At 38.9% G+C, this 55,815-nt stretch carries 48 protein-coding genes and 2 pseudogenes; 15 read left to right on the top strand and 35 right to left on the bottom strand.

Annotation, left to right across the window (positions count from 1 at the left end; translation table 11 throughout):
• Positions 1-897, top strand: a pseudogene (gene fusA, locus A6M55_RS11665) (elongation factor G); the annotation flags it as partial.
• An 84-nt stretch (positions 898-981) separates the two neighbouring features.
• Here fusA and pcaF read toward each other — a convergent pair.
• From pcaF to pcaH, 8 genes and pseudogenes are all read right to left on the bottom strand, one after another.
• Complete coding sequence (gene pcaF / locus A6M55_RS11660) at positions 982-2,190, bottom strand: 3-oxoadipyl-CoA thiolase (protein ID WP_064197762.1); 1,209 nt, start codon at positions 2,188-2,190, stop codon at positions 982-984.
• Between the two features lie 85 nt (positions 2,191-2,275).
• Positions 2,276-3,619: a 3-oxoacid CoA-transferase gene (locus A6M55_RS17230; protein WP_082893000.1), complete on the bottom strand. Its 1,344-nt coding sequence runs from the start codon at positions 3,617-3,619 to the stop codon at positions 2,276-2,278.
• Between the two features lie 59 nt (positions 3,620-3,678).
• Positions 3,679-4,857, bottom strand: a complete 1,179-nt coding sequence (locus A6M55_RS11650; RefSeq protein WP_082892999.1) for a 4-hydroxybenzoate 3-monooxygenase — start codon at positions 4,855-4,857, stop codon at positions 3,679-3,681.
• Positions 4,858-4,926: 69 nt separating this feature from the next.
• A complete protein-coding gene (pcaC, locus tag A6M55_RS17710) occupies positions 4,927-5,283 on the bottom strand; it encodes a 4-carboxymuconolactone decarboxylase (protein WP_409012487.1) in 357 nt (118 codons plus the stop codon).
• Positions 5,284-5,361: 78 nt separating this feature from the next.
• A pseudogene (gene pcaD, locus A6M55_RS17705) lies at positions 5,362-6,057 on the bottom strand (3-oxoadipate enol-lactonase); the annotation flags it as partial.
• An 84-nt stretch (positions 6,058-6,141) separates the two neighbouring features.
• Positions 6,142-7,446, bottom strand: a complete 1,305-nt coding sequence (pcaB, locus tag A6M55_RS11640) for a 3-carboxy-cis,cis-muconate cycloisomerase (RefSeq protein ID WP_064197760.1) — start codon at positions 7,444-7,446, stop codon at positions 6,142-6,144.
• A gap of 61 nt (positions 7,447-7,507) precedes the next feature.
• Positions 7,508-8,101 (bottom strand): protocatechuate 3,4-dioxygenase subunit alpha, encoded by a 594-nt coding sequence (pcaG, locus tag A6M55_RS11635; RefSeq protein ID WP_064197759.1) that lies wholly within the window; start codon positions 8,099-8,101, stop codon positions 7,508-7,510.
• A 47-nt stretch (positions 8,102-8,148) separates the two neighbouring features.
• Positions 8,149-8,856, bottom strand: coding sequence for a protocatechuate 3,4-dioxygenase subunit beta (pcaH, locus tag A6M55_RS11630; RefSeq protein WP_064197758.1), 708 nt, complete (start codon positions 8,854-8,856; stop codon positions 8,149-8,151).
• Between the two features lie 224 nt (positions 8,857-9,080).
• Here pcaH and A6M55_RS11625 point away from each other — a divergent pair, with 224 nt between their 5' ends.
• Positions 9,081-9,959: a helix-turn-helix domain-containing protein gene (locus tag A6M55_RS11625; RefSeq protein ID WP_064197757.1), complete on the top strand. Its 879-nt coding sequence runs from the start codon at positions 9,081-9,083 to the stop codon at positions 9,957-9,959.
• A gap of 80 nt (positions 9,960-10,039) precedes the next feature.
• Here A6M55_RS11625 and A6M55_RS11620 read toward each other — a convergent pair whose 3' ends face one another.
• The 12 genes from A6M55_RS11620 to A6M55_RS11565 form a co-directional block, all read right to left on the bottom strand.
• Positions 10,040-11,155: an alpha/beta hydrolase gene (locus A6M55_RS11620; RefSeq protein WP_064197756.1), complete on the bottom strand. Its 1,116-nt coding sequence runs from the start codon at positions 11,153-11,155 to the stop codon at positions 10,040-10,042.
• 188 nt (positions 11,156-11,343) lie between these two features.
• Positions 11,344-12,447, bottom strand: coding sequence for a 5-methyltetrahydropteroyltriglutamate--homocysteine S-methyltransferase (locus A6M55_RS11615; RefSeq protein WP_064197755.1), 1,104 nt, complete (start codon positions 12,445-12,447; stop codon positions 11,344-11,346).
• Positions 12,448-12,504: 57 nt separating this feature from the next.
• Positions 12,505-13,803 (bottom strand): MFS transporter, encoded by a 1,299-nt coding sequence (locus tag A6M55_RS11610; protein WP_064197754.1) that lies wholly within the window; start codon positions 13,801-13,803, stop codon positions 12,505-12,507.
• 187 nt (positions 13,804-13,990) lie between these two features.
• Positions 13,991-14,338, bottom strand: coding sequence for a four helix bundle protein (locus tag A6M55_RS11605; protein WP_064197753.1), 348 nt, complete (start codon positions 14,336-14,338; stop codon positions 13,991-13,993).
• Between the two features lie 28 nt (positions 14,339-14,366).
• Entirely contained in the window at positions 14,367-14,888 is a 522-nt protein-coding gene (locus A6M55_RS11600) for a DUF3237 domain-containing protein (RefSeq protein ID WP_082892998.1), read from the bottom strand.
• A gap of 3 nt (positions 14,889-14,891) precedes the next feature.
• Entirely contained in the window at positions 14,892-16,124 is a 1,233-nt protein-coding gene (locus A6M55_RS11595) for a flavin-dependent oxidoreductase (RefSeq protein WP_064197751.1), read from the bottom strand.
• A gap of 116 nt (positions 16,125-16,240) precedes the next feature.
• Positions 16,241-17,107, bottom strand: a complete 867-nt coding sequence (locus A6M55_RS11590; protein ID WP_197491699.1) for an amidohydrolase family protein — start codon at positions 17,105-17,107, stop codon at positions 16,241-16,243.
• 184 nt (positions 17,108-17,291) lie between these two features.
• Positions 17,292-17,645: a four helix bundle protein gene (locus A6M55_RS11585; protein ID WP_064197750.1), complete on the bottom strand. Its 354-nt coding sequence runs from the start codon at positions 17,643-17,645 to the stop codon at positions 17,292-17,294.
• 83 nt (positions 17,646-17,728) lie between these two features.
• The gene (locus A6M55_RS11580; protein ID WP_064197749.1) at positions 17,729-18,496 is read right to left on the bottom strand and encodes a 3-hydroxyacyl-CoA dehydrogenase; all 768 of its coding nucleotides are present in this window, start codon (positions 18,494-18,496) and stop codon (positions 17,729-17,731) included.
• Positions 18,497-18,524: 28 nt separating this feature from the next.
• Positions 18,525-20,318, bottom strand: coding sequence for a feruloyl-CoA synthase (locus A6M55_RS11575; protein WP_064197748.1), 1,794 nt, complete (start codon positions 20,316-20,318; stop codon positions 18,525-18,527).
• Positions 20,319-20,378: 60 nt separating this feature from the next.
• Positions 20,379-21,164: a crotonase/enoyl-CoA hydratase family protein gene (locus tag A6M55_RS11570; protein WP_064197747.1), complete on the bottom strand. Its 786-nt coding sequence runs from the start codon at positions 21,162-21,164 to the stop codon at positions 20,379-20,381.
• Between the two features lie 99 nt (positions 21,165-21,263).
• The gene (locus tag A6M55_RS11565; RefSeq protein WP_064197764.1) at positions 21,264-22,163 is read right to left on the bottom strand and encodes an AraC family transcriptional regulator; all 900 of its coding nucleotides are present in this window, start codon (positions 22,161-22,163) and stop codon (positions 21,264-21,266) included.
• A gap of 203 nt (positions 22,164-22,366) precedes the next feature.
• Here A6M55_RS11565 and rimO point away from each other — a divergent pair, with 203 nt between their 5' ends.
• Positions 22,367-23,674 carry a 30S ribosomal protein S12 methylthiotransferase RimO gene (rimO, locus tag A6M55_RS11560; RefSeq protein WP_064197746.1) on the top strand — a complete coding sequence of 436 codons (1,308 nt, stop codon included), beginning with the start codon at positions 22,367-22,369 and terminating at the stop codon, positions 23,672-23,674.
• 74 nt (positions 23,675-23,748) lie between these two features.
• On the opposite strand, the gene A6M55_RS11555 is transcribed toward rimO, so the two are convergent.
• The 7 genes from A6M55_RS11555 to A6M55_RS11525 all read right to left on the bottom strand — a co-directional run bounded on the left by A6M55_RS11555 (position 23,749) and on the right by A6M55_RS11525 (position 32,571).
• Entirely contained in the window at positions 23,749-25,074 is a 1,326-nt protein-coding gene (locus tag A6M55_RS11555; protein ID WP_064197745.1) for a serine hydrolase, read from the bottom strand.
• A 70-nt stretch (positions 25,075-25,144) separates the two neighbouring features.
• Positions 25,145-26,134, bottom strand: coding sequence for a VWA domain-containing protein (locus A6M55_RS11550; RefSeq protein ID WP_064197744.1), 990 nt, complete (start codon positions 26,132-26,134; stop codon positions 25,145-25,147).
• Positions 26,135-26,203: 69 nt separating this feature from the next.
• On the bottom strand, positions 26,204-27,025 hold the full coding sequence (murQ, locus tag A6M55_RS11545; protein WP_064197743.1) for an N-acetylmuramic acid 6-phosphate etherase: 822 nt from the start codon (positions 27,023-27,025) through the stop codon (positions 26,204-26,206).
• Positions 27,026-27,176: 151 nt separating this feature from the next.
• A complete protein-coding gene (locus tag A6M55_RS11540; protein ID WP_064197742.1) occupies positions 27,177-28,553 on the bottom strand; it encodes an FAD-binding oxidoreductase in 1,377 nt (458 codons plus the stop codon).
• 4 nt (positions 28,554-28,557) lie between these two features.
• Positions 28,558-29,937, bottom strand: coding sequence for a dipeptidase (locus A6M55_RS11535; protein WP_064197741.1), 1,380 nt, complete (start codon positions 29,935-29,937; stop codon positions 28,558-28,560).
• A 37-nt stretch (positions 29,938-29,974) separates the two neighbouring features.
• On the bottom strand, positions 29,975-30,577 hold the full coding sequence (gene plsY, locus A6M55_RS11530; protein WP_082893001.1) for a glycerol-3-phosphate 1-O-acyltransferase PlsY: 603 nt from the start codon (positions 30,575-30,577) through the stop codon (positions 29,975-29,977).
• A gap of 203 nt (positions 30,578-30,780) precedes the next feature.
• Positions 30,781-32,571, bottom strand: a complete 1,791-nt coding sequence (locus A6M55_RS11525; protein WP_197491700.1) for a glycogen synthase — start codon at positions 32,569-32,571, stop codon at positions 30,781-30,783.
• A 270-nt stretch (positions 32,572-32,841) separates the two neighbouring features.
• Between A6M55_RS11525 and A6M55_RS11520 the strand changes: the two genes are divergently transcribed.
• The 3 genes from A6M55_RS11520 to A6M55_RS11510 all read left to right on the top strand — a co-directional run bounded on the left by A6M55_RS11520 (position 32,842) and on the right by A6M55_RS11510 (position 35,654).
• Complete coding sequence (locus A6M55_RS11520) at positions 32,842-33,747, top strand: DMT family transporter (RefSeq protein WP_064197739.1); 906 nt, start codon at positions 32,842-32,844, stop codon at positions 33,745-33,747.
• A 108-nt stretch (positions 33,748-33,855) separates the two neighbouring features.
• The gene (locus A6M55_RS11515; protein WP_064197738.1) at positions 33,856-34,776 is read left to right on the top strand and encodes a hypothetical protein; all 921 of its coding nucleotides are present in this window, start codon (positions 33,856-33,858) and stop codon (positions 34,774-34,776) included.
• A gap of 95 nt (positions 34,777-34,871) precedes the next feature.
• Entirely contained in the window at positions 34,872-35,654 is a 783-nt protein-coding gene (locus A6M55_RS11510) for a hypothetical protein (protein WP_064197737.1), read from the top strand.
• A 115-nt stretch (positions 35,655-35,769) separates the two neighbouring features.
• Here the strand turns inward: A6M55_RS11510 and atpG are convergent, their stop codons facing one another.
• Positions 35,770-36,654 (bottom strand): ATP synthase F1 subunit gamma, encoded by an 885-nt coding sequence (atpG, locus tag A6M55_RS11505; protein ID WP_064197736.1) that lies wholly within the window; start codon positions 36,652-36,654, stop codon positions 35,770-35,772.
• Between the two features lie 101 nt (positions 36,655-36,755).
• The gene (gene atpA, locus A6M55_RS11500) at positions 36,756-38,333 is read right to left on the bottom strand and encodes a F0F1 ATP synthase subunit alpha (RefSeq protein WP_064197735.1); all 1,578 of its coding nucleotides are present in this window, start codon (positions 38,331-38,333) and stop codon (positions 36,756-36,758) included.
• A gap of 323 nt (positions 38,334-38,656) precedes the next feature.
• On the opposite strand from atpA, the gene A6M55_RS11490 reads away from it, so the two are divergent.
• Together A6M55_RS11490 and A6M55_RS11485 are read left to right on the top strand one after the other, a co-directional pair.
• On the top strand, positions 38,657-39,364 hold the full coding sequence (locus tag A6M55_RS11490; protein WP_064197733.1) for a 2-phosphosulfolactate phosphatase: 708 nt from the start codon (positions 38,657-38,659) through the stop codon (positions 39,362-39,364).
• 159 nt (positions 39,365-39,523) lie between these two features.
• A complete protein-coding gene (locus A6M55_RS11485) occupies positions 39,524-40,534 on the top strand; it encodes a dipeptide epimerase (RefSeq protein WP_064197732.1) in 1,011 nt (336 codons plus the stop codon).
• An 87-nt stretch (positions 40,535-40,621) separates the two neighbouring features.
• Here the strand turns inward: A6M55_RS11485 and A6M55_RS11480 are convergent, their stop codons facing one another.
• Positions 40,622-41,131 carry a hypothetical protein gene (locus tag A6M55_RS11480; RefSeq protein WP_064197731.1) on the bottom strand — a complete coding sequence of 170 codons (510 nt, stop codon included), beginning with the start codon at positions 41,129-41,131 and terminating at the stop codon, positions 40,622-40,624.
• A gap of 125 nt (positions 41,132-41,256) precedes the next feature.
• Between A6M55_RS11480 and A6M55_RS11475 the strand changes: the two genes are divergently transcribed.
• A complete protein-coding gene (locus A6M55_RS11475; protein WP_064197730.1) occupies positions 41,257-42,318 on the top strand; it encodes an acyl transferase in 1,062 nt (353 codons plus the stop codon).
• A 91-nt stretch (positions 42,319-42,409) separates the two neighbouring features.
• On the opposite strand, the gene A6M55_RS11470 is transcribed toward A6M55_RS11475, so the two are convergent.
• Positions 42,410-43,291 (bottom strand): fructosamine kinase family protein, encoded by an 882-nt coding sequence (locus A6M55_RS11470; protein WP_064197729.1) that lies wholly within the window; start codon positions 43,289-43,291, stop codon positions 42,410-42,412.
• Positions 43,292-43,551: 260 nt separating this feature from the next.
• Here A6M55_RS11470 and A6M55_RS11465 point away from each other — a divergent pair, with 260 nt between their 5' ends.
• From A6M55_RS11465 to A6M55_RS11455, 3 genes are all read left to right on the top strand, one after another.
• Positions 43,552-44,703, top strand: a complete 1,152-nt coding sequence (locus A6M55_RS11465; RefSeq protein WP_064197728.1) for a 1-deoxy-D-xylulose-5-phosphate reductoisomerase — start codon at positions 43,552-43,554, stop codon at positions 44,701-44,703.
• 123 nt (positions 44,704-44,826) lie between these two features.
• Entirely contained in the window at positions 44,827-45,558 is a 732-nt protein-coding gene (locus A6M55_RS11460) for an RluA family pseudouridine synthase (protein ID WP_064197727.1), read from the top strand.
• Between the two features lie 103 nt (positions 45,559-45,661).
• On the top strand, positions 45,662-46,603 hold the full coding sequence (locus tag A6M55_RS11455) for a hydroxypyruvate isomerase family protein (protein WP_064197726.1): 942 nt from the start codon (positions 45,662-45,664) through the stop codon (positions 46,601-46,603).
• Positions 46,604-46,639: 36 nt separating this feature from the next.
• Here A6M55_RS11455 and A6M55_RS11450 read toward each other — a convergent pair whose 3' ends face one another.
• Positions 46,640-47,233: a hypothetical protein gene (locus A6M55_RS11450; RefSeq protein WP_064197725.1), complete on the bottom strand. Its 594-nt coding sequence runs from the start codon at positions 47,231-47,233 to the stop codon at positions 46,640-46,642.
• A gap of 121 nt (positions 47,234-47,354) precedes the next feature.
• Here A6M55_RS11450 and ispE point away from each other — a divergent pair, with 121 nt between their 5' ends.
• Genes ispE through recO form a run of 3 tightly spaced genes read left to right on the top strand, consistent with a single transcriptional unit; the run spans position 47,355 to position 49,483 of the window.
• A complete protein-coding gene (gene ispE / locus A6M55_RS11445; protein WP_064197724.1) occupies positions 47,355-48,179 on the top strand; it encodes a 4-(cytidine 5'-diphospho)-2-C-methyl-D-erythritol kinase in 825 nt (274 codons plus the stop codon).
• 40 nt (positions 48,180-48,219) lie between these two features.
• Positions 48,220-48,804, top strand: a complete 585-nt coding sequence (locus A6M55_RS11440; RefSeq protein WP_064197723.1) for a cytochrome c oxidase subunit 3 — start codon at positions 48,220-48,222, stop codon at positions 48,802-48,804.
• Positions 48,794-49,483: a DNA repair protein RecO gene (gene recO / locus A6M55_RS11435; protein WP_064197722.1), complete on the top strand. Its 690-nt coding sequence runs from the start codon at positions 48,794-48,796 to the stop codon at positions 49,481-49,483. Before A6M55_RS11440 ends, recO begins: the two co-directional genes overlap by 11 nt.
• A gap of 63 nt (positions 49,484-49,546) precedes the next feature.
• On the opposite strand, the gene A6M55_RS11430 is transcribed toward recO, so the two are convergent.
• The 3 genes from A6M55_RS11430 to A6M55_RS11420 form a co-directional block, all read right to left on the bottom strand.
• The gene (locus A6M55_RS11430; protein WP_064197721.1) at positions 49,547-51,022 is read right to left on the bottom strand and encodes a M17 family metallopeptidase; all 1,476 of its coding nucleotides are present in this window, start codon (positions 51,020-51,022) and stop codon (positions 49,547-49,549) included.
• Between the two features lie 155 nt (positions 51,023-51,177).
• Positions 51,178-52,269: an alpha/beta hydrolase gene (locus A6M55_RS11425; RefSeq protein ID WP_064197720.1), complete on the bottom strand. Its 1,092-nt coding sequence runs from the start codon at positions 52,267-52,269 to the stop codon at positions 51,178-51,180.
• 290 nt (positions 52,270-52,559) lie between these two features.
• Positions 52,560-55,526, bottom strand: coding sequence for an FAD-binding and (Fe-S)-binding domain-containing protein (locus A6M55_RS11420; protein WP_064197719.1), 2,967 nt, complete (start codon positions 55,524-55,526; stop codon positions 52,560-52,562).
• Between the last annotated feature and the right edge of the window lie 289 nt (positions 55,527-55,815).

Raw genomic sequence — 55,815 nt, 5'->3', positions numbered from 1 at the left:
CCAATCGTTCTTGAATCAATGGTATTCCCTGACCCAGTTATCGGGTATGCAATTGAGCCTAAGAAAACTGCTGACCAAGATAACTTCTCGAAAGCTATCACTAAGCTTATCGAAGAAGACCCAACGCTTACAGTTGAGTCGAACGAAGAAACAGGTCAGACAATCATCCGTGGTATGGGTGAGCTTCACCTTGAAATCATCATCGACCGTATGCGTCGTGAGTTTAAAGTAGAAGTAAACCAAGGTGCTCCGCAAGTAGCCTACAAAGAAACGATTACAAAAACTGTTGAACACCGTGAAGTTTACAAGAAACAATCGGGTGGTCGTGGTAAATTTGCTGACATCGTTTTCGAACTTGGGCCACGTGAAGATGGAAAAACAGGTTTAGAGTTTGTAAACAATATTGTGGGTGGTATTATTCCAAAAGAATTTATCCCTGCGGTTCAGAAAGGATTTGAGCAAGCAATGGTAAATGGTCCATTGGCTGGTTTCCCAGTTGACTCAATGAAAGTTCGTTTGTTCCACGGTTCTTACCACGATGTCGATTCAGATTCATTATCTTTCGAATTAGCTGGACGTATGGGCTTTAAAGAAGCTGCTCGTCAGGCTGGGCCGAAAATTCTTGAACCAATCATGGCAGTTGAGGTAATTACTCCAGACGAATATACTGGTCCTATCACTGGTGACTTGAACCGTCGTCGTGGTATGATGAAAGGTATGGACACAAAAGCTGGTTCGCAAGTAATCAAAGCTGATGTGCCTTTATCAGAATTGTTCGGTTATGTAACTGACCTTCGTACGATGTCATCTGGCCGTGCAACTGCCAACTTGACATTTGACCACTACGAAATCGTACCTCAAAACATTGCTGACGGAATTGCTAAGAAAAACGCTTAATTCCTCGATTGACGTTTAATCATAAAAAAATCCTCTGTTAGTAATAACAGGGGATTTTTTGTTGGATATCTATTCGATACGCTCTTACACTCGTTCGATAATAACGGCATAGCCCATGCCTACTCCCACGCACATAGAAGCTAACGCATAACGTTTGTTAGTTCTAATGAGTTGATTTACAGCCGCTTGAATGATACGAGTGCCTGACATCCCGAGTGGGTGTCCGAGAGCGATTGCACCACCATTGGGGTTTATTCGCTCATCATCATCTGCCAAACCTAAGTTTCTTGAAACTGCTAAGCATTGGGCAGCAAAGGCTTCGTTGAACTCAATTACATCAATATCACTGAGCGTTAAATCAGCTTTTTGGAGGGCTTTTTGTGTAGCTCCAACTGGTCCAATTCCCATGATACGTGGCTCCACTCCTACTACTGCCGAAGATACGATTCTTGCTTTTGGCTTTAAATTATAGCTTTTTACAGCATTTTCAGAAGCAATATACATCGCTGCCGCACCATCGTTTAGACCCGAAGCATTTCCTGCCGTAACAGTACCATTTTCTTTTTTAAATGATGCTTTTAGCTTTGCTAAACCTTCTAAGGTAGAATTTCCTTTAATAAATTCATCTTTATCAAAAACTGAAATATTACCTTTTCTATCTATCAATTCAACACCCATAATTTCTTCGGCTAAAACACCATTTTGCTGTGCTGCGAAAGCTTTTTGCTGTGAGCGAAGTGCAAATAAATCTTGGTCTTCACGACTGATATTATACATTTCAGCTAAATTTTCGGCAGTTATACCCATGGCATCCGTTCCATACATTTTGTGCATTTGTGGATTCACAAAACGCCAGCCAAAACTTGAATCGAACATTTGCATATCACCACCAAACGGCTTTGAAGATTTGCTCATCACCATTGGCCCACGAGTCATGTGTTCCATTCCGCCCGCAATAAAAACCTCTCCATCCCCCGCTTTGATAGCACGGTTGGCATGAATAACAGCAGACATTCCCGAAGAACACAAACGATTGACAGTTTCTCCTGGAACAGAATAAGGCAATCCTGCCAAAAGCAATGCCATACGAGCCACATTTCGGTTATCTTCACCAGCTTGATTATGGCAACCCAAAATCACGTCTTCGATAGCTTCCAGTGGAATAGTGGGGTTTCGCTTGATTAATTCTTTGATTGGCAAGGCTGCCAAATCATCGGCACGCACTGGCGATAAACTACCACCAAAACTACCGATTGGTGTGCGTATGGCATCTATTATGTATGATTCTTTCATATCGAATTACGATTTACGAATTACGATTTACGAATTACATTATTCGTAATCACAGCGGCGACCCACTCGTAATTCTTTATTAATTTTATAATTTTATGTCAAACTTTGCACTTGTTTTTGCTTTTACTTCTTCTAAAGTAACATTTGGCATTAAACCGATGAGTGTTAATTTTCCTTCTGGATATGCAAAAACTGCCAAATCGGTGATAATCATGCTTACTACTCCCGAAGCAGTTAATGGAAGTACACACGATGGAACGATTTTAGGAGAACCATCAGAATTTGTATGAGTCATCGTAATAATTAGGCGTTTTGCCCCTTTTGCCAAATCCATTGCTCCACCTACACCCAAAAGCGGTTTCCCTGGTACTGCCCAGTTGGCAAGATTGGCGGCTTCGTCACATTCTAAACCTCCCATGATGGCCACGTCGATATGTCCACCACGAATCATGGCAAACGATTCGGCACTATCGAAATAGCTACTTCCTTGCAAGGGCGTTACAGGAATTTTTCCTGCATTTACTGGGTAATTCATTGCTCCACCACCATCAGTTGGAACTGGGCCTACACCCAACATCCCGTTTTCAGTATGGAGAATAATTCCATGTTCTTCGGTGATTAAATCGGCTACTAAAGTTGGAATTCCGATACCGAGATTTACAACATCTCCTTTTTTCAGTTCGGCCAAGGCACGTTTTGCCATGTTCATTCTGACTTCATCTACTTTCTTTGAAGACGAAACCGATGCCGATGTACCTAAATCTTCGAGCGTAAGCGTCGCCTGTACTAAATAATCTACAAAACAACCCTGTGTATGCACATTTTCGGGGGCGATTTCTCCAACTGGTACGATTTCTTCAACTTCGGCAATGACCAAATCGGCAGCGGTTGCCATTGCTTTATTGAAGTTATTTTCAGTCATTCGGTATTGAAGATTTCCTGCGGTATCGGCACGCCATGCACGAATAAACGCTACATTTCCTCTAATTCCTTTGATAAAAACTTGCTCCACGCCATCAATTACTTTAGTTTCTCGGCCTTCAGCAATTTTTGTACCTGCCGATGTTGGTGTGTAGAATCCACCAATGCCTGCCCCACCCGCACGAATGGCTTCGGCGAGTGTACCTTGTGGTAAAAGCTCAGCTTCAACTAAACCTGCCTGCACGGCTTTTACGGCATTGGGGTTTGAAGTAAAAAATGAACCAATTACTTTTTTGAGTTGCCCGTTTGCGAGAAGTCTATCTCCTCCTAAACCTGGTTCTCCAGTATTATTACCAATGAAAGTTAGATTTTTAGTGCCAGTTTCAGCCAAAGCGTGCATGAGATGCACAGGGTTTCCTGTCATCCCGAAGCCTCCTTGTAGCAACACATCGCCATCTTTGACCATCGCAGCGGCTGTGTGTAAATCAATTATCGGAACTTGTTTCATGTAGTCTTTTTTAGATTTTATTGATAAATTATCTGCGAACTGGAAGTTCGCTCCACAGTTTATTCAAACGTCTCAAACGGTAAACCGACATAATTTTCTGCAATGGTTTTTTGATAAGCATCTGATATTCTTAGATAATCAAACTTTGATTTTTGTAATAATTGCTCAAAACTGCCATTTTCGGCTTGTTTGTGGCATAAATAGGTCATAAAGTTTGAGAAATCTTGTACTCGCCAAACTCTTGCTACGCATTTTTTAGTATAATTATTTAGTGATTCTTCACTTTCATTTCTGTAGAAATCGGTAATTCCTTTTGCTAAATTTCTGACATCGGCTACTGCTAAATTCAAGCCTTTTGCACCCGTTGGAGGTACAATATGAGCGGCATCTCCTGCCAAAAACAAGCGTCCAGCTTGCAAATTATCAATCATAAAACTTCGCATGGGCGTAATTCCTTTTTCAAAAATCTCTCCTTTATCAAGTTCAATTCCGAGGCGATTTTCGAGTTCTGCCCAAATTTGCTCGTCCGACCAATTTTCAATTTTTTCATCGTTTGGAACTTGTAGATATAAGCGACAAACTTTCTCAGAACGCATACTTGCCAAAGCAAAACCTTCGTGGTGAAAAGCGTAAATCAATTCATCATAACTCGGTTTTGAATAAGCCAAAATACCCAGCCAACTAAATGGATATTCAATTTTGAATTCGTTATAAGATTCTTTGGGCAATGTTTTTCGGCCTAAACCATGAAAACCATCGGTTCCTGCTACAAAATCACAGTTTAATATGCCATTTTCTCCACCGTGAGTAAACGAAATACTTGGCTTTTCTGTCATAAAATCATTGATTTCGGTTGCTTCTGCTTCAAAAATGATGGTAACATTTCTATCCAAACAAGCTTGTATCAAGTCTTTTACAACTTCTTGCTGCCCATAAATGGTTACTTCTCTTTGCGTATGTTTCTGAAAATCAATGCGTTGCGTAACACCATTATAAGCAATATAACAACCGTGATGCACCAAACCTTCTTGGTGAAGGCGGTCGGCGACCCCTAATTCCTCAAAAACTTCGACGGTATTATGCTCTAAAAGCCCCGCACGAACTCTGTTTTCTACATACTCACGACTACGATTTTCTAAAATTATACATTCGATACCTTGCTTTTGTAGCATCAAGGTCAAAGTAAGCCCTGCGGGTCCCGCTCCAATAATTCCGACTTGGGTTTTTATTGTTTTCATATTTTCTAAATTCAATACAAAATCCTACAGTAGAGACGTTGCATGCAACGTCTCTACGATGTTTATTCATTAATATTTAATACCTAATTCACGAAACACATCTTCGGCGGCATGAATGGCTTCATTGGCCGCTGGTAAACCGCAGTATAAAGCCGATTGCATGATTACCTCTTTGATTTCATCGACCGTAACGCCATTATTGAATGCCGCCCTGACATGCATTTTGAATTCCGTTTGGCGATTGAGTGCAATCAACATGGCCATTGTAATTAGACTACGGTTATGTTTTGAAAGGTTGGGTCTTGTCCAAACTTCTCCCCACGCATAATTTGTTATAAACGACTGAAAATCAGCATTAAATTCATTTATTTTGCTATTTGATCGGTCAACATGTGCATTGCCTAAAACCGTTCTACGGACATGCATTCCTTTATCAAAAGTAGATTTGCCAGTGAAAAATTCTATTAAAGTTTCGGCATATTCTTTCGGCAATTCGGTGGCAGCTAAGTGGCGAGCGTGTAGCACTTTTAGAGTTGCATTCGGAATATTGGCAACCAAAAACTCTGCTTGCTCGACATTTGTAACGGGGTCTTCATCACCTGTGATAACTAAAGTTTCAACGCTCAGATTTTGAAGCTGATTTCTAAAATCGGCATCACGAATGGCACAGCAACAATTAGAATACCCCTGCACATCGCTTCGCAAAAACATGGCGTGTGTTTCAGCTACTTTCTCAGGCTTTTGCTTTCTGAAATCTTCGGTAAACCAACGTTCCATTGTGTCTTCAACGATTGCCTGCATTCCATTTTTTGAAATGGTTTCGATGCGGCCATTCCAACGTTCGTCATTTCCGATTTTTGCTCCTGTATTGCTCAAAACTATCTTTTTGAAGCGATTTGGGTGATTTATACCCAAATATTGACCAATCAAACCACCCATCGAAAGTCCGCAGTAATAAGCAGTTTCGATGTTTAGTTTATTCATTAGATTGATTATATCATTACCCAGTAATTCGATAGTGTATCCTTCTGTGCTGATATTGTTTTTTGAGCCGCCATGTCCACGGGTATCGTATTGCAACACCCTGAAATAGGGTAGCAAGTATGGAATCAGCTCATCCCACATCAACATTTCTGAACCCAGAGAGTTTGAAAAAATTAAAACTGGACTGTTTGGGGTACCTGTTAGTTTATAATTCATAGTTTTATCAATTTTTCGAATGTAGAATGACGAATTTTTCGAATGTCAGTTAAAATTCTACATTCGAGAAATTCGAATCATTCGTCATTTTCCCAATATCTCATCAATTATCTCCAAACTATTTCCAATCGAATTTTCGGCTTTGAATAGTTCTTCAAAATTTGGTAAATCAACTTTCATTTCTTCAAGGATTTCTTTTAGATGTTTTTGTTGAGAAATGGCTAATTTACAGGCTTTTTCGACTAATTCGTGGGCGTTTATTTTACCTATTTTTGTAGCTAAAGCCAACGAAATATTTTCAGCATAAATCAACCCTTTGGTCAATTCGAGATTTTGGAGCATTCGATGCTCATCAACTACTAAGCTCGAAATCAGTTCAAGGGCTTTTTCGATACTTCCTGCCGTAAGCATCATAATTTCAGTTAGAACTTCCCATTCTGAATGCCACAATCCTGCTGAACGCTCGTGTTCTTGGGGCATCGAAGTCAGTAACGAAGCTACCAAATTGGGAATTCGGTTAGCATTAGCCAATATGGCAGCACAAGTAACAGGGTTTCGCTTATGCGGCATAGTACTGGAGCCCCCTTTGCCCTCGCCCGCTCCTTCAAAAACTTCACCAACTTCGGTTTGCATCATCAACGATACATCTTTGGCAATTTTGCCAAGTGATTGGTTCAATATACCGAAAACCGATGCGGCTTCAGCTAAATTATCACGGTTTGCTTGCCAAGAAAATGATGGTTTTAAGTCGAGAATATCGGCAAGACTTTGTTGAATTGGCTTTGATAAATTGGCATTTCCGCTACCAACTGCTCCACCCAGTTGAATGACCAAAACTCGTTTTTGTGTGCTTTTCATTCGCTCTTTGCTTCGCTCAATGCTTTGCAACCATCCTGAAGTTTTAAGGCCAAACGTAATTGGGCGGGCTTGTTGGAGAAGCGTCCGACCAATCATCAATGTACCACGATGCTTTTTTGTAATTTCTACCAATAATTCTGATAATTCCGTCAATTTATCATTTAGCCAGTACCAATATTCCTGCATCTGTAAAACCGTAGCCGTATCTACCACATCTTGGCTGGTTGCTCCCAAATGTACATATTTCGATGCCTCAACGTCATTATTCTTAACAATTCGGGTAAGCTGCTTCACCAAAGGAATGGCGGCATTTCCACCCAATTTTATCTCTGATTTGAGTTTATCAATATCAATAAAATCGACCTGACAGCAACTTTCGATAATTTGGGCAGCTTGGGGCGGAATAATACCATTTTCGGCTTGAGCAACTGCCAAAGCTCCTTCAAAACGCAACATTTGGGCAATCGTCTGACGGTCAGAAAAAAGCTCGTTGATGGTTTTGGAATAAAAATAGTCGGAATATAAAGACATTTACGAATTACGATTTACGAATTACGAATTTGGAATGATGAAATATAATTCGTCATTCAAATTATATTTCAAAAAACACAGTTTCGTTTTCGCCTTGCATGTTGATATTGAATTCATATCTTGACGACGAACCGTTATTATTACCTTTCTTCTCGGCAATTAATGTACTTTTTCGTTCGGCAGGAACGGCATTTAACACATCATCGGTTGAATTTAGTTGAGCCTCATCAGAAAAATAAATGCGAGTGTAAGAATGTATCAACTGTCCACGCATAAAAACAATTACTGAAAGATACGGAGCTTGTCCAGCAACTGGTTTTGGCTTGATTGTACTAAAAATAAAGCGATTCTGAGCATCAGTTCCTGTTCCAAAACGCCCAAAAAGTTGATTTTCGCCATCGTTTTGCCAAATTTCAATCATAGCGTCTGGTATTACATCGCCATTTCCATCGAAAACTTTTCCTATAATGGTGATAGCTTCGCTGTGTTCGATTGGGCTAACCATTTGATTGCCAACCAATTGCTTAAAATCATATAAATATTGCTCAGGTGTAAGTCCATAAGCAAAGTATGGGCCTACTGTTTGAGAGGGAGTTTGAAAACCCCGTAGCGACGGTCGCCCAGCCCCTAAAGGGGAGTTATTGTTGTTTGTCATTGATTTGAATCGGTTTTAAAATCCCCCTTTAGGGGATAGGGGTGTGTTTATAAATTTTCAAAAGGGGTTGCGTTGTGGCCTCTTAATACAAAATCGAATCGATAACCAAGGGCAAAATTTGGTTCAGTGGCATCTAAATCGAATTTTGAGATTAATAATTCACGGCCTTTTGGTGGTACACCCAAGAAAATCGGATCATGCTGCAAAAGTGGGTCACCTGGGAAATACATTTGTGTAACCAAGCGGTTGGTAATATTTGCTCCAAATAACGAAAAATGTATGTGGTTTGGTCGCCAAGCGTTATAATGATTTCCCCATGGGTATGCACCCGGTTTGATGGTATAAAACTTATAATTTCCGTCTTTATCGGTCATACAACGCCCTGCACCCAAGAAATTCGGGTCGAGTGGGGCATCGTGTTGGTCAACTTTGTGTACGTAACGACCGCACGAGTTAGCTTGCCAAATTTCAATCAAAGTGTTTGGTATTGGCTGTCCATTTTCATTCATTACCTTGCCGTGAACTACGATTCTTTCGCCCAAAGGCTCACCATTTTTTATGGAATTTTTGGTAAGGTCATGGTCAAATTCTCCTAAGTTGAACTCTCCAAAAACTGGGCCTGTAAGTTCAGAAAGCGATTGTTTCAGCACTATCAAAGGCTTAGTTGGAGCTCGCAGAATGGTTGATTTGTATTCTGGAGATAAGTACGGCGGATGTACTTCACGGTCGAATTGATTATAAATGATATTGCTCATTTGATTGAGAATTAGAGGTGTTGAATAGCCATTTTTACTCTACAAAAGTATGCTAATTGTCAAACTTAATCTTGGATTAATCAAAATAAGACTTGTAAAATTTAAACATTTTATTTTATAAAATTCAATAATTACAATATATTTATGAAATAAAATATTGATTAGAAAGAATTTATGGCAAAAAAGGACATCAATCAATGAAATATTAATTGTAAAAATTAAACATGAGTAATTCCAAACAGATTATCAATTTCAAAGGTCTTTATGGCGATAATCATTATCCGCTTTTGCCCGATTTTATTCATCATGAGTCGCTCGAAGTGCGGAGTAAGATGTATGATTGGGAAATCAACGAACATCTACACACCGATTTATGTCAGATTTTTATGATTGAGTCGGGAAGTGGGATTCTAATTTCGGAGCAAAATGAAGTTGCTATCGAAGGGCCTTGCTTAATTTTGATTCCAACCAATACCCTGCATGGTTTTGCTTTTGAGCCAAGTATCGGTGGTGAAGTTTTAACTTTTTCGGAAAATTTTCTGGAAACGCTTTTCAAAAATTCGCCAAAAATTCTGCTCGAACTCAGTCATTTGAAATACCTTCGATTTGATAATGACCCAAGCTTTTTTGAACAAATAAAGAATTATAAAAGCCTGATTTTGAAAGAGTTATACGAGGAAAATCTCGAAAAACAAACCGTTGTTCAGTCGTTGTTTACTTTATTTTTTATCAGTATCTATCGTTTTAGTTTTTCACTTAAAAACACCATTTCAGCTTCGGATAACCGTACTTTGATGTATTTTCAGGCTTTTCAGAAGCACATCAAGCGTACGATACAAGAAACAAAATCTATCAGCGAATACGCCAAAGAATTGAATATCACAACTGTGCATCTCAACCGAATCTGTAATACTTTGGTGCAGAAATCGGCCTTACAAATTGTACAAGATTATCTGATTGCCGAAGCAAAAAAGTATTTACTCAATACAAATTATTCGATTTCAGAGGTGTCGTATTTACTCAATTTTAAAGACCCTGCTTATTTTACACGACTTTTCAAGAAACAAACGGGAGTTTCGCCAAGCGAATTCAAGAAAATATAATAGAAAAGGCGACCGAAGCCGCCATTTTCTTAGTAGAAATTTATATAAGTGTAGTTAAGAATTTACGAGTATATCAAATGTTATTCCATAAAACCAGCTTTTGTTTTTTGACCAGTTTTTACCCAATTTCTTAGTTCATCAAAAGCTTTACCTGTCTGTTCGTTTGTGAAGTTACAGTGACCTTGCCCATTTGTGTATTTTACGCTAAAGTATTGTTGTTTTCCCTGTTTTTGAAGCAAATTTTCGTAGCTCACAATCGCCAAATCGGCAGGAATCAATTGGTCATAAATCGTATGTAAAGCCAAAGCTGGTTTGTCAATTGCTCCAGTTCTATCGTATTTATCGAATAAAATATTCTGACTCACAGTTGCCACCAGTCTCTCAGCTTTCTGGTTCACGAGCAAGCTATTCGGAAATCTGCCATAAATAGTATTGGTATTATCGTAAGGATTTCCACCTGCTTTCTGAGCAATATCACGCAAAACCCCTTCTCCAAACACTAAAGAAAAAGCTAAATCATCAGGTTTTAGGTCGAAATGCTTGGCAAACTCTACCGCCAGTAAAGAGTCTTTGGCATAAATTGCTTTTTTCATCAAAACAGCTTTACGAAAACCCGCTTGCATCGAAGTCGGTTCTTTGGGTTTCGACATATCAAAAATATCATGCAGAGAAGTAGCAATACCTGGAAAAAGCCCATTGAAAGTAGCAAATAAATCGAATTCCTTACGGGTTTGCAGATAAACACGCCCCGCCAGCGGACACATCGGAAAGCCTCCGTTGTAATTTTGTCCATAGTTTTCGAGGGTAGCCAGCGTTATTCCGCCACCCATCGAATGCCCAGTCATGAACGTTGAATCGGGTTGACCATATTTTTTTACAAAATATTGTCGTAGAGCCTCCGTATCATCGACACCTTGAGCCAAAGCCAAGCCTTGAAACGCATAATCAGAAGCGGCTACGGCAAAGCCTCTTTCCAAAAAAGGTGTCATTCTTTTCGGAAATTCCGGATTTTGGCTTTGTGTGGGTTTCGACCCCATAAATTCATAGCCATGTGCATACATCACCAACTTTCCTTTCCATTTTTCGGGAAAAAGAATCCGATATTTCGCTCCATTAATACTTCCTGTATCAATTTTAGCAACATTTTGGGCAAAAATTGCCTGCGTGATAAATAATAGGATTAAGACTTTTTTCATATTTGCAGAAGGTTTGAATCAAACTCACTAAAAAAGAAGAAAATTTTACCCCCCGCTTCTCCTCCGAAAAGAAGAAGTTTGGGGGATAAAGTAATTTTTAAATAATAGGTTGGTACTTAAAGGCTTTGCTTAGGAGAAAAGTGTTTCTTCTCCTAAATTTTTGGCCGACGCTCGGTCCGACTCACGTTCTATGCTTCTCCCCAAACTTTTAGGGCGGTATTTACTGTTAAATCAAGCTTACGCCATTGGTCGTCGTGACTCATATCATTGCCATGATGTGTTGATGAAAACCCACATTGCGGACTCACACAGAGATTTTCGATTGGCGTATATTGTGCCGCTTCGTCGATACGCTTGCAGAGGTCATCAATATTTTCGAGTTCTCGTTTTTTCGATGAAATGATTCCCAAAACAACTTTTTTGTTATTCGGAACAAAACGAAGTGGAGCAAAATCGCCCGAACGCTCATCGTCGTATTCGAGCAAATAACGGTCAACATTAATCGAATTGAAGAGAATTTCGGCAACTGGTTCATAACCACCTTCGGCAAACCACGTACTACGATAATTTCCACGGCAAAGGTGAATACCCACCGTCAAATCGGCTGGGCGATTATCAATAACCGAGTTGATAAGAGCGGCATACGTGCGTGGTAATTCGTTCGGGTCTTCGCCTCTTGCTTGAGCAGCTGCACGCATTTTAGGGTCGCAGAGATACGCCAAATTGGTATCGTCAAGCTGCAAATAACGCAAGCCAGCATCATACAAGTGTGCAATTTCTTCACGATAAGCGGCAGATAAATCGGCAAAAAACTCGTCCATATCAGGGTACGAATTAATATCAATTGATTTTCTACCACCACGGAAGTGAATCATGGTTGGTGAAGGAATCGAAACTTTTGGCGTCTGCGAAACAACCGTTTTTAGATAATTAAAATCGGCTACTTGAATATCTTTAATATGCTTAAGCTTGCCTGTTACGCTCAAAACGGGTGGTGTAAAACCATCTTCGGCAGCTTTGGCGTTTGGGTTAGCTTCAATACCTCCAGTTACGCTAACACCTGCCAATTCTTTCAAGAAATCAAGGTGGAAATAATCACGGCGGAACTCTCCATCGGTGATGGCTTTCATGCCTGTTGCTTCTAAATGTTTTACCGTTTCGGCAATTCCTGCATCTTCGATTGCTCTAAGTTCTTCCGCAGAAATTTCTCCTTTTTTCCACTTCAAACGATTTTCTTTTACTGCTGGTGTGCGTAGTAAACTACCCACGTGGTCGGCTCTGAAATTTGACATTTTCTTTAGTTTTTGAGGGCTGAGGCTTTATTAAGCATCAACCATTAAGCATTAATTTTAACTTATTTCTTTAGAATCAATTCGTGATGTAATAATACCCGAAAGTGCAGCTGGAATGGCAAAAATGAGGAAGTTAGTAGCAATTCCTAAACCTGCTCCAATCAATAGCCCACCAATCATTGGGCCTACGATTCCGCCCAAACGCCCCGCTCCCATTGCCCAACCCACACCCGTTGTGCGAAATTCGGTTGGGTATAATCTGGCTGAAAGTGCATAAAGCCCCACGAAACCACCTTGAATACCAAAGCCCAATAATGCCAAAATAAGGAGGATAACATCTGAACCAATAAAAAGTCCGAACGATGCCATCAAAACGCCAGTCAGCACCAAGATTATGCCCAAAGTTTTCTTTAGGCCATATTTACTCGAAAAATATCCTTGTGTAATTATTCCGAAAAATGCACCAATATTAAAGACTGTTCCTGCATAAATGGCCAATTCCATCGAAAGCCCCGCATCTTTTGCAAGTTTTGGAATCCAACTTGTTAGGAAATACAAAGCGGCAAATGCCATAAATAAGGCCGCCCAAAGTTGAAGCGTTGGTTTTTTGAAGTCGGTTTTTAGCAATTGGTCAACTGGTAATTTTGATTTGATTTTTTCAATGATTGGCAAAGATTCTAAAGGCTGAATATTCATTTTGGTCAGAATCTTATTTAGTTTTTCAAGGGCATTTTGGGGTTGAGTGCGTAAATAAAAATCAATTGATTCTGAAAGGAAAAATAGAATCAAAGGCACAGAAAACATAGAAGCAATGCCTGCAATACGAAACATTTGTTGCCAGCCATCAGTCGGAATTACTTTCGCTGCCACCAAACCTGCTATTACAGCCCCAATTGGATAACCCGAAATGACAAAGCTTACCCAAAAATCACGGGTTTTATTGGGTGTATATTCGGAAGCGAGAGAAGCCGTACTTGCTAACATACTGCCAATGCCAAGTCCGCTTACAAAGCGGTAAATTAACAACTCAGTGATTGAAGTAGCGTAAGATGTAAGGTAAATACAAACCCCCATAATAATGCCACTGATAAGAATGATGGCTTTTCTGCCAATTTTATCGGCAAAAGGAGCTAAAAAAAGCGTCCCAATAGTCATCCCGAATAAACCAGCACTAAAAACTGTACCTAATGCTTGCGGAGAGACATCCCAAGCTTTAGCAATGGCCGGAGCGGTGTAAGAAATCACAAGCACATCCATGCCATCGAGCATATTCATCAGAAAACAAATGAAAATGGTAGAGTATTGCAGGCCTGTCATCGGATTTTTGTCGATGAGAGCTTTAGGGTTGAAAGTCATTATTTATTAGGTATATAAGGTTGAATATTAGATGCTTGATGTTGAATGTTAGATGTTTAATTATTGATACCGTAATGTTACTAAATTAACCGACAATTTAATATTTGATAAGTATTTGATCATCAAAAAAATTAAATCATTAATCATTTAACATCGCACGGGTAACCCCGCAAACATTCATCATTACTTAAATACTTGATTGTGATGTTTTTACGATAGCTGTGAGAATTCTAATGATGGATTCGCATTCTTGTTTGATTTCTTCAAAATCATATTCGATAAATTTTCCTGCCTCAATGAGTTTAATCCAATAAAGTGTTTCACGAGCTTCCTTTGAAGCAATACTCATTTTAGCTGAAAAATCTTTCTTTGAATAGCCGGCATCAGCTTCTTCTACGTTTGCTCCGATGCTTGTTGAACTTCTCAAAAATTGCTTAGATAAAACATATTCATTTCTCATCAATAAAAGTTTACAAAGCTCTATCGACTTCAAAGCAAAATTAAATGTTTTAGATTTTATCAGATTTTCTTTCATCAAACATTTAGCATTAAACATCCAACATTCACAAAACTTTCCAAACTTGAATCGCTACATTATCTGGGTTTCTGATGCCTTTGCAAATAAAAATGGCGTTATTCATCCATTCGTATTTGCCTTGTGGAGCTTCAAATTTTGGTATTGCACGGAAATAATATTCTGATGGAGAAACAGCCTCTCCCCGTCCGATTCGAGCCGCAACTTCGGGCGAAGCTACACGTAAACCTGTATTTTTGATATAAATCGTTACGCCATCATCAGTTTTGATTTGATAATGTGCTTCTAATTCGGCTACACCATCTTTTCTTACGATTTGCCAGTCGGCACCACCATCCAAAATCTCACCTTTCATTTTTGGACCTTCAAAACTTCCGCCTATGATTGGAATAATTCTACGCATTCCGTGAGGCGTATCACCAACAATGTATGGTGCTTTGAGTTTAACTTTTAATTCACAAACAAACTCTAAACTTGGGGCTTCGGGTGTGCTTTGGGCAGCAATTTCCATAGAAAAAAATAAAAGTAAGAGAAAAGGTAGGTTTTTCATATATTAGTTTTTTTGGTTAAGGGTCTGTATATCGAAACCAGCTACTTTTTTGTAATTATCCATTACTTTTGCCAGTTCTTCGTGCGGAATTTCTTCTTCCGAAAAACCCTTCGGAAACCAATCTTCCATCATATCCATGATTTCGTCTGGACCTTTTGCTCTATTTTGAAGCACAACTTTCGCCGCCGCAGGTACTCTTTCTCTATCGTATTCAATAAGAGCATTTTCAGGTTTCTCATTCTTTATCAAGCATTTGGTTAGACAATCGGCATCAAGAATGGCTTGTGAAGCACCATTCGAACCAATCGGGTACATCGGGTGAGCAGCATCACCGAGTAGTGTCACACGTCCAAATGTCCATTTATCCAAAGGATTTCTGTCCGACATCGGAAATTCGTAAACGGCTTTGGCTTCATCAATCATTGCAGGAACATCAAGCCAATCGAATTTCCAATCTTTATATAAATCAACTAACCTTGCTTTATCGGCTTCTCGATTCCAATCACGAGCCGTTAGTTTAGATTTTCCTTCTTTTATATTACCGACCCAATTGATTAAGCAATTACCCTCAGCATCTGGTTGACCGATTGGATAGACCACCATTTTTTGACGTAAACTACCAATCATCGCCATTGATGTGCCATCCAAGAAAGGTTTCATGGTGGTTGTACCACGATAAAGTACGTTTTCAGAATAAACTGGCGGTCCTTCGTTGGGGTAAAGTTGCTGGCGAACAACCGAATTAATACCATCTGCCCCTATCAAAATATCGGCACGTTCTTCCAGTATTTTTTCGTTGGTATCTTTATCTATAAAATGAGCTATTACTTCTTCATCGGTTTGCTCAAAGTGGCTTAAATGGTGATTTTTCAGAATCGCATCTTTGCCCAATGATGATACAACCTCATCAAAAAGTAACATCTGTAGAACCCCACGATGCACCGAAAATTGTGGCCATTTATAGCCCGCAAAACGCCCACGTGGTTCCGTCCAAAATTGCTGTCCGAATTTATTAAAATAAACTAAATCGCTCGTTTCGATGGCATTTTTAGCAATTTTTTCTTGTAAACCCAAATTTGTTAATACTCGGACACTATGCGGAAGTGTGTTGATACCCACGCCCAAAGGCTTTATTTCTTTGACCGATTCAAAAACCTTTACCTCAAATCCAGCTTTATAAAGGCTCAATGCGGTGGTCAAACCACCAATCCCACCACCGATAATAACAATCTTCATTAATTATAATTTTTCAACAAAATTCTGCATTATACCATGATTATACTATGCAAAATAAGAGAATAAATATGCAAAAACAATCAGAAAGCCACAGTTTAATTGTGTATTCTACACTTTTACTTTAATCCAAGCATTCTGATTGCATTTTCTTTCAGAATTAAAGGTTTTACTTCTTCTTTGAAACCCGCTTCTTCAAAATCTTTCATCCATCTTTCAGGAGTAATTAATGGAAAATCCGTACCGAAAAGAACTCTGTTTTTGAGCATTGTATTGGCATATTGAATAAGTTGTTTCGGGAAATATTTAGGCGACCAACCACTCAAATCAATATAGACATTTGGCTTGTGCATAGCTACGCTCAAGGCTTCATCTTGCCACGGCCAACTTGGGTGAGCAATGATAATCGGGCAGTCAGGGAAATCAATTGCCACATCATCAAGGTGCATTGGATTTGAATATTCTAAACGCAAACCGCCTCCGCCACGCACACCTGAGCCAAAACCTGAATGACCAGAATGAAACAACATCGGTAATTTGTATTCAGCTATAACTTCGTAGAGATGATAGGCCATTTTATCATAAGGATAAAAGCCTTGCACCGTTGGATGAAACTTGAAACCTTTTACGCCGTAATTTTCAATTAAATCACGGGCTTCTCTTGCTCCCATTCGGCCTTTATGCGGGTCTATGCTTGCAAATGCAATCATCACATCATCGTTTTTGAGAGCTGCTTCGGCAACTTCAACATTAGGGATACGACGTTTGCCAACATTATGTTCCGAATCAACGGTAAACATCACAAAAGCTAAATTATTATCACGATAAAAATCGGCCGTTTCTTGAATCGTCGGGCGTTTATCCGACTTGAAATATTTGGCAAATGCTTCATCCAATTCTGGACGATAATCATCATGCGGTTGGCAGCACGAAACCTCTGCGTGCGTATGCACATCAATGGCGGTAATTTTATTTATGTCTATCATATTTTTTTAATGACGAATTTCTCGAATGACGAGTTACGAATTTTTGAAATTACAATTCATTTGCACTTCGGTTTTTCTTTTAATGATGATTTTCTCGAGCGGTTCGCCGCAGCGATGACGAGTTACGAATTTTTAAATTCACTATTCATTTGTACTTCGTCATTTGAAAAATTCGTTATTTGTTTTACTTGTTTTTTCTTGCTGTTTTAATTGATGAAACTGTTATTGCTAAAAGCTCATCCGCTTCTTTATAGATTGGGACAATATCTGTTCTAATTTCTGGTAATAAAGCAACTACAAATTCTAACCAAAACATTGTTTCGTCCAATTCTTCTTCAACAATTTTTAATTTATTGATAAAATCAGGCCCAGATTTTCCTCTACAAGCAGCCCGATAATTTGCAGCAGTAGATGGGGCAGAACGAACAATCTGATTTCTAACAGCCTTAAATTCAGGTTCATTTGGTAGCTTTCTTGTCAATAAAACTACCGAAATCGCCCAATTTTTGTATCTGTTTTTTAGACTTTCGATGTCCATAAAAGTATTTTTTAATTCAAAAGTTGTCTATTTTATCGAAAAAGTACTCGTCATTCGCTATTCGAATAATTCGTTATTCGAGGCTATTTCGCTCCCATTCTGATTGCTCCATCGAGTCGGATGACTTCGCCATTGAGCATCGTGTTTTCGATGATTTGTTTTACTAAATTGGCAAACTCTGATGGTCGGCCTAAACGTGGTGGAAAGGGAACTTGTTTGCCCAAAGAATCTTGAGCTTCTTGTGGTAAAGATGCCAACAATGGTGTTTCAAAAATACCTGGAGCGATGGCCATTACTCGAATACCCATTCGGGCAAATTCACGGGCAATTGGTAAAGTCATGGCCACAATTCCACCTTTTGATGCCGAGTATGCTGCTTGCCCGATTTGTCCATCAAAGGCAGCAACTGAGGCGGTGTTTATTATAATTCCTCTCTCGCCTTCGGTGTTTGGTTCATTGTTTTGCATTTTATCGGCAACCAATCTGAGCGTATTAAAAGTGCCAATAAGATTTATGTTGATTACTTTTTGAAAGAAATCAAGCGGATGTGGACCATCTTTGCCAACAACCCTTTTTGCAGGGCCAACTCCTGCACAATTTATGATTCCAGCAATGCTAACACAAGCCTCAATCGACTGATTTACAGCATTTTGCACTTGCTCTTCGTTGGTTACATCGGTTTTTATAAATTTTGATTTTACACCTAAATTGGTTTGTGCGGCAGTTCCTGCTTCTTCATTTATATCAAGTAAAACGGCATTTCCGCCATTTTCTACAATCATTTTTGCAGCTGCGAAACCTAAACCCGATGCTCCGCCCGTAACTAAGAATGTTTTGTTTTCTATTTTCATAATTATATTTTATCAGCGTGCTAAATATTCAATACAATGTATTCACCAAATCGGCTCGATGTTTCAAAACTGCTCGTTGGTTCAGAGAACCTTTATCAGTTATTTCGCCTAAATCAATAGAAGGTGGGTCGAGAGCGATTATGTATTTTTTAATGACTGTCGAGCTACCTGTTGAGGTTTTATTAAACGCCACCAACCAATTATTAATAAACTTCTCTACTTCTATATGTAAAAATGCTTCTTTATTTGAGATTTCAGGGCTTAAATTAGCCAATTTTCGGCAAGCATCCGCATTTAAAAATAAAATTGCTCCAATATATTCTTTATCCAAACCAGCCAACACCACATCTTGAATTATTGGTGAGCCAGTTGAAATAATTTTTGCTTTCAGGACACCCACATTTACCCAAGTTCCTGTTGAAAGTTTGAAGTCTTCGGCAATTCGTCCATCAAAAACTAAACCTTTATCAGGGTTGTTTTCATCTAAAAACTTTACTGCATCGCCAGTTTTGTAATAGCCCTCTTCGTCGAAAGCCACAGCCGTTGCTTCGGGGTTTCTCCAATAACCTTTGCTTACATTTGGTGCTTTGTAGCGAGCTTCTACTTTATCGCCGTCGGGTACAAGTTTTACATCCATTCCAGCAACAGGCACGCCCAAAAGTCCAGAAAATGCTCCCCCCCAATTAGCAAACATCGCAGAAGGACCCGACTCAGTACAGCCCAAACCCGTAATAATCGGTATTTTCACGCCGATGGTTTCTACGGCCAATTCTTCCAAGCGATTCCAAACGGGTTGAGCCAAACTTGCTCCTGCATAAAATAAAATATTAAGATTTTTGAAGAAGTTCTCTCGCAAAGCTGGTTCTTTTTCAAGATACGGAATTAGCATTTCGAAGCCCTTTGGCACATTAAAATAGGCCGTTGGAGAAATTTCTCGGAGATTCTGAACGGTTTCTTCAATGCCTTTGGGTGTTGGTTTGCCATCATCAATCAAAATTGTTCCACCATTATAAAGAGCCAGTCCGAAATTATGATTACTACCAAAAGTATGATTCCACGGAAGCCAATCAATAAAAACAGGCGGTTGTTGCTGCATAAACGGAAAAACTTGCGTAATCTGCTGCAAATTAGCACACCACATTCCTTGATGATTCATTACGCCTTTGGGCAAGCCAGTCGAGCCAGACGTAAACAACACCTTGGCAATCGTATCGGCATTGACTTTTGCTGCGGCAATTTCGACATCACTTGTGGGTTTTGTACAAAGCATTTCTTGAAAATGAACACCATTTTCGCCGTCAGCGGTAATGATAATGGCTTCGGGGAAAAGTGTTTTAGCAAATTCGAGAGCTTTTTGATAGACTTTTCCACTTTGGGCAAAAATGACTTTCGGAGTCATTAGCTCAAGGCAATGTTTAAGCTTGCCAAAATCATCCGAAACCAAAGAGTATGGCGGAGAAATCGGCGTGTAAGTAATACCAATATGCACCGAAGCCAGTACCAAAAGTGCATGTTCGAGGCTATTTTCTGATAAAATCACGACGGTTTCATCAGACAAAAACTCAAGATTAATCAAATACTGGGCTATGCATTTTACATTTTCAAGAGTTTCGACATACGATAATTTCTCCCAATCTTTCGTGATGAGATTTCTTCTACCGATAAACGTCTGCTTAGGTTTTATTTTTGCCCAATGTTCTAATTTATCAGTAATTTTTGCAGGAAAATCGGCCAATGCTTGCTCATTTTTGAAATAAACAATGCCATTTTCAAACTGTCTTTTATGAGTTTTAGTTGGGCCGAATGGCGTATTTTTATACATTCTTTCTAAATGTTGAATGTTTGATGCTTAATGTTTGATAGTCCATCGCTCTAAATCTGCTTATTCTCCCACTTTCTTGGCTCTTCCTTCCAGAAAATCAGTTAGCCTTTTTTTAGCTTCGGGAGCATCGGCCGAAATTGCTGCAATTAAGCTTTCCATCATTAAACCTTCGTTTTGACCCGAATCAACAATTTTGGGCAATACGTGCATGAGTGCATAATTGGTCATGCCTGCATTTGATGCAATTTTCTTAGCCAATTCGATTCCTTTTTCGAGTCCTTGACCTTCTTCTACTAAATATTGAGCGAGTCCGATTCGTTCACCCTCTTCGGCTTTATAAACTCTTCCCGTAAACATCATGTCCATCATGCGAGCCATTCCAATTAGTTTTGGCACTCGAACCGAAGCTCCGCCACCCACAAAAATTCCTCTTTGGCCTTCGGGAAGTGCATAAAAAGTGCTGGATTCAGCAACTCTGATGTGGCAGGCGGAAGCTAATTCGAGTCCACCACCTACTACTGCTCCGTGTAGCACTGCCACGACTGGCACTGAGCCAAACTGCACTTTATCGAGTGCACGATGCCACATTCGGGAATGATGAAGCCCCTGCACAGCATCACGCTCTTTCAGTTCTGAAAGGTCAAGGCCTGCCGAAAAATGCTTACCTAAACCATAGATAACCACACAGCGGATTTGCGGTGGAATATTCTCGAAGACTTTTTCGATACCCAAAACCAAATCATCGTTGAAAGCGTTGCGTTTTTCGGGGCGATTAATGCCTACCAATAGAATTTCATCTCTGATTTCTAATTGGAGTGATTCGGTTGGAGATTTTATTTCTTGCATTTTATGTATTCAAAAACTGATTGACTTATTTCAATACAAAATTGAATAATAAAAAGAAAGATTAGTAGGTAAAAGGAAAGATAAAATAGGCAAAAACAATCAATTTTGCAGATTTCGGTATTCTTTTGGCGAAATTCCTGTTTTAGATTTAAAGAATCTCGAAAAATCGCTTGGCTCAAAGCCTCCAATCTTAAATGCAATTTCGGCAATTCGCATTGGCGTTTGTTTAAGCAAAACTTTGGCCTCTAAAACCCGCATTTCTTCCAATAATTCATGAGCCGATTTGCCCGTTATGGTCTTTACACATTTGTGCAAATGATTGGGCGAAACCGCCAGAATTTCTGCAAATTCGGTAACAGTTTTTTTATCGTAGATGAGTTCTGAAAGTAAATTTTTGTAGCGTTGTGTAAGATTTGAGGCCGCATTATTACTGCTTTTGGGCGTTTGATTATCGAAATGTCGGATTTCCTTTAAGAATGCACTCAGATAAAGAGCTATGATTTCAGCACGACTATTCTCGTTACGGGTGCGTTCGGAAAGCAGAATTTCTAATAATTGCGTGATTCGCTCGGAGTCTGTAATATGAATGAGTGGCTCGGCCGTAATCTGAAAAAATGGAAAGTCTTTTTCGATATCTACATTTAACAATGGATGATTGAAGATTTCGGGCTGAAAATGGCAGTAAAATCCTTCAATATCTTCAGAAATTGCTTCGAGCGAAGTAATTTGGTCGGTCGAAAGACAAAAAAATGTATTGGCTTTTACTTCATAATTACTCAATCCTTTGCTTCGGATAGCAAAACCTTTAGTTACATATAAGAAAAAATAGACCGAACGACGATGCGGTAAAACGGGTAATTTCAGAAATGATTTATAGTTTTCGATGCGTTCGATATGAAAATGCTCATACAAACTCGAAACTTTCGGCTTCCAATTTCCAAAAAGATAATCGTCAAACTGTGAAGGGTTAAGTTTGGGTATTTCTTTTGAACGAGTCATTTTTTCAACCATAAATTCATTTTCTGATGCAATATATAAAACCTAATAAAGCGATTCGGCGGAATTGCAGTAAAACTATGCAAAGCCAGCTTTTTGAATAGGAAAACAAGGTATTTTTGCCGAACTTTGCAAAAAATATGTATAACAATCGGTCGGCGTTCCGCTGGGCGGCACCCACTCTCCCGAATTGTTTAAAAAGAAAAATGAAAACAAAAGGAATAGTAAAAAATAAAATCAATATCGTTACGCTCGGTTGCTCAAAAAACCTTGTCGATTCGGAGGTACTTTATACTCAGCTTAAAGGCAATGGCATGAAAGTAGAACACGAGTCGAAAAAAGACGACGCCAATATTGTTATCATTAATACTTGTGGTTTTATTGATAATGCCAAGCAAGAATCTATCGACACGATTTTGCGTTATGTCGATGCCAAAGATGCAGGAATTGTTGATAAAGTTTATGTAACTGGCTGTTTATCACATCGTTATAAAGATGAACTTTCGGTCGAAATACCGACAGTTGATGCGTGGTTTGGTACAAATGAATTGCCAAGAATGCTGAAAACGCTAAAAGCAGATTATAAACACGAGTTAGTTGGAGAACGCCTTCTGACTACGCCAGCTCACTACGCTTACCTAAAAATTGCCGAAGGTTGCGACCGCCCGTGTAGCTTCTGTGCGATTCCGCTCATGCGTGGTGGACACGTAAGCCGACCAATGGACGAGTTGGTTTTGCAAGCACAAAATTTAGCTAAAAAAGGCACAAAAGAGTTAATTCTAATTGCCCAAGACCTTACTTATTATGGTCTTGATATTTATAAGAAACGTAATTTAGCTGAGCTTCTTGATAAATTATCGGACGTTGAAGGCATCGACTGGATTCGCTTGCAATATGCTTATCCGTCTGGTTTTCCGATGGATATTTTAGATGTGATGAAGAATCGCTCGAATGTGTGTAACTACCTCGATATGCCACTGCAACACGGTTCGTCAGAAATGCTAAAAATCATGCGTCGTGGCATTGACCGACCAAAAACTGAGGCATTGATAAACACGATTCGTGAGAAAGTGCCAGATATTGCCATCAGAACGACGCTCATTGCGGGTCACCCAGGCGAAACCGAAGAACATTTTGAAGAAATGTATCATTTTGTAGAAAAAATGCGTTTCGATAGATTGGGGGTTTTCCAATACTCGCATGAAGATGATACGCATTCGTTTACAATGCCCGATGATATTCCTGCCGAAGTAAAACAAGAACGCACCGATATTATCATGGAGCTTCAACAAGGAATTTCTGCCGAATTGAATCAAGCTAAAATCGGTAATACGTATAAGGTTTTATTTGATAGAAAAGAAGGCGGTTATTTTATCGGAAGAACAGAATTCGACTCGCCAGAAGTTGATAATGAGGTTCTTGTACCAGCTTCTCAGTACGTAAGAATGGGAGATTTTGCCAATGTAAAAATCAATAATGCCGAAGAATTTGATTTGTATGGCGATTTGGTTTGATGAAATATTTGGTAGAGACGTTTCATACAATTCCATTGGAGAAACGTCTCTACAAATTATACGAATTAAAAATATCATTTCACTGCTGCCACAACACCCTTCACCAAAGCTGAGTGATTGAAATTATCTTTTGGCGTACACCCCAAACGAACAATCACTAAATTCTTCGATGGTACGATAGTTACGTACTGCCCTTCAAACCCTACAGCCATAAAAGCATCTTGCGGAAAAGTTTTATCTTGGTGGTCGAGCCAAAAATGAGCTGCATATTTTCCGTCCGAATGTGGCGTTTCGGTCGCCGAATATTTTACCCAACCTTCCGGCAATAAACGCTCACCATTCCAAACTCCATCTTGCAGATATAATTGACCAAATTTTGCCCAGTCACGAGCCGTAGCGTACATAAACGATGAACCAACGAATGTTCCCGAAGCATCGGGTTCGAGAACGGCACTTTTCATGCCTATTTTATGAAATAATCGCTGATACGGAAAAGCAAAATAATCTGCTTGGGTAGCAAATTGTCGGCGAATAATTTCCTGCAAAATATTACTCGTTCCGCTCGAATACGACCAAACTTTATCGGGTTCGGTAGCAGCTTTGCTCTGCAACGCATACGCACCTGCACCTTTCTTGCGGAAAAGCATTTGGGTAGCATCACTCGGTTCGGCATAGTTTTCTTCAAAGTCAAGCCCACTACTCATGCGAAGCAGATGGTCGATGGTTATTTTCTTTCGCTCATCGTTTTGCCATTCGGTAATTGCAGCCGATTTTTTAATATCCAGTTTTCCGTCTTTCACCAAAAGACCAATCATAGCACTCGTTACACTCTTGGTCATTGACCAGCCCAAAAGCGGAGTTTCGGGTTTGATGTTTGAAGCATATTTTTCGGCAATAATTTTCCCATCACGAAGCACAACGACTGCTCTTGTACGTATCACATTTTGAGGGTCTTTTTCTTGAAAAGCCTCATTGATGCTCTTTTCTAAGGCAATTTTGTCAATTTTGGTAAAATCTGTGGCTGAGGTGAGTTTCTCGGTAAGTGTATCGGCCGATGGAACAGATGGTTGTTTTTTGATTTCTTCTTCTGATAATTCATTGACCAACGTACAACCCAAACCTTTGCGATAAATGGCTTTGGTTTCAGCCAAACCGTAAATATTGGCAGTTATGGCTTTATTTACTTCATCAACTTTGATGGTTGAAAATGGCACCGCATAAAGTTCTTCGGTCTTGATATTTTCTAAATCTCGCCCCGAAACAAACATGCACGAACAAACAGTTTTTGCATTATACGATGAGCCAATATAGGCATACTGAATGGCAAAATTGCCCATATAAATCAATCCTACAAGCACAACCAATAAGATAGCATAGATGATTTTTCGTTTGTTCGACATTTTATTGATGAATTAGATGGAGTAAAATTGTAAAGAAGTAGTGTAGGGTATCGTTCGTGATTTTCTGTTCTCAATCTTCCAAAATATTTCCAATAAAAGTATTTTTAAAGAAAAAAGCAGCTAACAAGAACACAACAGCCCAATTGAGGTAGATATAGTAAAAGTCTTCTACATCACGATAGACATTATCTTTGATTTTTACTTTTTCAAGGCGGTTGATTTGCTCGAAGATATTTCGGAGAGTTTGGTTATCGGTTGCTCTAAAAAACTGTCCGTTTCCCTCACGGGCAATTTCTCGGAGTGTATTTTCATCAACTTTCACTTCACTGTCATTACCTCCGACGGCAATCGTATAAACTTTTATACCAAAAGATTTTGCTAAATCGGTAGCAGTCAGCGGGTTGAGCGAACCTGCGGTATTATCTCCGTCACTCAAAATAATGGCAACCTTACTTTTGCTCGGAATCTCACGCAAACGGTTGATGCAAGTAGCCAAAGCACTACCAATGGCCGTTCCAGTGGTTTTTATGAGGTTACTGTTTATTTCGTTTAGGTATTCATTCAGCACTTCGTAGTCGGTCGTGAGCGGACACATCGAAAAGGCTTCTCCTGCAAAAACTACCAAACCGATACGATCTTGAAAACGCCCTTTGATGAACTCATGCCCTACATTTTTGGCAGCTTCCAAACGATTCGGACTTAAATCAGTTGCCAACATCGACTCTGAAATGTCAATAGCCAGCATGATATCAATCCCCTCTGAAAACTGCTCCTTACTTTCTCGCACTCGTTGCGGCCTTGCCAACGACAACAGAACACAGATAACGCCTAAAATAAAAAATATCGGAGGAATAAAACGCAGGTAACTAATCCAATTGGTGCGAAGTTGATAACTCGTGAGCGAAAGCCCCAATTTTTGCTGGCCACGAGTATAAAAAAGCCAACGAAATAGAAATAAAAACGGGACTCCAATGATGGCGTATAGGTATAGTTTTTCAGCCCAAACGAATGAACGCAGGGTTTGCCAACTAAGCCAATCTATTGAAAACCAGTCCCACATCTTTTTTGAGATATGAGATATGAGACATGAGACATGAGATGTGTTTTAAAAAATCTCATATCTCATATCTCATATCTCATAATTATCTACGGCGTTTCTTACGCTGCCGTATGTATGTAAAAGTTCGCTTGCTTCTTCGTGCGAAATGTTTAATTCGTTCATGACCATTCTTACGCCTCTTTCTACCAATTTGAGGTTAGTAAGCTGCATATCAACCATTTTATTACCTTTTACTCTACCGAGTTGAATCATTACTGAGGTAGAAATCATGTTTAGCACCAATTTTTGAGCAGTTCCTGACTTCATGCGGGTGCTACCAGTTACAAATTCTGGCCCGACAACGGCCTCTACTGGATATTCGGCTTCGGCTGCTACGGCACTTCCTGCATTACAAACTACACAACCTGTCAAGATTCCATTTTGGCGTGCTGTACGCAAACCTCCAACTACGTAAGGGGTGCGACCCGATGCCGCAATACCTATCAAACAATCATTGGTATTTATCTCGTACTCTTCCAAATCTTTCCATGCTTGCTCTATGTCATCTTCAGCATTTTCAACGGCTTTTCTGATAGCTCTATCACCACCCGCCATGATTCCCACAACCATTCCAAAAGGTACACCAAACGTCGGCGGACACTCCGAGGCATCTACTACACCCAAACGTCCACTTGTACCTGCACCGATATAAAACAAACGTCCACCTGCTTTCATGCGTGGTACAATCTGACTTACCAATGCTTCAATCTGTGGAATACATTTTTCTACAGCGTAAGGCACCGTTTTATCTTCGTTATTAATGCCTTCGAGCAATTCTCGAACTGACATTTTTTCGAGATTATCGTAGTGTGAAGAGGATTCGGTTGCTAATTTTTCTAAGCCAAGTGACATAGGATTACTGTCTTCAATTAAAAATTAAAATATTAATTAGCGGTAAAATTTTCTCGTAGGAACGTCCAAATTGGACGTTCCTAAAATTATCAAAACATTATTTGATAAATCCATTCAAAGGCAAATAATATCACCCTCAAAAAACTATGCTCTAAGGCAATAATTTACCTGGATTCATAATATTATCAGGGTCTATGGCCCGTTTGATGGTTCGCATTAGGTTAAGTGCATCACCGTGTTCGGACTGCATAAAGTGAAGCTTTCCGACTCCAACTCCATGCTCTCCTGTGCAAGTTCCACCAAAATCTAAGGCTCGTTTTACCAATCTTTCGTTGAGGGCTTTTGCTCGCTCAAATTCGTCGGCATCATTTGGGTCAATCACGATAGTCAAGTGAAAATTCCCATCACCGACGTGACCTAAAATTGGTGCTAAAATATTACTTTCAGCAATATCAACTTGAGTATCAACAATGCACTTAGCCAGTTTTGAAATCGGCACGCAGACATCAGTTGACATTAATTTTCCTCCTTCTCGCAAAGCTACCGAAGCTGGTGCGGCATCGGTTCTGGCACGCCAGAGTTTTTTACGGTTTTCTTCGCCTTTTTCCCACAAAAACTCTATCAAACCGTGCTGATTGGCAATTTCTTCTACTTTTCTTATTTGTTCTTCTAATTCAGCCTTTGAACCTCCAAATTCTAAAAAAAGCGTAGGTTTTTCGGCATAATTGAGAGCAGAGTACAGATTGATGGCACGCATCATTTGGTCGTCGAGTAGTTCAATTTTTGCAATCGGAATACCTTTTTGGATAGTTTTGATGGCAGTTTTAACCGCCAACTCAACACTCGGAAACGAACATACTGCCGCAAAAATAGCCTCTGGATAGCTATGAAGTTTAAGTGTAAGCTCAGTTATGACTCCGAGTGTACCTTCTGCTCCAACCAATAATCGAGTAAGGTCATAGCCAGCCGATGATTTCTTGGCTTTGCTGCCAGTATGAATTACATCGCCATTGGGCAAAACTGCTTTGAGTGTCAGCACGTTGTCTTTCATTGTGCCATAACGCACCGCATTTGTTCCCGATGCTCTGGTGCTGGCCATGCCACCTAAAGTTGCATTTACCCCAGGTCCAATCGGAAAGAAAAAGCCACTTCCTTCTAAGACTTCATCTATTTGATTACGTGTCACGCCCGACTCTACCGTTACGTACATATCATCAGTATTGACTTCGATGATAGTATTCATCTTGCTTAAATCAATACATACGCCACCTTCGAGGGCTAAAATGTGTCCTTCGAGCGAAGTGCCTGCTCCAAAAGGAACAATCGGAGTTTTGTGTTTGGCACAAATCTTTACGATTTCGGCAACTTCTTCGGTATTTTTAGGAAAAACAACACAATCAGGTGGAGTACAAACATGATAGCTATAACCAACACCGTGTTCGTTTCGAATGTTTGTTTCGCTCGTTACACGGTCTTGCAAAATGCTTTTTAGTTCTTCAAAAACCGACTTATTGAATCGTTTTTCCATAGTTTTACTTCATTAATTCTGCATAGTGTTTAAAGAACAAAGGTATTGTTTCGATTCCCTTGAAGAAATTAAACAAACCATAATGCTCATTAGGTGAGTGCAGGGCATCAGAGTCTAAACCAAAGCCTAAAAGGATTGATTTCAGACCTAATTCTTGCTCAAATAAAGCCACAATCGGAATACTTCCACCGCCTCTTGTTGGTACTGGTTTCTTCCCAAATGCTTCTTCCAAAGCTAATACTGCGGCTTTATAACCCGCAGAATCAGTTGGTGTTACGTAAGGTTGTCCACCGTGGTGGCGACTTACTTCAACCTTCACTGTTGGTGGAGCAATCGCTTTGAAGTGTGCTTCAAATAAATCAGCGATTTCTTCCCAATCTTGGTCAGGTACGAGTCGCATCGAAATTTTGGCAAATGCTTTTGATGGTAATACTGTTTTTGAGCCTTCGCCCGTATAGCCGCCCCAAATACCATTTACATCAAGCGTTGGGCGGATACTTGCACGCTCACGAGTAGTATAGCCTTTCTCGCCCGAAACTTCGGCAATGTCAAGGTCTTTTTTATATTCTTCTAAGTCGAACGGTGCAGACTCTAAATCATCACGCTCGGCTTGCGAAAGTTCGGCAACTTTATCGTAGAAACCTTTAATTGTCACTTTTCCATCGGTATCGTGCATGGAAGCAATCATCTGACAAAGTACATTTACAGGGTTTGCCACTGCTCCACCATAAACGCCCGAGTGCAAATCACGGTTCGGGCCAGTAACTGCAACCTCCATGTACGTAAGACCACGTAAGCCCGTTTCTACTGAAGGAATATCGTTGGCAATGATCGAAGTATCAGAAATCAAAATCAAGTCAGCGGCGAGTTTTTCTTTGTTTGCTTTCACAAAAACGCCTAAGTTTTCAGACCCAACTTCTTCTTCGCCCTCGAACATTATTTTTACATTACACGGCAAACCACCTTGTGCCAGCATCATTTCTATTGCTTTTACATGCATATAGATTTGACCTTTATCGTCGCACGAGCCACGAGCAAAAATTGCTCCATCGGGGTGATTTTTGGTTACTTTTATAGTTGGCTCAAACGGTGGAGAATCCCATAATTCGTAAGGGTCGGCAGGTTGCACATCGTAGTGACCATAAACCAAAATTGTTGGCAATGAAGCATCTACAATTTTCTCAGCATACACAATTGGGTGGCCTGCGGTTGGGCAAATCTCGGCTTTATCGAGACCAGCTTCTAACAATCTTTCTTTTACAAATTCAGCCGCACGAAGCATATCTGGCTGAAATTTGGTGTCGGCACTTACCGACGGAATTCTAAGAAAATCAAAAAGTTCGTCTAAAAAACGGTCTTTATTTTGTTCGATGTAAGTGTTCATTGATTTGTGGTTTTCTATCTAATACAAAGTTATGCGTTTATTTCTTCGCACCAAACTTACTTTCAGTTCCTTTAAGTAGGCGTTGAATATTCTGACGGTGCATAACAGCCAAAATAATGAATATCAGCCAAGCAAAACCAATGGCATATTTATCGGCATTATCATTCCACAGATTGAAAGTCAACTGAATCGGGAAAGCCAATGCCCCGAGAATCGATCCCAACGACACATATTTGGTAGCAAATACGATAATCATAAAAATCACCATACATCCCAAAGCCGCCCACGGGAAAGTAGCCACCAAAACGCCCATTGCAGTAGCCACGCCTTTACCGCCTCTGAACTGTGCAAAAATCGGGAAAATATGTCCAGCAATCACGGCCAACCCCATAATTAAAGGCAAAATACTGTCTGTTTCGGTTGAAAAAAGGCTTGCAGCTTTCACAGCTAAAAAACCCTTCAAGAAATCGACGATGAGAACAATGATACCTGCTTTTTTGCCAAGTGTACGAAGGGAATTGGTTGCTCCTGCATTGCCGCTTCCGTGCTGACGAACATCTACTCCATGAAAAATTTTACCGTACCAAACTGCTGTGGGAATTGAGCCTGCTAAATAGGCGAAAATAGTGCTAAAAATCATTAAGGCCATTTGTTGATTATGATGAACTGACAAAATTACACAAAATTGTGATATTTCGTGTTAGCCCTATAACAAAAAACACATAAACTACTGACAAACAGCACTTTATGTGTTTTATATTTTATTCAAAATTGTATATTTTTAAATATTTCTATACTAAAGTAGCAGTAAACCAACAAAAATACTACTATTTTTTATAGACATTACATACGAGTTACGCCCTTGCGTTTGAGAGCTAAATCATGGGCAGTATCGTAGTATGAACGAAGGTTTGTCCAGTCGAAAATCTCGGAAATATTCTCAACACGATTACGCTGCATGATACGGTCACGGCGATTCATGGTTACGAATTTGTATAAAATCTCTGCCAGTTGATCGGCGGCTTTATCGAAATTTTTAGTTTTACGATTGACCACATAAACACCCACATTATCATAGTCTTTCATTAATTGCATAATGAAATCTCCGAAACCTGAGAGATCACTCGTCACGGTCGGAATCCCTCGTACTACGCACTCAAGTGGCGTGTAGCCCCAAGGCTCATAATAGCTCGGAAATACTCCCAAATGACAACCACGTACAAACTGGCTATATTCCATACCAAAAAGTGGATTGGTTGGCGAAATAAAATCTGGATGATACACAAATTTTACTCGGTCTTGCTCGTGGTTGAGTAAGTTGGTTTCTTTCAAATAATTAGTAATATCGTCAGGTTGTTTGAGCAAGTGCGTTACAGTATGAGGCAGTTTCTTGGTTTTCCAAGTCTGAATCGTACGACGCAGACGAAGTCTCCAATATTCATCCACAAATTCATTCAAATCTGGTAGATTTGGGTCGTCGTTCGATGCCGAAGCGTGAAAAAGATGCTCGCCGATTTGCTTTTCGATTGATTCGCAAGTCTGACGAATTTCTTCCATCACAGCCCTCGACTGCAATACCTCGGGGTCAATCGAATGTACTGGATTTTTGGTAATAATAAACATTACTACCGTTGTATCAATACCTGCTTGTACGAGTTTAAAATTGAGTCGTTTGAGGGCTTCGAGTGTAAGGTCATAGCCTTTATTGCGGAATTCGTAACGCCCCGAAGTAAAGAAATAAAGTGTATTATCTAAATCCCACGAATAACTTTGGAAGAAATGCCCCATCACAAACTGATGGATTTTTTCTTTATACTTCATGTGTAAATTCTGGAATTCATGCGTAGCGGCAAAACGAGTTACGTTCAGACCATTTGGCAAAATCAAATCGCAGGTTCTTCCAAAAAACACCTCACATTCTTTGGCGGTTACATCGCTCACGGTTGTAAGTACATGAGATTTTTGAGCAGCCAAACGTTCAATTTTCGCTTGAGCTTCGATTCCATAATTTTTGGCTTCAATGTCCCAATCGTATCCTGATAATTTTTCGTAGAAATCAGCCTCATTTCCTGCAATGTAACGACCCAACATAGTTGCGTGAGTCGTAAAAACTGTAGAAATTGGCACATTATCCGTCCGAATATCAATCAATGCCGTTGCAACCATCCACTCGTGGAAATGAGCAACAATATCATTTTTATAGCCATTTGTTTCGCCAAATTCGCTTAGAAATACACGAATCATTTCACCAAGAGCAATTACTTGGTCAACGAGTGGCTCGGCATTTAGTGTCGAAATTTGATGTCTTTCCCAGAGTTTAAATTTATAATCATTGGTGCTTTTTAAAAGAGCTTTAAAATCAAGTAATACAATTTTTGGCTTACCTGTTACGAGCCAACGTCCATAATGAGCGTCAAAGCCCATTTCTTGCATTTTCTTAACGGTTTTGCCAAATGGCGATTCGTCAAGGTCAGCGATTGGCTCAAATTCAATCATCGCCGTATTTGGAAAATATGGCCCAATGAGACAATAATTTTCGCCCCACTCCTCTACCATTGAAGGTACTTTTGAGCGAATAACGGTGTAAATCCCCCCTACCTGGTTGCATACCTCCCAAGCTATTTCCATCAACATTGGCTTCTTGTGTTCGCGTGGTTTAATACTAATGGTTTGTTCTGATTCTTTCTTTAATTTTGCTTTGGTTGCCATGCTGCTAAAAAAAATGGTAAAACATAGGGTTGAATTAGCTTAAAAAATTTAACAATAGCAATAAAAAATTTGACTTTTCAAGTAATTCTAATCTTAAAAGGCTAATTTTAGACATTCTGCTATTTTTTGCTTAAATTTCTTTTAGCAAATCTATCATATTCATTCGTTCATTCTGTTAATATTTGGTTATTTTTTATGCCCAAACGCTCAAATTATTGGTTAGGAGCAGGATTGGTCTTTGGGGCAGCGTTTGGTTTTGCTTTAAAAGGAATCTTCATTAAATCGGCTTACGAGTTCGGCATTGATACGATTTCGTTGCTTTCGCTCCGATTTTTATTTTCGGTGCCATTCTATATTTTCATTTTATCTCGGAAAAGAATCCAAGAAGAATCGCACCCACAAGTACAGATGCTTACTTGGCTAAAACTCTTTGCAGTCGGTTTTGTAGGATATTATGTTTCGGCCTATTTCAATCTCTTGGGCTTGAATTATATCACGGCCAGTTTAGAGCGAATTTTGCTCTTTGTGTACCCAACTTTTGTCTTGATTCTTCGAGCAATTTTACTCAAAAAATCAATAACTCGCCTTCAATGGTTAGCTCTCGGTATCACTTATCTCGGAATCGTTTTAGCATTCTTGAAAAACTTTGATGCTCATCAGCAAAAAAACATCGGTTTGGGTGCTTTTTGGGTAATTTTGAGTGGATTCACCTATGCGTTTTATCTCATTAGTAGCGACGGCCTCATCGCAAAACTCGGTACTACACGCTTTACTTCGTGGGTGATTATCTCGGCACTTTTTCCAACAATCATTCATTGCTACATCGAAAACGGACTTGCCATTTTTAATTTTCCGATGCCTGTTTATATTATTTCGCTTTCGATGGCCGTTTTCTCAACAGTTTTGCCAACTTTTATGTTATCTGAAGGAATCAAGCATGTAGGTTCAGGTAATGCTTCAATAATTGCGAGTATTGGGCCAATTTTTACGATTTTTCTGGCAACAGCATTTTTGGGAGAAAACATCTGGCTCGAACAAATCATCGGGACATTTTTCGTCTTAATCGGTGTATTTTTAATTAGCTGGAAAGGCAAAAAGTGATAATGCAACAAAATAACGTGTAATAACGAATCATTAACACTCTATCATTATATAAGTACCACACAATTTGATTAATTTTGAAAGATTATTTGCAACAAACCTCAAAGAATGAAATATTATACTATAATTTTTAGCCTATTATTTATAATTACTGCTTGTACTAACAAAAACGAAAAAAAACAAATACAATTATCTGACAGTCAGGAGTTTAGAAAATACTGGTTTACGAATAAAGCCGAAATCAGTAGTTATGATTTACAACAAGCTCAATACGGAAAGCTCAATAAAGGCGAAGCCGTAATGGTATTTGTCAGTGAAGATTTTCGTTTGGACAAACAGGTAAAACTGGAGTCAGATGCCAAAGAAAAGGCAACACCAGTACTAAAACTCAATTTTATTAAAAAATTTGTTACGGGTATTTATGATTATTCGATGTACACATCGGTTTTCACACCTATTCAAACCAATACATTTTCTGCAACGCTCAAGGTGACAAATACTAACCAAGAGTGGTGCGGGCAGAGTTTTATGCAGCTAAATTATCACCAAAACGGGTATCAAATACTTGGGAAATCGTATTTTGAAGAAGAAGTTTCAGAAGAATGTCATATTGATTATGCCATGCTCGAAGATGAACTCTGGACAAAGATTAGGCTATTACCTATAGAACAACTACCCAAAGGCAATGTTTTGTTGATACCCAGCATGACGTTTTTGCGTTTGCGTCATAAAAAAGTGCAGGCCGAAATGACCAAAATTAAACTCGAACCCTATAAAGGCGATTCAACATTTAAGGGTAAAGACTTGATGGACTATCAAATTAAGTTTCCTGAAAGTCAGCGAGATTTAAGAATCATTTTTGAGAAAGGTTTTCCTCACCAGATTATCGGTTGGGAAGATACGTATGAAGTAAGAAAAAAGAAATTAACGTCAAGAGCAGTACTGAAAGCAACCATTCAAAATGCTTATTGGGAGAAAAACTCGCCCGCTGATACCACTTATAGAAAACTTTTAAAGTTGAAATATTGAAAGTTTAATTTTGCAATGGGTCTGCCCCAAAGGTCTGACTTGAACGTGAAAAAAGCATTTATAATTTAGGCCAATAGCCTATTAACAATAATTTGATGAAAAAGCCCAATGTCAATCACTTTCTTATCTTTTTATCATTAATATTAATTCTTGCTTCATGCGGAGAAAAAAAAGCTCAAAAAAACGAAAATAAAGCAGATGCACCAGCCATTCATACGCTTATTTTCATCGATAAAACCGCCAGTGTTGATGTATCTAAGCCTTTTGTGGCCCAAAAATACCAGCAAGCACTCAATAGTATTATCGAAGAAAATGTAAGGAAATCGGGCGATAAATTTGAGATTTACTATATTCATGAAAATACTGCCAAAGGGCGTTGCCTTTCGCTCACTTGCCGCACCGAAATGGAAGACACCGAAGGCGTAAATGCCACTGATTTAGAGGCCATTAAAACCTCTTATGACTTATCAATTAGAAAAGAACGCACCTTCATAACCAAACAAGCACTAACACGTCTCAACGCTCAAAATGATAATGCTTCCAATCGTGAAACTAATATTTTGGCGAGCCTTCCAGTCATTGCTAAAGCTTCAGAATCAGGTGCAGTAGTAAAAGTTTATTATCTGAGCGATATGGTAGAAAGTGTGAAAAGTGGTCGAGATTTTCAGATAAACCCACCAAAAGATAACTCGGAAGCAGAAAGTTGGGCAAAAGCTGATGCCGAAAAATATAAAGATTTAGCTCTGAATGGCCCTGATATTTCGATGATATTACCCTTTGAACCAACGAGTTCAATCAAAGAAAATAACCCAACAATTACACTTTATTGGTCGAAATTATTTGAAAACTTAGGTGTGATGAGTGTACAGGAGTTGTAATACAATTTTCTAAATTGTGCCAACAATGTAATGGAAAATCAAAGAATAGCATAACAAAAAACGGCGACATATCTTTCGATATATCGCCGCCTTTGTATATAAGAACTATAATCTTTTACTGTGCTTTCAAAGCCTCTGCACCACCAACAATCTCTAAGATTTCGTTAGTAATGGCTGCTTGACGACTACGGTTATACTCAATTTTCAAAGTACGAAGCAATTCGTTAGCATTATCAGTTGCTTTGTCCATTGCAGTCATTCTGGCTCCGTGTTCCGACGCATTCGAGTCAAGAACTGCTTTAAATATCTGCATTTTGATAGCTTTTGGCATTAACTCCAAAACAATCTCCTCTTCAGATGGCTCAAAGATATAATCAATAGCACCAGCTTTAGAAGTATTATCTTTTTTCTCAACCAAAGGCAAAACCTGCTCTGCACGGATAATTTGCGTTGCAGCATTTTTAAATTCGTTGAAAATAATCTCAACTACATCATACTTACCATTAGTAAAAGCTTCCATCACTTGTTCGGCAGCCTGACGAGCAGTTGCAAAATTCAAGCGTTGGAAAATATCCATATACTCAGTATTTACTTTAAAGCCACGTTTTTGTAGAGTTTCACCACCTTTCTTACCCAAAGGCATGATTTCTACTTTTCCTTTAGCAGCTTGAGGAGCATATTTCTCTTGAACAAGAGCCAATGCAGCTTTTACAACATTTGAGTTGAAAGCACCACAAAGACCTCTATCTGAGGTTACAACAATGATTAATACGTTCTCAACGGTACGTACTTTGGTATATGGACTCGTTGCTCCTACTTCTGTATTTGCCGAAACAGTTGAAATCAATTCGTTCAACTTATTCGCATACGGACGCATCTGCACAATAGCATCTTGAGCACGACGAAGTTTCGCCGCCGATACCATTTTCATTGCCTTGGTAATCTGTGTCGTAGAATTTACCGAAACAATTCTATTTCTTACTTCTTTTAATGAAGCCATCTTTTTAATTAATTAAGAATTAAAAATTGAGAATTAAAAATGAAGGTAGAATTTTTCCTTATTCTCAATTCTCAATTCTCAATTCTACATTCTTAATTGTATTAAGCGTATTTCTCTGCTAATTCTTTACCAACTTTTTTGATGATAGCTGTAATGTCATCATCTAATTTACCAGCCGCAAGTTTAGTGATAACTTCAGGATTTTGAGCTTTCAACAATGTAATAAATTCGTTTTCAAACGCTTTTACTTTGCTTACATCTACTTTATCCATTACACCATTGATTGAAGCGTAAATGATTGCTACTTGCTCACCAACTGGTGTAGGCGAGAATTGAGCTTGCTTCAAAATCTCTTGGTTTTTACGACCACGGTCGATAGTCAATTTTGTAGAAGCATCAAGGTCAGAACCAAACTTAGCAAACGCTTCCAATTCACGGAATTGTGCTTGGTCAAGTTTCAAAGTACCTGCTACTTTCTTCATTGACTTAATTTGAGCATTACCACCCACGCGTGATACCGAGATACCTACGTTAATCGCTGGACGAATACCTGCGTTGAACAAGTTAGACTCCAAGAAGATTTGACCGTCAGTAATCGAAATTACGTTAGTAGGGATGTATGCAGAAACGTCACCCGCTTGCGTTTCGATAATCGGAAGGGCTGTCAATGAACCACCACCTTTTACTTTACCTTTCAATGAAGCAGGAAGGTCGTTCATGTTGCTTGCAATCGTATCATCAGAACTGATTTTCGCAGCACGCTCCAACAAACGGCTATGTAAGTAGAAAACGTCTCCTGGATAAGCCTCACGACCTGGCGGACGACGAAGCAATAAGGATACCTCACGGTAAGCAACAGCTTGTTTAGATAAATCATCATAAACAACTAATGCTGGACGGCCAGTATCACGGAAATATTCACCGATGGCAGCACCCGTAAACGGAGCAAAGAATTGCATCGGAGATGGGTCAGAAGCACCCGCATTTACGATAACTGTGTAGTCCATTGCACCGTATTTGCGAAGTGTTTGCTCAACAGCCTTCACCGTAGATGCTTTTTGTCCACAAGCTACATAAATACAAAATACTGGTTCGCCTTTATCGTAGAATTCTTTTTGGTTGATGATGGCATCAATACAAACAGCAGTTTTACCCGTCTGACGGTCACCGATAACCAACTCACGTTGTCCACGACCGATTGGAATCATGGCGTCAATTGATTTGATACCTGTTTGTAAAGGCTCAGTTACTGGCTGACGATAGATTACACCTGGTGCTTTACGCTCCAATGGCATTTCAAAAGTTTCGCCTTGAATCGGGCCATTTCCATCGATAGGTTCTGCCAAAGTATTTACAACACGCCCTACGATTCCTTCACCTACTTTTACAGAGGCGATTTCACCTGTACGTTTTACTGTTGCTCCTTCTTTGATACCTGTCGAATCGCCTAATAATACCGCCCCTACGTTATCTTCTTCGAGGTTAAGTGCTAAGGCTTTCAAGCCATTTTCAAACGCCAGCAATTCACCGGCTTGAACTTTTGATAAACCGTATATACGTGCTACACCGTCGCCGATTTGTAGCACTGTACCAACTTCTTCGAGTTCGGCTTCGGTTCTTGAACCTGCCAATTGCTCACGCAGGATTGCCGAAACTTCATCTGGTCTAACTGATGCCATATAATTTTTTTGATGAGTTTTATTGTAGAATTTTGAATGAGTGAATGAAGGAATGAGTGAATTTGCTAAAAAAGTATTCTAACATTCTCTCATTATACCATTCACTCATTTGATTTTTCGGGTGCAAAATTACGATAGTATTTTCACAATTCCCATATTTTTAGCAGAAAAAGATAAAAAAGGTAGGATTATTTTTAGAAAACTGAATTATATTTTGAAAGTTTGTGACCAAAATCTGACATCTTTGCGAAAGTTGTCAGATTTGAGCATATTTTTTGGCATCTTTGCAGCAGTTTTTTTTATCAAGAATCATTGTTTTTAAAATGAAAAATATTGACGTTTGTTTAACACCAGATTTACTCCATCTTCATAATATTGATAATACGATTGTAATCGTTACAGATATTTTCAGAGCCACTTCTTGTATGGTCACGGGCTTTGCCTATGGCGTAAAAGCGATTATTCCCGTAGAAACCGTTGAAGAATGTCAAGCCTTACAAGCCAAAGGATTTATTGCAGCAGCCGAGCGTAATGCTCAAAAAGTAGAGGGTTTTGAACTTGACAACTCACCTTTCAGCTACATGGACGAAAAACTGATTGGCGAAAAAATTGCCATGACAACTACGAACGGCACCTATTCAATTACGAAAGCTAAGAGTTCGGCCGTAAAAGTTTTAGTTGGTGCATTCTTAAACCTCAATGCGATTGTTGAGTATTTGAAAACTCAACCTTATGATGTTTTGGTATTGTGTGCAGGCTGGAAAGGTAGAACAAATTTGGAAGATACGCTTTTTGCGGGTGCATTGGTAGATGCAGTGCAAAATGAGTTTTTTGTAGCCGAAGATAGTGCAATTATGGCCATGAGAATGTATCAACAAGCTAAAGATGACATGCTGGGCTATTTGGCCAACTCATCGCACATTCGTCGCTTGCAACGTTTGGGTATTAATAAAGACATTAGTTATTGCCTACAACGTGATTTGTATGATGTTGTTCCTGTACTTCGTGGGAATGAGTTGGTGAATATGTAGTTAATCAAAATATGGAACGCAGATTATTATGATTGTGATGATGTTTTATGATGACATCTTTATTAATCTTAAAAATCATAATAATCTGCGTTCTAAAACTTTTCTCAAAAAACTTTCACACCATTTTATCAAATCAACATCATTTTTCCTCTTCATCAAATGAAACTAAAATTCCATATTCTTACGCTGCAAATGCGGCATACTTTTACAATTGCACATGGTTCTCGTGATGATATTGATGCATTTATTGTAGAACTTCAAGACGGCGACCTCAGTGGTTATGGCGAAGCTACACCGATTCCTTATTATGGTGTTACGGCCGAAGGAATGAGAGATAAACTTACTGAATATCAGAGTATTATCGAAAACTATGAGCTTGATAGTCCCGAAGATTTTTGGGCATTTATGTATCCTTACCTAAAAAATGACCCTTTCGCACATTGTGCCTTAGACATGGCTGCTTGGGATTTGTGGGGAAAAAAACAAGGAAAACCACTGTACGAAATTTGGGGATTAGATATAAAGAAAGCTCCATATTCAAACTATACAATTGGCATTGATACCATCGAAAAAATGGTTGAAAAAATGCAAGAGTTCGATTTTCCGATTTATAAAATTAAACTCGGCACCGACCACGATGTGGAGATTGTCCGTGAACTTCGCAAGCATACTGATGCACTTTTCAGAGTAGATGCCAACTGTGCTTGGGGCGTAGAAGAAACGATTGAAAACTCAAAAGCTTTTGCCGAATTGGGCGTTGAGTTTATCGAACAGCCCATGCAAAAAGATGATTATGAACCAATGCTCGAAATAATGGCAGAGTCGGTTCTACCTCTAATTGCAGATGAAAGTTGTATCGTGGAAGAAGATGTAAAAAAATGCGTTGGGAAATTTGATGGCGTAAACATAAAACTGGCAAAATGTGGTGGAATTACGCCCGCATTACGCATGATTGCCGAAGCTCGAAGCTTAGGCCTACAAGTGATGTGTGGCTGCATGACCGAAACAAGTATCGGAATTTCGGCAATTGGCCAACTCGCACCTTTGCTTGATTATGTAGATATGGATGGCTCGATTTTAATTGCTAATGACCCTGCAACGGGTGTTTATCTCGATAAAGGTAAGCCTGTTTACCCAAAAGTAAATGGTACGGGGGCAACGCTTCTTTGAGCCCACAGCTAATGGTCAACGGTCCACAGAATACAAAAGTAATAGGAATTTTACTGTGGACTGTTGACCATCAACTGTAAACTTTCATCAAAACTCATTTAATACAATTACTTCAGACTCGGTAGTATTACTAATATTTCCTGCTCGGTCTTTGATTGTTACTTGAAACTTCAAAGAATCTTTCACTGGCGTAAATGGGTGGGGAAAATCTATCGAATAGTCAATTGTTCCTTCGATTGGGCCAGTTTTTCCATCAGTTTTTAAGCGAGGAAAATACCCAGAATATGGCACATCAGGTATAAATTCAGTAAAAACGCCTCTTCTTTTACGGAAAATTCTGATGATATAGTTAAAATCGTTTGTTAGTTCGGCTGTGTTTTTTTCTTTTTCGTTTAAACCCAAATCGCCATCACCATCTTGAAATTTAATTGTTAAGATAACAGAATCTTTTTTTGAACCCGCAAATTGGTCAATTCTGATTTCTTTTTTCAAACTTCTAAATTCAATGGCTGGTTTTACATCAAAAGATACCTCTTTATAACAACCTATTAATAAGCCTATTGCTGCTAATATGATAAATCCTGAAACCTTTTTCATCGTAATTATGTAATTTTGATTAGTCCATGGTCATTTAGATAACAGCCCACGGTTAATTTTGTGAACTATCAAGTGTCGCCTATCGACTATTTTCTGCTAATTTAGTAAAAATTATAAAATTTTCAATGAGTATTCGTGACGAACTAAAATCGGCAGTTTTACAATTGAGCGATGCCTCAGTAAGACCACACGATTTTGAAGAATTAGCTTTAGAAATCTTTCGTTTTCAAGCTGCCAGCAATTACACTTACAAAGAATACCTAAGTTTTCTGAAAGTAAATCCTACAAAAGTTAGTCGTCTGGAAAAAATCCCTTTCTTACCGATTCAGTTTTTCAAACACCATAAAATAGTGTCGGATGCTGCTCCTACACAAATAATATTTGAAAGTAGCGGCACAACTGGCGATACAACAAGCAAACATTTAGTAAGCGATTTGCCTTTCTATGAATATATCAGTCAGCAAATCTTCGAGCAGTTTTATGGCCCACTGAGCGACTTCCATATTTTAGCTTTGTTACCTTCTTACCTTGAACGAAATAATTCGTCGTTGGTGTATATGGTGCAGAGTTTTATTTATCGCACTTATTCAAGAGAATCAGGTTTTTATCTAAAAAATACTACTGAATTAATTCAACAACTCCGCCAGTTATCTAACCAAAATTCAAAGCGAAAGGTTTTGTTGATTGGCGTAACTTTTGCTTTGCTCGATTTGGCTGAATCGGGCGAAGATTTATCTTTTATGGAAAAACTAAAAGATAGATTGATTGTCATGGAAACGGGTGGAATGAAAGGTAGAAGAAAAGAACTTTTGCGTGAAGAAGTTCATGAAATTCTGACCTCAGCTTTTGGCATTGAAAAAATCCATTCGGAATATGGCATGACCGAACTACTTTCGCAAGGATATTCAAAGGGTGATGGGATTTTTGAATTACCACAAACGATGAAAGTTTTACTTCGAGAAATCAACGACCCTTTCAAGATTATTTCGACGGTTAATTTTAAAAACAACAATGAACGAACGCTCATTCGTGGTGGAATCAATGTAGTAGATTTGGCAAATATTGATTCTTGCTGCTTCATAGAAACCCAAGATTTGGGAGCATATAATATTGAAAATCAATCGTTCAGTATTATTGGCCGTTTTGATAATTCAGATATTAGAGGTTGTAATCTGATGGTAGTTTAGGTTGTAGTTTTTAGTTGCAGATTGTTTAATTTTTAAAGTAAAGAAAACAACAGGCAACTCTTTTAACAATTTATAACAAAACGAACGACTTTTACAGATACTTATTTAAAGTCCGAATCACGGGCGGTAAATAACTCGTTCCGAATAAATTTACATGAACCAATAGCGGGTATATATTATAAATCGGCACACGCATATCAAAGCGAGGTTGTAATGGATAGGCTTCATTATAAGTATCATAGAAACGCTTATCGAAGCCACCAAAAAGTGTTGTAAAGGCAATTTCCATTTCACGATTTCCGTAATAAACGGCGGGGTCAATGAGCGTTGGCTCGCCATCATTATTAGTAATTACGTTTCCTGTCCACAAATCACCGTGTAATAGTGAAGCTGGTTCGTTTGGCAACAATTCGGGTAAAACTTTATAAAATTGCTGAAATTTCTCGTATAACTCTTTGCTAATCAATTCATTATAATAAGCCAAGCCAGCTTGAAGATTTAAGCGTTTTTCGATAAAAAAACTCAACCAATCATCTTTTTGCTCATTGTTTTGGCGAAGTGAGCCTATGTAATTATCAAAATTTAGTCCAAATTTTTCGTCAGTATTTCGGTGTAAGGCGGCTATTTTCTCACCCAACATTTCCCAATAATCGAAGTTTGGCTTGGTATATTCTATGTTTTCCAGCACTAAATAATCTTGTCCGTCACGTCGTCCCCAGTTAATTACCTCAGGCACACGAATGATGTTAGTCTCACGCAATAAGTCAAGACCACGGGCTTCGGTTTCAAACATTCCTTCGTGATTTCGAGTATTATATTTCACAAAGTATTTGCCTTCGTTGGTAACTACCTGCACGGTCACGTTGATACTTCCGCCCTGCAATAGTCGATACTCGGTTACTTGAAGGTCACGCCCGAAGCTTTCAAAAAATACGCCTTCAAAAAATTGGAATTGGTCTTCAGCAGTTTGCATAGTACCCCTAATCTCTAAACACCCCCAACCCCTAAAGGGGAGTAAAAGGATGAATAGTGCATATTTTAAATTATTAAAAAAACATATCCGAATATTAGCACAATCAACTTGTTATCAACACTTTACAAGAAAAAATTCATAATTCGTAATTCGTAATTCGTAATTCAATCCGAATAGAAACGTTAAAATAAATACTTTATCATTAAATTTTCCGAACTTTGTAAAAAATTTCGGTAGATTTATTTATTTCATCCTTTTTCATGCAAAAACGTCATCTTGCTATTCTTGGTTCAACGGGTTCGATAGGAACACAAGCTCTGGAGGTTGTAGAAGCCAATCCTGATATTTTTGAAGTAGAAGTGCTTACCGCACAAAACAATGCCGATTTATTGATTGAACAGGCAGCAAAGTTTCGTCCAAACGTAGTTGTGATTTCAAACGAAGACCTTTACGATAAAGTTTTTGCAGCTCTCGACCCACTCGATATTAAAGTTTACACGGGCGAAAAATCGTTGGCTTCAGTCGTGACGATGGACTCCGTAAATATGGTGCTGACGGCCTTGGTTGGCTATGTAGGTTTAATTCCAACGGTGGCGGCCATCAAAGCAGGCAAACATATTGCATTGGCTAATAAAGAAACCTTAGTGGTAGCTGGCGAATTAGTAACCGAATTAGCTCAAAAACACAAAGTTGACATTCTGCCCGTTGATTCGGAGCATTCGGCGATATTTCAATGTTTGGTGGGAGAATTTCATAATCCCATCGAAAAGATAATTTTGACGGCTTCGGGCGGGCCTTTCCGTGGAAAAGACCGTGAGTTTTTGAAAACCGTTACGAAAGCACAGGCTCTAAAACACCCAAATTGGAGCATGGGAGCAAAAATCACGATTGATTCGGCCTCGTTGATGAATAAAGGTTTGGAAGTGATAGAAGCAAAGTGGCTTTTTGGACTTACTCCCGACCAAATTGAAGTGGTGGTGCATCCGCAAAGCATTATTCACTCAATGGTACAATTTGAAGATGGTAGCATGAAAGCCCAAATGGGTTTACCCGATATGCGTGTGCCGATTCAGTTTGCTATTGGCTATCCGAATCGCTTAAAATCTAATTTTCCGAGAATGGATTTTGCACAATTTCCCTCACTAACTTTCGAGAAGCCTGATTACGAAACTTTCCGAAATTTAGGATTTGCATTTGAAGCCCTCGAAGTTGGCGGAAACATGGCGTGTATAGTAAATGCTGCCAACGAAATAGCCGTTGCAGCTTTCTTGCGTGATGAAATCGGTTTCTTAGAAATGTCGGATTTGATTGAAGATTGCATGAAAAAAGTGAGTTTCGTGCGTACACCAACGCTCGAAGATTATATAGAAACCGACAAAGAAACCAGACGTCTGGCTTTGGAGTTTGTTTAGTAGTCGATGGTCAACAGACGACAGTCGATAGTTTTTTGAGATTTTTTGTTAAAAATCTATTCGTTTTTTAGAGAATTAGAATTCTACATCGCACGGGCGACCCCGTCTTAATTTATAAGTAAAATGGCAAAGAAACAACCATTTCAAGTAGTTTACGAAGATAATCATATCATTATCGTCAATAAAGCACAAGGTATTTTGGTGCAAGGCGATAGCACGGGCGATAAAACGCTTTCAGACTACGTAAAACATTATATTAAAGAAAAATACAACAAACCTGGGGATGTTTTCTTGGGAACAGTGCATCGCCTTGACCGCCCCGTGAGCGGTTTGGTGGTTTTTGCACGCACCTCAAAGGCTCTCGAACGCATGAACGAACTTTTCAGAAAGAGAGAAATTCAGAAAACTTATTGGGCAGTTGTGGGCAATAAACCTGAGAAAAAATCAGGAAAACTGACGAACTGGCTTGTAAAAGATGAAGCCCGAAATATTGTAAAAGCGTTTGACGAAGAAGTAGAAGGCTCACAAAAAGCCGAACTGACTTACCGTTATTTAGGTGAAATTAACCATTCGCATTTGCTCGAAGTAAATCCGATTACTGGTCGCCCGCACCAAATTCGTGTGCAGCTGGCCAAAATGGGTTGCCCGATTCGGGGCGATGTAAAATATGGTTTTCCTCGTCCAAACCTCGAAGGAAACATCAATCTTCACGCTCGACGCTTGTATTTTGTACATCCCGTAAAAAAAGAACCAATTATTTGTAAGGCAGCATTGCCCGAAAATCCATTTTGGGAAGAATTCTTAGAACTCGAACCCGAAGATGTAAAAACCGAAAATTTGGACTTTTTGTATTGAGAAAACTATTAGCGTTTGGTTTAGACCAAACGCTTTTTTTATGATATATTTGAAAGAAATTTATTCGCTCTAAAAAATTCAACCTTCAATTCTATAAAAACTAATGAATCGCAGAAACTTTCTTTCAAAAAGTGTCTTAGCCGCAGGTGCAACAAGCCTCGGAAGTACCGCCACAGCTTTGGCGGCCAACGATTTGGCTTCTTCGCCAACAAACGCAGCTCCGTATAAATACAAACTTTTGTATGCTCCGCATTTCGGAATGTTTGAAAATTCGGCAGGAAAAGACCTTTTCGACCAACTTAAATTCATGGCCGATAATGGTTTCATGGCTCTTGAAGATAACGGCATGTTAGGTCGTTCGGTGGAAACACAAACTAAAATCGGAGAAACACTTGCCAAACTCGGCATGAAAATGGGCGTTTTTGTGGTAGATGGTGGCGATAACTGGAAAGTTTCGTTGGCAACTGGCAAAAAAGAATTTCTTGAAAACTTTTTAAAAACTTGTCGTGCCTCAGTCGAAACCGCCAAACGTTGTAATGCAAAATACATGACAGTCGTGCCTGGCTATTTCGAGCGAAATCTTCCTTTGGGTATCCAAACCGCCAATGTAATTGATGCTTTGCGTCGTGCGTCTGATATTTTTGAGCCGCATAACCTAACGATGGTACTTGAACCGTTGAGCGATAACGCTGATTTATTCTTGCGTTATTCCGACCAAAGTTACATGATTTGTAAGGCCGTAAACAGCCCATCGTGCAAAATTTTGTTTGATATGTGGCACATGCAGCGAAACGAAGGCCGCATGACTCGAAATATGGATTTATGTTGGGAAGAAATTGCATACTTCCAAATCGGAGATGAGCCAGGTCGAAAAGAGCCAACAACTGGTGAAATTAACTACAAAAGCCTTTTCAAGCATATTTACGATAAAGCAAAAGCCAACAATCAAGAGTTTATTATGGGTATGGAACACGGCAATTTTGCGAAAGGCAAAGAAGGCGAAACCAAACTTATTGAGGCATATCAATGGAGTGATAATTTTTAATATAATACAAAAAGGGAAGCGACGCTTCCCTTTTTGTTACTTCAAGTCTTCCAATTTCCCTAAATCAATATCATCAAGCGTATCCTTGATTTTATCGACTGCTACATTTCTTCCTTTTACAGATACCACAAAACGCTTAGCTACAATTACAGCCATTTCTCCATCATTATTTTTAGAATTATACTTCTCGTAAGCCTTATTCCCTTTATAGGTTGTCGTTTTTTCGTAGCCGTTTTCGGTTTCTTTGTCCATATCCATCATCGACCACGCAGCCATTCCCATCAAAGCCCCAGTTCCTGCTACGTCAATGATATTCACTTCTATTGAACTATCATCATTCTTATATCTTGCCTCCGCCTTCGATACCATAAAACCCATTGCCCCTACTTTTTCGCTTTCGGCACTTTTGCGGGCTAAACCTGCGGCCTCTTCGGGCAGAAGCTCCTTCAAAAGTTTGGCATCAACCACTTCTTTCGGTTCTTCGTTCGACATATTCTCGGCTTCCTTCGTAATCTTATCGACCAATTCCATAGCCTTTTCTTGCTCGGTTTGCTCCTCTTTTTTCTTTCCACAGTTACTTAAAAATATACTTATCGCCAACAGCGACACCAAAAGTCTCATTGTTTTCATATTTTTTGACTGTTAAAGGGTTAATTTTAAAGTAAGTTAAGCGTTTTATGAAAAACTTAAAATTGTTTTACTATTTATTTACTGAGCGGTTGAGTAAATTTGGATTTTGAAATCAGACTCAATGCTTACATTTCCAAACGCCAAAATAAATATTGGCTTAAATATTACCGAAAAACGCTCCGATGGTTTTCATAACATCGAGTCGGTATTTTACCCTGTCGAGTGGTGCGATGCTCTCGAAATTATTCCCAACCAAAATCCTGATGCTACAAACGCTGTTTTCCAGAGTTCGGGTTTGGCTATTCCTGGCAATGAAAGCTCAAATCTATGCCTAAAAGCATGGAATTTATTGCAAGACCGTATCAGCGTTCCGCCAATGATTCATCTGCACAAAGTCATTCCGATGGGTGCAGGCTTGGGCGGTGGCTCAGCCGATGGAGCTTTTACACTAAAAATGCTCAACGATGTCTATGAACTAAAACTAAACAACGATGAATTAAGGGATTTTGCCCGAAAACTGGGTTCGGATTGTGCATTTTTCATCGAAAATAGACCCGTTTTTTGCTTTAATAAAGGTGATGAATTTGAAGATTTTACACTTGATTTGAAAGGAAAGTTTGTGGTTTTAGTAAATCCCGATATTCATATTTCTACGGCCGAAGCGTATTCGGGTGTATCGCCAAAAAAGCCCCAAATAGCTCTAAAAACGGCACTTTCGCAACCAATTTCTGAATGGAAAAAAATAGTTAAAAACGATTTTGAAGAAATGTTGTTATTAAAGTATCCGACCATTGCCGACGTAAAAGAAACACTCTATCAAGCGGGAGCAGTTTATGCTTCAATGACAGGTTCTGGTTCGACAGTCTATGGTATTTTCGAGCAAGAAACGGACTTGAAAAGTAGTTTCCCAAACTTCGCAATGTGGCAAGGATTCTTTAAAATCTAATCACCATAAACAAGCACTCCCCTTTAGGGGCAGGGGGTCTATGAATCGACTTACAAAACGCCGTGAACCATTTGCTTTCATGCTGTATTTAGCCATTGTTGGTAGCGGGCTATTATTTTTCTTTTTACTCTTGGTTTTTATCACCAAAGAGGCACGTAATCAGGATATTCCGCTAAAAATCCCTGGCGTATTTTGGGTGAGTACATTCGTGATTTTTGCCAGTAGTTTGACGCTTCAAGGTGCAAATAAAGCCTTTAAGGAAGAACGTTTTCGTAGTTACCGACTCAATATTAGCATTACGCTTTTGGGGGGTATTTTGTTTATTATTTTGCAGGGGATTGGGTGGCAAAAAATGCTTTCAGCAGGCATAACGATGGCCAATAATACGGGCGGAATGTTTATTTATGTACTTTCGGGACTGCACATTTTGCATACACTTGGTGGACTAATTGCCTTGGCATCGGCCAATAAAGATGCGTTTCAGCGAATGCAATATGTCGATTCTTTTGTTTATAGTGTAAATCCACCTAACCAACTGAAAATCAAGCTAATAAGCATTTATTGGCACTTTATAGATATTCTCTGGATTATCCTTTTTCTCTTTTTACTTTACCATGCTTCATAAAACTCGGGGAATAGTTATTAGCTATATTCGTTATCGAGAAACATCAATTATTGTAAAAATTTATACCGAAAAATTCGGTATTCAATCTTTTATTGAAAACGGTGTAAGAAGTAGCAAAGGCAAAAACAGAATCGCACTTTTTCAGCCGCTTTCGCTGCTCGATATGGTGGTTTATCATGATGAAAAGAAAGACCTTCACCGAATTTCGGAGATAAAATCAAGTTTTCCTTTTCGCACCCTTCCTTACGAAATTCATAAATTAAGTATCGGAATGTTTTTGGATGAAATCTTGAATAAAACGCTGAAAGAACATACTGAAAATGAAGTTTTATTCGATTTCCTTTATCATTCGCTCATTTTTCTGGATGAAACCGAAGAACATTTCGAGAACTTTCACTTGATTTTTTTGCTAAAATATGCATTCTTTTTAGGATTTTCACCACAAGATTCGAGCGAAATCGTATCGCAATTCAAGGAATTTAATGCCATGATTCCATTTGATACCGACTACCAAAAACTCATGAATCAGCTAATCTTTGCCGATTATCAAACGCCCCTACTTATGAGCAGAGGCGTAAGAAATCATTTACTTGAAGTTATAATTGTTTTCTACCAAATCCATTTTGAAGAGTTTGGAGAAATAAAATCATTGCAGGTTTTGCGAGAGGTACTTAGTTAATGGGTAATGTAAAATGGAGAATGGATAATTAAGAAAGAATAAATCATTATCAATTCTCCATTATCAATTCATTCTCCTCATCCATGTAGTCAATAAATTTACGCCATAAGCAGTGGCTGATTTCATTTTGGCAAATTCTGAGTCACCAAAGGCCAAGCCTGCAATATCAAAGTGAGCCCAGTTTGTATGGCCATCAATAAAAAACTCTAAGAATTTAGCGGCGGTAATTGCCCCTGCAATAGGTGCTGATGAAAGATTTTTAATATCGGCCACATCCGAATTCATCATATCTTTATAGTCGTCCCAAAGTGGTAAACGCCACAGTTTTTCGCCAGTTTCTTGTCCGATTTCAAGTAATTCATTGGCCAATTTGTCGTTGTTCGAGAGCAATCCTGCGGCAGCATAACCCAAGGCTGCAATACAATTGCCTGTGAGCGTTGCTAAATCGATGATTACATCTGGCTCGAAATTTTTCTTGATGTAAGAAAGTCCATCAGCTAAAATCAATCTTCCTTCGGCATCGGTATCAATGACTTCAATGGTTTTACCTGAATACGAAGAGATCACTTCACTTGGTTTCAAAGCATTTCCATCAACGCAATTTTCCGTCGAAGGAATTACGCCAATCAAATGCACTGGTAGTTTTAGTTTGGCAGCCAATTCCATTGCCCCCAAAACTGCTCCTGCTCCACCCATATCTGACTTCATATAACTCATACTTGCCGAACCTTTGATTGAAATTCCGCCAGTATCAAAAGTCACACCCTTGCCTACTAAACCAATCTTTTTGCCTTTTTCTGATGAATTATTATTATACTCCATCACAATAAACCGTGCTGGGTTTTCGGTACTTCCACGACCAACTGCTAAAAGTGCGTGTAAACCAAGTTCGAGGCATTGTTTTTCATCGTAAACTTTTACATCAAAACCGTATTTTTTACCTGATTCTATGGCAAATTCGGCGATTTTTTGTGGATATTTATAATTGGCAGGTGCATCAACCAGAGCCATGATTCGGGCTTGCGTTTCGGCAATTGCTTGCCCTGATTGGGCTGATTTTTCGGCACTTTCTAAGTAATTTTCAGCTACTTGAATTTCTAAAACGGCTTCTTCAGTAAAAAACTCAGCTACTTTTTTTGCATCAGTTTTATATACACCCACTTCGTATTCGGCCAAACAAAGTCCATTGACAATTTGCTCAGTGTACGCTTCCAAACCCGCCAATTTCAGCTTCAAACCAACATTTTTAGGTAGTTTTTTCTTTGAATTATAGAAAAACGAACGAAAAACTTTCACAAAATCAATCGCTTTTGGAGCTTTCCCCAGACCTAAAAGATATACTTTTTCGAGTCCTTCGATGGCACCATACAAAGCTAATGTTTCTTTTGCTCCTGCCTTAAAATCTTGTTGTAGTGTTTCGGCACTAATCCCAACGTGTTTGGCAATTTTTGAAAGGTTTTCACCCAATTTTTCATTATCTACCAACGGAAAGATAATGGTTTTAGCTGCGGTGTTATTGGTTGTTATGTTGATTTTCATATTTATCAAGATTTCATATTTAAAAGTATAAGATTAGAAGGCTGACGGCTGGCCGCCGCCATACAAGTAACGCTGATTTTATAGATTATTAAATCCATCAAAATCAGCGTTGTATACACCTTAACTATTAAGGTTTCAGCTTTCTATTAAAACTCTCAGAAAAATAACCATTCTATCGCTTTGGGAAACTCTTGTCCCCAGCGTTTTTCATTATGTTCGCCTTTGGGGTCAGTCGAAAGTTTGATTTGTATTTTCTCAGCATCCCAACCTTGACTTTCTATCGACTCTTTCATTTTTTTGACATTTGGAATCATCGCTGAGCCTTCTTTTCCTCCACCATATAAATAGATTTTTGTATCGAGAGGATTAAAAAACTCAATAGCATCGAAGTAGATTTTAGGAGAAACCCACAAAGCAGGCGAAAGCACCATCAAGCGACCAATAGTTTCGGGGTACATCAAACCAGCATAAATACTAATCAAACCACCCATCGAACTGCCACCAATTCCAGTAAATTGTCGCTCAGTTTTAGTGCGATAATTGGCATCAATGTATGGTTTTAGATTACGCACAATAAAATTGGCGTACTTCATGCCCAAACCTTTACCTTTTTTCTCGACAGTGTAAGGTGAATATTCATTGAAACGCTCTTCTTCGCCGTGTTCGATGGCCACAATAATTACATCACCCAATTCTTTTTTGGTCAAAAGCGAAAGGCGTTTATCAATTTCCCAGTTACCGTAGCTTGACCCTTTCCCAAAAAGATTTTGGGCATCTTGCATATATAAAACTGGATAATGTTTGTCAAGATTTTGGTCATAATCGTGCGGGAGAAGAATATAAACTTTCCGTGTTTTGCTTAATTGAGGAATTTCGAATTTTTCAGAAACCACCTGCACTTTGGGCATCAATTTTTTGATGAATGCCGTAGAGCCATCGTGTCGCCAATAAGGCACAAAATCGGCATAATTACCTGCTAATTTATCAATTACTCGATTACTTGGTGCGTTTCCGTAAGTATCCAGCTCAACAAAATCCCAGCCACCACGTGTGTATTTATATTCTATTTTTTCAGGAAGTGCTACTTCTGGGGCAAATGTAAATTTGTATTTTCCCTTGCTCACACGCTTCATTTCAAAATCTGACACATCGGGATTCCATTCACAAAAATTACCTGATAAATATACAGGTCGTTCGTCGTCAACAGGGGTTGTCAACTCTAAACTTAATAAATTTCGGTTACTCATTTTTACTTTTTTAGTGGGTACGTAAGTGTAAGTAAGAATTAAAACACGTTACACTCTTATAATGTTCCAGCAATCTACCTACTGAATGTACCATTAGAACTCAGATTCACTTTTATAGCCATCTAAGGCTAAATTTTTCAACAATTTTAAACAAAAACATTAATATAAAAATACAAAAACTATATTTACTCAGCAAAAACTCGAAAAATTCATAAAAACTACCACTATAAAACAAAATTGGCGATGTATTTTTTTGAAAAACATCGCCAAAAGATATAAACACCTAAGAATCAGACCAATGCTTGCCAAAGAATCTCAACAGGGTGTAAGGCTTTTCGGCCTGTTCCGTCATGAATTTGGTGGCGACAGCTTGTTCCTGGGGCAGCAATCATTACTTCTTCGGGTTGTTTTCTGACCGTCGGGAAAAGCACTAATTCACCAATTTTCATTGATAAATCATAATGTTCTTTTTCGTAACCAAACGAACCCGCCATTCCGCAACAACCCGATGGAATGAGATGCACTTCATAGTTTTTAGGCAATGACAGTATTTTTTTAGTCGGTGTTAAAGAAGCAACTGCTTTTTGTTGGCAATGTCCGTGTAATTTAATGAGGCGTTTTTCACTGGTAAAGCTTTCAGCCGTGATGCGTTTTGCGTCAATTTCACGGGCAATAAACTCATCAATCATCAAAGCGTTTTTGGCAAGTTTTTTAGCCGATTCTACCAAATTTGCTTCAACTAAATCGGGGTATTCGTCTCTGAAAGTCAAAATTGCCGAAGGTTCAATTCCGATGATTGGCGTTTCTTCGGTGACGACATCTTTCAACAATGCCACATTTTGATTGGCCAATTTTTGGGCATCTTTCAGTAATCCCTTCGATAAATACGCACGTCCTGAATCAACGTGGTCTGGGATAATTACCTCATAACCAAGCTTATTGAGTAAATCAAGTGCTTTTTTACCAATTTCAACATCATTGAAATTCGTAAATTCATCACAGAATAAATATACTTTCTTTCCTGATTTAGAATCCGTTTTCTCCGATTTTTTATACCATTGTTTGAGTGTATTGTTACTCAAAAGTGGCATTGTTCGATCAGGATGAAAACCAATCAAACGATTAGCAATTTTACGCAAAGGAGCATTTCCGAGAACCAAATTATAAGCCCATGGCACATACGATGCAATATTACTCATTTTTGAATAATTGCCAATCAACCAAGACCGCATCGGAACACCGTTTTTCTCTTGATAATGCTGCAAAAACTCCATTTTCAACTTCGCCACATCAACATTCGATGGACATTCTGATTTACAACCTTTGCATAAAAGACACAAATCCATTACTTCTTTAACCTCTTTGCTATCAAAACGGTCGAGCTTGTCGGAGTTTGTGAGTACTTCACGCAAAATATTGGCTCTGGCACGAGTAGTATCTTTTTCGTTGCGGGTAGCCATATAACTCGGACACATCGTTCCGCCGCTCAACTCGGTCTTACGGCAATCGCCCGAACCATTACATTGCTCAGCGTGCTGGAGGATATTTTGGTTATTGAATCGGAAAATTGTTTCAAATTCTGGCACTTTATGGTCGGCTTCGTAGCGAAGGAATTTATCCATCGGAGGCGTATCGACAATTTTATTTGGGTTGAAGATATTTTGTTCGTCCCAAACTTTTTTCAAATCTTTGATTAGTGCGTAGTTTTTCTCGCCAATTTGCTGACGAATAAATTCACCACGCAAACGCCCATCTCCGTGTTCGCCCGAAAGTGACCCTTTATATTTTTTTACTAAAGTCGAAATCTCTTCGGCAATCAATCTAAACTGGCGGTGTCCTTCGGCTGTTTTCAGATTAATGATTGGTCGAAGGTGAATCTCGCCCGAACCTGCATGGGCATAATGCACCGATGACATGCCATTTTTAGTCAGAATTTCATTAAATTCTCTAATAAAATCTGGCAAATCGTTTACATCAACGGCCGTATCTTCGATAACTGCCACAGCTTTTTCATCGCCTGGGAGGTTAGAAAGAAGCCCCAAACCCGCTTTGCGAAGCGTCCAAATCTTTTTAGTGTCTTCGCCGAAAAGAATCGGAAAATGATAACCCAAGCCAGCGGCACGCATTTCGGCTTCCATTTCGGTAGCTCGAGATTTTACTTCGTCAATATCATCGTTTGAAAGTTCTACCACCAAAATCGCACCAGGGTCGCCTTGCACAAAGAAACGATTTTGACTTTGTTCTTTATTTTCTTTCGTACACTCTAAAATATAATGGTCGATTAATTCAACGGCCGTAGGTTTGTATTTGAGAGCAATCAAGTTTGCTCTTAAAGATTCATCCACTGAATTGACATGCACACACACCAAGCCTTGTACTTTTGGCGGTAGTGGATTGACATGAAGTTTTATTTCGGTAATAAACATCAACGTTCCTTCCGAACCAGCAATCAGTTTGCAGAAGTTAAAAGCACCACCCGAAGAAACGCCAGCCAAAGGTGGAGTTTTGATGGTTTCGTTTTTGCCTTGTTTTGTAAAAACTTCGGTTTCCAGAAGTTCATCAATGGCATAGCCTGTATTACGACGCTCGATGCTCATCTTCGGAAATTCTTTACGAATTTCGTTTTGATTGTCTTCGTCGCTCAAAATAGTATTAATATGGTTGTAAATTCGCCCTTCAAGAGTTGTAGTATTATTCAGTTTTTGTTTGAATTCTTCAAGACTTAAATTTTTGAACTCAACAAAAGAGCCATCACTCAAAAAGCCTTTTACTTCCATCAAGTGGTTTCGGGTACTTCCATAAACCACCGAATTTGAGCCACATGAATTGTTTCCTACCATTCCGCCAATCATAGCACGATTTGCTGTTGAGGTTTCGGGGCCGAAGAATAGTCCGTTTTGTTTCAAGAAGAAATTCAATTCATCTCGCACAACTCCCGGTTGTACTATTACCCATCGCTCTTCTTTGTTTAGTTCAAGTATTTTAGTAAAAGTACGAGATACATCAACGATAATACCATTGCCCACCACTTGCCCAGCCAAGGAAGTACCAGCAGTACGAGGAATAAGCGAAGTATTATTTTTACGAGCAAAAGCTATCAATTTTTGAATGTCGGATTCATCTTTCGGAATTGCTACTGCCAGTGGCATTTCACGGTAAGCAGAAGCATCAGTAGCATACAGCGTACGCATGACATCATCCAGATAAAACTCTCCGGCCAATTCTTTGGCCAGTTGCTGTAATTGTTGATTAATCATTGATTCTCAAAGTTTTTGAATTTTTCAAAGATATTCATTTTTTAAGTTTACCATCAAAAAACAATATCTGTAAACATATTATCTTAAAAAAATACAAATCGAACCCTTACTGGTCGATTCGTTAATAATTAATTTAGTTGTTGACTTTGAAGCAATAATTGATGCGTGAAATGGGATTACAAAATTACGACTAAAAACCTAAAGCCATATTGTTTTTGTACAATTTTTAAAAATTGAATTATTTAAAGAAATTTTATTTTTTAATATAAAATTTTGGACTTTATATATT

This window comes from Emticicia sp. MM, assembly GCF_001649495.1.
Note: the sequence above shows the minus strand (reverse complement) of the source record. Positions and strands in the feature narration are given on the sequence as shown.

What these genes read in the sequence shown, in the direction of transcription:
- ispE (WP_064197724.1), top strand. Translation starts at nt 47,355, where the DNA reads ATGCTTACATTTCCAAACGCCAAAATAAATATTGGCTTAAATATTACC.
- A6M55_RS11455 (WP_064197726.1), top strand. Translation starts at nt 45,662, where the DNA reads ATGAATCGCAGAAACTTTCTTTCAAAAAGTGTCTTAGCCGCAGGTGCA.
- A6M55_RS11525 (WP_197491700.1), bottom strand. Translation starts at nt 32,571, where the DNA reads ATGTTGATGGAAATAGCTTGGGAGGTATGCAACCAGGTAGGGGGGATT.
- A6M55_RS11450 (WP_064197725.1), bottom strand. Translation starts at nt 47,233, where the DNA reads ATGAAAACAATGAGACTTTTGGTGTCGCTGTTGGCGATAAGTATATTT.
- A6M55_RS11430 (WP_064197721.1), bottom strand. Translation starts at nt 51,022, where the DNA reads ATGAAAATCAACATAACAACCAATAACACCGCAGCTAAAACCATTATC.
- pcaG (WP_064197759.1), bottom strand. Translation starts at nt 8,101, where the DNA reads ATGACAAACAACAATAACTCCCCTTTAGGGGCTGGGCGACCGTCGCTA.
- rimO (WP_064197746.1), top strand. Translation starts at nt 22,367, where the DNA reads ATGAAAACAAAAGGAATAGTAAAAAATAAAATCAATATCGTTACGCTC.
- A6M55_RS11625 (WP_064197757.1), top strand. Translation starts at nt 9,081, where the DNA reads ATGAGTAATTCCAAACAGATTATCAATTTCAAAGGTCTTTATGGCGAT.
- A6M55_RS11515 (WP_064197738.1), top strand. Translation starts at nt 33,856, where the DNA reads ATGAAATATTATACTATAATTTTTAGCCTATTATTTATAATTACTGCT.
- recO (WP_064197722.1), top strand. Translation starts at nt 48,794, where the DNA reads ATGCTTCATAAAACTCGGGGAATAGTTATTAGCTATATTCGTTATCGA.
- A6M55_RS11565 (WP_064197764.1), bottom strand. Translation starts at nt 22,163, where the DNA reads ATGACTCGTTCAAAAGAAATACCCAAACTTAACCCTTCACAGTTTGAC.
- A6M55_RS11620 (WP_064197756.1), bottom strand. Translation starts at nt 11,155, where the DNA reads ATGAAAAAAGTCTTAATCCTATTATTTATCACGCAGGCAATTTTTGCC.
- A6M55_RS11470 (WP_064197729.1), bottom strand. Translation starts at nt 43,291, where the DNA reads ATGCAAACTGCTGAAGACCAATTCCAATTTTTTGAAGGCGTATTTTTT.
- pcaB (WP_064197760.1), bottom strand. Translation starts at nt 7,446, where the DNA reads ATGTCTTTATATTCCGACTATTTTTATTCCAAAACCATCAACGAGCTT.
- A6M55_RS11540 (WP_064197742.1), bottom strand. Translation starts at nt 28,553, where the DNA reads ATGGAAAAACGATTCAATAAGTCGGTTTTTGAAGAACTAAAAAGCATT.
- A6M55_RS11485 (WP_064197732.1), top strand. Translation starts at nt 39,524, where the DNA reads ATGAAACTAAAATTCCATATTCTTACGCTGCAAATGCGGCATACTTTT.
- A6M55_RS11590 (WP_197491699.1), bottom strand. Translation starts at nt 17,107, where the DNA reads ATGATAGACATAAATAAAATTACCGCCATTGATGTGCATACGCACGCA.
- plsY (WP_082893001.1), bottom strand. Translation starts at nt 30,577, where the DNA reads ATGATTTTTAGCACTATTTTCGCCTATTTAGCAGGCTCAATTCCCACA.
- A6M55_RS11550 (WP_064197744.1), bottom strand. Translation starts at nt 26,134, where the DNA reads ATGTGGGACTGGTTTTCAATAGATTGGCTTAGTTGGCAAACCCTGCGT.
- A6M55_RS11440 (WP_064197723.1), top strand. Translation starts at nt 48,220, where the DNA reads ATGAATCGACTTACAAAACGCCGTGAACCATTTGCTTTCATGCTGTAT.
- pcaF (WP_064197762.1), bottom strand. Translation starts at nt 2,190, where the DNA reads ATGAAAGAATCATACATAATAGATGCCATACGCACACCAATCGGTAGT.
- A6M55_RS11585 (WP_064197750.1), bottom strand. Translation starts at nt 17,645, where the DNA reads ATGGACATCGAAAGTCTAAAAAACAGATACAAAAATTGGGCGATTTCG.
- A6M55_RS11420 (WP_064197719.1), bottom strand. Translation starts at nt 55,526, where the DNA reads ATGATTAATCAACAATTACAGCAACTGGCCAAAGAATTGGCCGGAGAG.
- A6M55_RS11510 (WP_064197737.1), top strand. Translation starts at nt 34,872, where the DNA reads ATGAAAAAGCCCAATGTCAATCACTTTCTTATCTTTTTATCATTAATA.
- A6M55_RS11475 (WP_064197730.1), top strand. Translation starts at nt 41,257, where the DNA reads ATGAGTATTCGTGACGAACTAAAATCGGCAGTTTTACAATTGAGCGAT.
- A6M55_RS11465 (WP_064197728.1), top strand. Translation starts at nt 43,552, where the DNA reads ATGCAAAAACGTCATCTTGCTATTCTTGGTTCAACGGGTTCGATAGGA.
- A6M55_RS11600 (WP_082892998.1), bottom strand. Translation starts at nt 14,888, where the DNA reads ATGAAAAACCTACCTTTTCTCTTACTTTTATTTTTTTCTATGGAAATT.
- A6M55_RS11595 (WP_064197751.1), bottom strand. Translation starts at nt 16,124, where the DNA reads ATGAAGATTGTTATTATCGGTGGTGGGATTGGTGGTTTGACCACCGCA.
- A6M55_RS11615 (WP_064197755.1), bottom strand. Translation starts at nt 12,447, where the DNA reads ATGTCAAATTTCAGAGCCGACCACGTGGGTAGTTTACTACGCACACCA.
- A6M55_RS11570 (WP_064197747.1), bottom strand. Translation starts at nt 21,164, where the DNA reads ATGCAAGAAATAAAATCTCCAACCGAATCACTCCAATTAGAAATCAGA.
- murQ (WP_064197743.1), bottom strand. Translation starts at nt 27,025, where the DNA reads ATGTCACTTGGCTTAGAAAAATTAGCAACCGAATCCTCTTCACACTAC.
- A6M55_RS11580 (WP_064197749.1), bottom strand. Translation starts at nt 18,496, where the DNA reads ATGAAAATAGAAAACAAAACATTCTTAGTTACGGGCGGAGCATCGGGT.
- A6M55_RS11650 (WP_082892999.1), bottom strand. Translation starts at nt 4,857, where the DNA reads ATGAAAACAATAAAAACCCAAGTCGGAATTATTGGAGCGGGACCCGCA.
- pcaC (WP_409012487.1), bottom strand. Translation starts at nt 5,283, where the DNA reads ATGCATGTCCGTAGAACGGTTTTAGGCAATGCACATGTTGACCGATCA.
- A6M55_RS11555 (WP_064197745.1), bottom strand. Translation starts at nt 25,074, where the DNA reads ATGTCGAACAAACGAAAAATCATCTATGCTATCTTATTGGTTGTGCTT.
- atpG (WP_064197736.1), bottom strand. Translation starts at nt 36,654, where the DNA reads ATGGCTTCATTAAAAGAAGTAAGAAATAGAATTGTTTCGGTAAATTCT.
- A6M55_RS11605 (WP_064197753.1), bottom strand. Translation starts at nt 14,338, where the DNA reads ATGAAAGAAAATCTGATAAAATCTAAAACATTTAATTTTGCTTTGAAG.
- A6M55_RS11610 (WP_064197754.1), bottom strand. Translation starts at nt 13,803, where the DNA reads ATGACTTTCAACCCTAAAGCTCTCATCGACAAAAATCCGATGACAGGC.
- A6M55_RS11460 (WP_064197727.1), top strand. Translation starts at nt 44,827, where the DNA reads ATGGCAAAGAAACAACCATTTCAAGTAGTTTACGAAGATAATCATATC.
- pcaH (WP_064197758.1), bottom strand. Translation starts at nt 8,856, where the DNA reads ATGAGCAATATCATTTATAATCAATTCGACCGTGAAGTACATCCGCCG.
- A6M55_RS11520 (WP_064197739.1), top strand. Translation starts at nt 32,842, where the DNA reads ATGCCCAAACGCTCAAATTATTGGTTAGGAGCAGGATTGGTCTTTGGG.
- atpA (WP_064197735.1), bottom strand. Translation starts at nt 38,333, where the DNA reads ATGGCATCAGTTAGACCAGATGAAGTTTCGGCAATCCTGCGTGAGCAA.
- A6M55_RS11480 (WP_064197731.1), bottom strand. Translation starts at nt 41,131, where the DNA reads ATGAAAAAGGTTTCAGGATTTATCATATTAGCAGCAATAGGCTTATTA.
- A6M55_RS11425 (WP_064197720.1), bottom strand. Translation starts at nt 52,269, where the DNA reads ATGAGTAACCGAAATTTATTAAGTTTAGAGTTGACAACCCCTGTTGAC.
- A6M55_RS11490 (WP_064197733.1), top strand. Translation starts at nt 38,657, where the DNA reads ATGAAAAATATTGACGTTTGTTTAACACCAGATTTACTCCATCTTCAT.
- A6M55_RS11575 (WP_064197748.1), bottom strand. Translation starts at nt 20,318, where the DNA reads ATGTATAAAAATACGCCATTCGGCCCAACTAAAACTCATAAAAGACAG.
- A6M55_RS11535 (WP_064197741.1), bottom strand. Translation starts at nt 29,937, where the DNA reads ATGAACACTTACATCGAACAAAATAAAGACCGTTTTTTAGACGAACTT.
- A6M55_RS17230 (WP_082893000.1), bottom strand. Translation starts at nt 3,619, where the DNA reads ATGAAACAAGTTCCGATAATTGATTTACACACAGCCGCTGCGATGGTC.